At 65.7% G+C, this 57,671-nt stretch carries 46 protein-coding genes, 1 tRNA gene and 3 pseudogenes; 18 read left to right on the top strand and 32 right to left on the bottom strand.

Going from position 1 to position 57,671, the window contains the following annotated elements; translation table 11 throughout:
* Positions 1–14: 14 nt before the first annotated feature.
* The 3 genes from FOY91_RS05580 to rplU all read right to left on the bottom strand — a co-directional run bounded on the left by FOY91_RS05580 (position 15) and on the right by rplU (position 1,417).
* On the bottom strand, positions 15–575 hold the full coding sequence (locus FOY91_RS05580; RefSeq protein ID WP_145148979.1) for a GNAT family N-acetyltransferase: 561 nt from the start codon (positions 573–575) through the stop codon (positions 15–17).
* Between the two features lie 178 nt (positions 576–753).
* Complete coding sequence (gene rpmA / locus FOY91_RS05575) at positions 754–1,053, bottom strand: 50S ribosomal protein L27 (protein WP_145148978.1); 300 nt, start codon at positions 1,051–1,053, stop codon at positions 754–756.
* 13 nt (positions 1,054–1,066) lie between these two features.
* The gene (rplU, locus tag FOY91_RS05570; protein WP_145148976.1) at positions 1,067–1,417 is read right to left on the bottom strand and encodes a 50S ribosomal protein L21; all 351 of its coding nucleotides are present in this window, start codon (positions 1,415–1,417) and stop codon (positions 1,067–1,069) included.
* Between the two features lie 296 nt (positions 1,418–1,713).
* Here rplU and FOY91_RS05565 point away from each other — a divergent pair, with 296 nt between their 5' ends.
* Positions 1,714–4,383 (top strand): TonB-dependent receptor plug domain-containing protein, encoded by a 2,670-nt coding sequence (locus FOY91_RS05565; RefSeq protein ID WP_162527144.1) that lies wholly within the window; start codon positions 1,714–1,716, stop codon positions 4,381–4,383.
* A gap of 269 nt (positions 4,384–4,652) precedes the next feature.
* Here FOY91_RS05565 and hspQ read toward each other — a convergent pair whose 3' ends face one another.
* A complete protein-coding gene (hspQ, locus tag FOY91_RS05560; RefSeq protein ID WP_238995268.1) occupies positions 4,653–5,021 on the bottom strand; it encodes a heat shock protein HspQ in 369 nt (122 codons plus the stop codon).
* 129 nt (positions 5,022–5,150) lie between these two features.
* On the opposite strand from hspQ, the gene FOY91_RS05555 reads away from it, so the two are divergent.
* A tRNA-Ser gene (locus tag FOY91_RS05555) sits at positions 5,151–5,240 on the top strand.
* 202 nt (positions 5,241–5,442) lie between these two features.
* A complete protein-coding gene (locus FOY91_RS05550; protein WP_145148970.1) occupies positions 5,443–5,625 on the top strand; it encodes a hypothetical protein in 183 nt (60 codons plus the stop codon).
* Positions 5,626–5,697: 72 nt separating this feature from the next.
* On the opposite strand, the pseudogene FOY91_RS05545 reads toward FOY91_RS05550, so the two are convergent.
* The 4 genes and pseudogenes from FOY91_RS05545 to FOY91_RS05530 form a co-directional block, all read right to left on the bottom strand.
* Positions 5,698–5,886, bottom strand: a pseudogene (locus FOY91_RS05545) (transposase); the annotation flags it as partial.
* A gap of 104 nt (positions 5,887–5,990) precedes the next feature.
* Positions 5,991–8,354: a S8 family peptidase gene (locus FOY91_RS05540; protein ID WP_145148968.1), complete on the bottom strand. Its 2,364-nt coding sequence runs from the start codon at positions 8,352–8,354 to the stop codon at positions 5,991–5,993.
* A 68-nt stretch (positions 8,355–8,422) separates the two neighbouring features.
* Entirely contained in the window at positions 8,423–9,244 is an 822-nt protein-coding gene (locus tag FOY91_RS05535) for a gasdermin (RefSeq protein WP_145148966.1), read from the bottom strand.
* A 625-nt stretch (positions 9,245–9,869) separates the two neighbouring features.
* Complete coding sequence (locus FOY91_RS05530; protein WP_145148964.1) at positions 9,870–10,229, bottom strand: hypothetical protein; 360 nt, start codon at positions 10,227–10,229, stop codon at positions 9,870–9,872.
* 134 nt (positions 10,230–10,363) lie between these two features.
* On the opposite strand from FOY91_RS05530, the pseudogene FOY91_RS22775 reads away from it, so the two are divergent.
* The 5 genes and pseudogenes from FOY91_RS22775 to FOY91_RS05510 form a co-directional block, all read left to right on the top strand.
* A pseudogene (locus FOY91_RS22775) lies at positions 10,364–10,570 on the top strand (hypothetical protein); the annotation flags it as partial.
* A complete protein-coding gene (locus FOY91_RS05520) occupies positions 10,501–11,016 on the top strand; it encodes an IS1595 family transposase (RefSeq protein WP_420822859.1) in 516 nt (171 codons plus the stop codon). The pseudogene FOY91_RS22775 and the gene FOY91_RS05520, both read left to right, overlap by 70 nt.
* A gap of 157 nt (positions 11,017–11,173) precedes the next feature.
* Positions 11,174–12,634 (top strand): ATP-binding protein, encoded by a 1,461-nt coding sequence (locus FOY91_RS05515; protein ID WP_145148960.1) that lies wholly within the window; start codon positions 11,174–11,176, stop codon positions 12,632–12,634.
* Positions 12,612–12,758 carry a hypothetical protein gene (locus FOY91_RS21565; RefSeq protein WP_162527142.1) on the top strand — a complete coding sequence of 49 codons (147 nt, stop codon included), beginning with the start codon at positions 12,612–12,614 and terminating at the stop codon, positions 12,756–12,758. Before FOY91_RS05515 ends, FOY91_RS21565 begins: the two co-directional genes overlap by 23 nt.
* 419 nt (positions 12,759–13,177) lie before the next feature.
* Positions 13,178–13,933, top strand: coding sequence for a hypothetical protein (locus tag FOY91_RS05510; RefSeq protein WP_145148958.1), 756 nt, complete (start codon positions 13,178–13,180; stop codon positions 13,931–13,933).
* Here FOY91_RS05510 and FOY91_RS22690 read toward each other — a convergent pair.
* Together FOY91_RS22690 and FOY91_RS05500 are read right to left on the bottom strand one after the other, a co-directional pair.
* Positions 13,934–14,053 (bottom strand): annotated as a pseudogene (locus FOY91_RS22690) (IS5/IS1182 family transposase); the annotation flags it as partial. It lies immediately after the preceding gene.
* Between the two features lie 381 nt (positions 14,054–14,434).
* Positions 14,435–14,914 carry a hypothetical protein gene (locus FOY91_RS05500; protein ID WP_145148956.1) on the bottom strand — a complete coding sequence of 160 codons (480 nt, stop codon included), beginning with the start codon at positions 14,912–14,914 and terminating at the stop codon, positions 14,435–14,437.
* Between FOY91_RS05500 and FOY91_RS05495 the strand changes: the two genes are divergently transcribed.
* The 4 genes from FOY91_RS05495 to FOY91_RS05480 all read left to right on the top strand — a co-directional run bounded on the left by FOY91_RS05495 (position 14,907) and on the right by FOY91_RS05480 (position 19,827).
* Positions 14,907–15,266, top strand: a complete 360-nt coding sequence (locus FOY91_RS05495; RefSeq protein WP_203234499.1) for an HGGxSTG domain-containing protein — start codon at positions 14,907–14,909, stop codon at positions 15,264–15,266. The two genes, FOY91_RS05500 and FOY91_RS05495, sit on opposite strands and share 8 nt — an antisense overlap.
* 430 nt (positions 15,267–15,696) lie before the next feature.
* Complete coding sequence (locus tag FOY91_RS05490) at positions 15,697–17,529, top strand: AAA family ATPase (protein ID WP_145148955.1); 1,833 nt, start codon at positions 15,697–15,699, stop codon at positions 17,527–17,529.
* Positions 17,526–18,419, top strand: a complete 894-nt coding sequence (locus tag FOY91_RS05485) for a sensor histidine kinase (RefSeq protein WP_145148953.1) — start codon at positions 17,526–17,528, stop codon at positions 18,417–18,419. Before FOY91_RS05490 ends, FOY91_RS05485 begins: the two co-directional genes overlap by 4 nt.
* On the top strand, positions 18,400–19,827 hold the full coding sequence (locus FOY91_RS05480) for a phosphotransferase (RefSeq protein ID WP_145148950.1): 1,428 nt from the start codon (positions 18,400–18,402) through the stop codon (positions 19,825–19,827). The genes FOY91_RS05485 and FOY91_RS05480 overlap by 20 nt, the downstream gene beginning before the upstream one ends.
* A gap of 486 nt (positions 19,828–20,313) precedes the next feature.
* On the opposite strand, the gene FOY91_RS05475 is transcribed toward FOY91_RS05480, so the two are convergent.
* From FOY91_RS05475 to FOY91_RS05455, 5 genes are all read right to left on the bottom strand, one after another.
* On the bottom strand, positions 20,314–20,880 hold the full coding sequence (locus FOY91_RS05475; protein ID WP_145148948.1) for a recombinase family protein: 567 nt from the start codon (positions 20,878–20,880) through the stop codon (positions 20,314–20,316).
* Between the two features lie 150 nt (positions 20,881–21,030).
* A complete protein-coding gene (locus FOY91_RS05470) occupies positions 21,031–22,443 on the bottom strand; it encodes an AAA family ATPase (protein WP_145148946.1) in 1,413 nt (470 codons plus the stop codon).
* Complete coding sequence (locus FOY91_RS05465) at positions 22,440–23,378, bottom strand: CHC2 zinc finger domain-containing protein (protein WP_145148944.1); 939 nt, start codon at positions 23,376–23,378, stop codon at positions 22,440–22,442. Before FOY91_RS05465 ends, FOY91_RS05470 begins: the two co-directional genes overlap by 4 nt.
* A gap of 210 nt (positions 23,379–23,588) precedes the next feature.
* Positions 23,589–23,771, bottom strand: a complete 183-nt coding sequence (locus tag FOY91_RS05460; RefSeq protein WP_145148942.1) for a helix-turn-helix domain-containing protein — start codon at positions 23,769–23,771, stop codon at positions 23,589–23,591.
* A 140-nt stretch (positions 23,772–23,911) separates the two neighbouring features.
* Positions 23,912–24,571, bottom strand: coding sequence for a hypothetical protein (locus FOY91_RS05455; RefSeq protein WP_145148940.1), 660 nt, complete (start codon positions 24,569–24,571; stop codon positions 23,912–23,914).
* 304 nt (positions 24,572–24,875) lie between these two features.
* Here FOY91_RS05455 and FOY91_RS05450 point away from each other — a divergent pair, with 304 nt between their 5' ends.
* Positions 24,876–25,178 carry a hypothetical protein gene (locus FOY91_RS05450; protein WP_145148939.1) on the top strand — a complete coding sequence of 101 codons (303 nt, stop codon included), beginning with the start codon at positions 24,876–24,878 and terminating at the stop codon, positions 25,176–25,178.
* A gap of 35 nt (positions 25,179–25,213) precedes the next feature.
* On the opposite strand, the gene FOY91_RS05445 is transcribed toward FOY91_RS05450, so the two are convergent.
* The 12 genes from FOY91_RS05445 to FOY91_RS05390 form a co-directional block, all read right to left on the bottom strand.
* Positions 25,214–25,507 (bottom strand): hypothetical protein, encoded by a 294-nt coding sequence (locus tag FOY91_RS05445; protein WP_145148937.1) that lies wholly within the window; start codon positions 25,505–25,507, stop codon positions 25,214–25,216.
* A gap of 245 nt (positions 25,508–25,752) precedes the next feature.
* On the bottom strand, positions 25,753–26,958 hold the full coding sequence (locus FOY91_RS05440; protein ID WP_145148935.1) for a tyrosine-type recombinase/integrase: 1,206 nt from the start codon (positions 26,956–26,958) through the stop codon (positions 25,753–25,755).
* Positions 26,959–27,152: 194 nt separating this feature from the next.
* A complete protein-coding gene (locus FOY91_RS05435) occupies positions 27,153–31,265 on the bottom strand; it encodes a bifunctional nitrate reductase/sulfite reductase flavoprotein subunit alpha (RefSeq protein ID WP_145148933.1) in 4,113 nt (1,370 codons plus the stop codon).
* Positions 31,266–31,565: 300 nt separating this feature from the next.
* The gene (gene paoC / locus FOY91_RS05430) at positions 31,566–33,764 is read right to left on the bottom strand and encodes an aldehyde oxidoreductase molybdenum-binding subunit PaoC (RefSeq protein ID WP_145148931.1); all 2,199 of its coding nucleotides are present in this window, start codon (positions 33,762–33,764) and stop codon (positions 31,566–31,568) included.
* Positions 33,761–34,714, bottom strand: a complete 954-nt coding sequence (locus FOY91_RS05425; protein ID WP_145148929.1) for an FAD binding domain-containing protein — start codon at positions 34,712–34,714, stop codon at positions 33,761–33,763. The genes paoC and FOY91_RS05425 overlap by 4 nt, the downstream gene beginning before the upstream one ends.
* Positions 34,711–35,349, bottom strand: a complete 639-nt coding sequence (gene paoA / locus FOY91_RS05420) for an aldehyde dehydrogenase iron-sulfur subunit PaoA (RefSeq protein ID WP_145148928.1) — start codon at positions 35,347–35,349, stop codon at positions 34,711–34,713. Before paoA ends, FOY91_RS05425 begins: the two co-directional genes overlap by 4 nt.
* A 142-nt stretch (positions 35,350–35,491) precedes the next feature.
* On the bottom strand, positions 35,492–36,268 hold the full coding sequence (locus FOY91_RS05415) for a Crp/Fnr family transcriptional regulator (RefSeq protein WP_238995266.1): 777 nt from the start codon (positions 36,266–36,268) through the stop codon (positions 35,492–35,494).
* Positions 36,269–36,391: 123 nt separating this feature from the next.
* Complete coding sequence (locus FOY91_RS05410) at positions 36,392–38,404, bottom strand: hybrid sensor histidine kinase/response regulator (RefSeq protein ID WP_145148926.1); 2,013 nt, start codon at positions 38,402–38,404, stop codon at positions 36,392–36,394.
* Entirely contained in the window at positions 38,401–39,891 is a 1,491-nt protein-coding gene (locus FOY91_RS05405; protein ID WP_145148924.1) for an ATPase domain-containing protein, read from the bottom strand. Before FOY91_RS05405 ends, FOY91_RS05410 begins: the two co-directional genes overlap by 4 nt.
* Positions 39,892–40,322: 431 nt before the next feature.
* Positions 40,323–43,520 carry a PAS domain S-box protein gene (locus tag FOY91_RS05400; protein WP_145148922.1) on the bottom strand — a complete coding sequence of 1,066 codons (3,198 nt, stop codon included), beginning with the start codon at positions 43,518–43,520 and terminating at the stop codon, positions 40,323–40,325.
* Positions 43,521–43,611: 91 nt separating this feature from the next.
* The gene (locus tag FOY91_RS05395) at positions 43,612–44,502 is read right to left on the bottom strand and encodes a glycoside hydrolase family protein (protein WP_145148920.1); all 891 of its coding nucleotides are present in this window, start codon (positions 44,500–44,502) and stop codon (positions 43,612–43,614) included.
* Positions 44,503–44,505: 3 nt separating this feature from the next.
* Positions 44,506–45,273 (bottom strand): SDR family NAD(P)-dependent oxidoreductase, encoded by a 768-nt coding sequence (locus tag FOY91_RS05390; RefSeq protein WP_145148918.1) that lies wholly within the window; start codon positions 45,271–45,273, stop codon positions 44,506–44,508.
* A gap of 183 nt (positions 45,274–45,456) precedes the next feature.
* On the opposite strand from FOY91_RS05390, the gene FOY91_RS05385 reads away from it, so the two are divergent.
* The 3 genes from FOY91_RS05385 to FOY91_RS05375 all read left to right on the top strand — a co-directional run bounded on the left by FOY91_RS05385 (position 45,457) and on the right by FOY91_RS05375 (position 47,630).
* Complete coding sequence (locus FOY91_RS05385) at positions 45,457–45,966, top strand: ferritin-like domain-containing protein (protein WP_145148916.1); 510 nt, start codon at positions 45,457–45,459, stop codon at positions 45,964–45,966.
* 64 nt (positions 45,967–46,030) lie between these two features.
* Positions 46,031–47,344, top strand: coding sequence for a cation:proton antiporter (locus tag FOY91_RS05380; protein ID WP_238995265.1), 1,314 nt, complete (start codon positions 46,031–46,033; stop codon positions 47,342–47,344).
* 106 nt (positions 47,345–47,450) lie between these two features.
* A complete protein-coding gene (locus FOY91_RS05375) occupies positions 47,451–47,630 on the top strand; it encodes a hypothetical protein (RefSeq protein ID WP_145148912.1) in 180 nt (59 codons plus the stop codon).
* Between the two features lie 31 nt (positions 47,631–47,661).
* On the opposite strand, the gene FOY91_RS05370 is transcribed toward FOY91_RS05375, so the two are convergent.
* Positions 47,662–49,029 (bottom strand): MFS transporter, encoded by a 1,368-nt coding sequence (locus FOY91_RS05370; protein WP_145148910.1) that lies wholly within the window; start codon positions 49,027–49,029, stop codon positions 47,662–47,664.
* A gap of 76 nt (positions 49,030–49,105) precedes the next feature.
* A complete protein-coding gene (locus FOY91_RS05365) occupies positions 49,106–50,002 on the bottom strand; it encodes an alpha/beta hydrolase (protein WP_145148908.1) in 897 nt (298 codons plus the stop codon).
* A 248-nt stretch (positions 50,003–50,250) separates the two neighbouring features.
* Here FOY91_RS05365 and FOY91_RS05360 point away from each other — a divergent pair, with 248 nt between their 5' ends.
* Both FOY91_RS05360 and FOY91_RS05355 read left to right on the top strand, forming a co-directional pair.
* The gene (locus tag FOY91_RS05360; RefSeq protein WP_145148907.1) at positions 50,251–51,075 is read left to right on the top strand and encodes a transglutaminase-like domain-containing protein; all 825 of its coding nucleotides are present in this window, start codon (positions 50,251–50,253) and stop codon (positions 51,073–51,075) included.
* A gap of 337 nt (positions 51,076–51,412) precedes the next feature.
* Entirely contained in the window at positions 51,413–51,925 is a 513-nt protein-coding gene (locus tag FOY91_RS05355) for a DUF1810 domain-containing protein (protein ID WP_145148905.1), read from the top strand.
* Positions 51,926–52,053: 128 nt separating this feature from the next.
* Here FOY91_RS05355 and FOY91_RS05350 read toward each other — a convergent pair whose 3' ends face one another.
* The 3 genes from FOY91_RS05350 to FOY91_RS05340 form a co-directional block, all read right to left on the bottom strand.
* Positions 52,054–52,722 (bottom strand): alpha/beta hydrolase, encoded by a 669-nt coding sequence (locus FOY91_RS05350; RefSeq protein WP_145148903.1) that lies wholly within the window; start codon positions 52,720–52,722, stop codon positions 52,054–52,056.
* Positions 52,723–53,056: 334 nt separating this feature from the next.
* Positions 53,057–54,466, bottom strand: a complete 1,410-nt coding sequence (locus FOY91_RS05345; RefSeq protein WP_145148901.1) for an efflux transporter outer membrane subunit — start codon at positions 54,464–54,466, stop codon at positions 53,057–53,059.
* Positions 54,467–54,471: 5 nt separating this feature from the next.
* Entirely contained in the window at positions 54,472–57,648 is a 3,177-nt protein-coding gene (locus tag FOY91_RS05340; protein WP_145148899.1) for an efflux RND transporter permease subunit, read from the bottom strand.
* Positions 57,649–57,671: the final 23 nt, after the last annotated feature.

Raw genomic sequence — 57,671 nt, 5'->3', positions numbered from 1 at the left:
CCGCCCGCCGCCCTTCAGGCGGCGAGGCGAGGCGCGCGGGCGGTGTCGATCAGAATCGCATCGTCCTCGCGCGCATACCCGGCGCTGGGCACCAGCCCGCCGCGCGCATGGCAGGCGCGCATCGACACCCGGCCGGTGACGGTGAAGCCCAGCTTGCGCAGGACATGGCTGGAAGCAGGGTTGTCCAGGTGGCAGTGGGCGGTCAGCCGCGGCACCCGCAGGCTCTGATGCGCCAGCGCCACCACGGCGCGCCCGGCTTCCGTGGCGAAGCCGAGACCCCAGTAGGGCCGCGCGATCCAGTAGCCGAGTTCCGCCTCGCCCGCCGCCGTGGGGGTCAGCCCGATTCCGCCGACGAGGCGCGGTGATCCCCAGGTGCGGGCGAAGATCAGCAGATCGGGCAGCGGGCCATGCCGCGTGCCGTCGCGCAGGAAGGCCTCGGCATCGCGTACGCCATAGGGCCACGGCGCGCGCGCCAGATTGCGGACGACCGCTTCGTCCCCGATGGCATGGGCCAGCGCGGGCGCATCCTCGATCCAGCCGGGGCGCAGCATCAGCCGCTCGGTACGTGCGAACATCGCATTCATCTCCTTCGTGCCGGGCGCCATGCCTCAATCGGGTTACAGCGGCGCGACAGCCTGCAAGCGGCCATGAGGGAGACAGCAAAAAGGGAGCCGGTGCGACCCGTCTCCCTCACGATCCGCCGTGGCGGATCTTCGGGTCGCCCATCAGGCGACCCGACAATCGGTTCGCCCGTTATTCGGCGGCTTCGAGGGCCGCCCCATTGTCGTTGGCGCCATCGTTGGCCGCATCGACGCGCACATATTTGCGGCCGAGCTTGCCCTGATGGAAGGCCACGCGGCCTTCGACGAGCGCGAACAGCGTGTGATCCTTGCCCATGCCGACATTGCGGCCCGGGTACACGCGGGTGCCGCGCTGGCGGATGATGATGTTGCCGCCGATCACTTCCTGACCGCCGAACTTCTTGACGCCGAGGCGCCGACCGGCCGAATCGCGACCGTTGCGCGAGGAGCCGCCTGCTTTCTTATGTGCCATTGTCCGTTACTCCTCAGGCTTCCGCGGCCACCGGCGCTTCCGCCCGGGCCTTCGTTTCCGCCTTGTGATCGCCGATCGCGGTGATGCGCAGGATGGTGTGCTGCTGGCGATGGCCGTTCTTGCGGCGGTAGTTGTGACGACGACGCTTCTTGAAGACGATGACCTTGTCGGCCTTCGCCTGCGCGATGATCTCGGCCGAGACGGTCAGACCCGCCACGTCCTGCACTTCACCGTTGTTGCCGGCGAACAGCACGTCGCCGAGCGACACGGTCGATCCCGCGTCACCCGCGATCTTCTCGACGACGATCTTGTCTCCGGCGGCAACGCGATACTGCTTGCCGCCCGTGCGCACGATAGCGAACATGGGCCTCATCACTTCCTGAAAGACGATCCGCACGAACCGACCGGACCACGGCGACATGCCACGGCCCGACACTCCGCGCGGGAAGATGGCGCTGTTATGCGAGACGTCTGCCCGAGTCAATCACGCGGCCTCCGATCACCCGATCCGGCGGTGCCAGGTTTATGTCGGATTTGTTGCACGATCGCTACACGGCGCGGGATTGTGTTGTCCGCCAGCAGTTTACGGTGGCGACGACGCCTGCGGCCATGCTCCCTGACGACGGATGGCCCGGGGCAGGGCCGTGCAGGGAGAAAGCAATGACCATCTTGAAGGCGGCGCTGGCCGCGTCGGTGTCGCTCGCCGCATTCGTTTCCGCTACGGCAGCGGCGCAGGAAACCGCGATCGCCCCCGGCGTTGCCGACAGCGAGGGCAGCGATTCGCCGAGCGAGACGATCATCGTCACCGGCACCCGCCGCACCGACCGCACCGTCGCCGACAGCCCGGTGCCGGTCGACGTCATCACCGCCGCCGCCCTGCAGACCAACGGCTATACCGAGACGAACAAGCTGCTGAACACGCTGGTGCCCAGCTTCAACTTCCCCCAGCCCTCGATCACTGACGGTACCGATACGGTGCGCCCGGCCACGCTGCGCGGCCTCAGCCCCGATCAGACGCTGGTCCTCATCAACGGCAAGCGCCGCCACACCACCGCGCTGCTCAACATCAACGGTTCGGTCGGGCGCGGCTCCTCGGCGGTGGACATCAACCTGATCCCGTCGATCGCGCTCGGCCGCGTCGAGGTACTGCGCGACGGCGCGGCCGCGCAATACGGCTCCGATGCGATCGCCGGCGTCATCAACTTCCAGCTGGCCAACAAGCGCGATTTCAGCGGCCGCGCCACCATCACCTACGGCCGCTACGAAAGCCATGTGAACGGCATCGAAGGCTTTACCGGCCTGGCGGTGAACGGCGCGGGCCAGCCGACGCTGGCGCCGGAGGCCACCAGCCTCACCAACGGCGTGTTCAACACCACCACCACCGGCAAGGACCGCCACGTCGACGACGGCCGCACCGTGACGGTGGCCGGCCCCGTGGGCCTGCCGATCGGCGAGGAGGGCTATCTCGACGTCTCGGCCGAATATCAGGATCGCAACCCGACCAACCGCACCGGCTACGATCCGCGGCAGCAGTACGACCGCATCGGCGGCCTCGTCGATTCGCGCGAGTTCACGGTCAACCGCCTCAACCACCTCTATGGCGATGCCGACACCAAGGACATGAAGCTGTTCGTCAACGCGGGCGCCCCGATCACCGACGGGATCGAGCTGTATGCGTTCGGCAGCTACAACTTCCGCGATGGCGCCAGCGCCGCCTTCTTCCGCCGCCCGCTGGCGGCCGACGGGCGCAACATCGCCGCGATCTACCCCGACGGCTTCCTGCCGGTCATCAACACCGCGCTGTACGACATCTCCGGCAACGCCGGCGTGCGGGGCGAAGTGGGCGGCTGGAACTACGACCTGTCCGGCGGGGCGGCGCGCAACCGCATCGACTTCTTCATCTCCGACACGCTGAACCGCTCGTTCGGGCCGACCAGCCCGCAGGCGTTCGACGCGGGCCAGCTGCAATACAGCCAGACGACCGCGAACCTGGACGTGAACCGCGAGATCGCCGTCGGCTTCCTCTCCAAGTTCAGCGTGGCCGGCGGCCTCGAATATCGCCGCGAGACGTTCCAGATCAAGGCGGGCACGCCGGGCAGCTATGCCGGCGGCACCTTCGGCGGCGCTTCGGGCGCGCAGGGGTTTCCCGGCTTCGCCCCGGTGATCGGCGGGCAGCGGGTGGACCAGCTGCGGTCGCGCGACAACGTGTCCGCCTATGTCGAGCTGGACGCCGACGTGAGCGACCGCTTCAACGTGCAACTGGCCGGCCGCTACGAGGACTATTCGGACTTTGGATCGGACTTCAACGGCAAGGCCGCCGCCCGGCTGGAGCTGGTGAAGGGCTTCGCGATCCGCGGGGCCGCCTCCACCGGCTTCCGCGCGCCCTCGCTCCAGCAGCAGTTCTATGCGGCGCAGGCGACCAACAACGTCAACGGCGTGCTGCTGGAGACGGTGACGCTGCCGGTGGACAACCCGATCGCCACCGCGCTGGGTGCGACCGCGCTCGATCCCGAAACCTCGGTCTCCTATTCGGCCGGCTTCGTCTTCGACGCGGTTTCGCGGCTGAACGTGACGGTGGACGTCTATCAGGTATCGATCGACGACCGCATCGTGGTGACCGAGAACCTCACCGCCAACCGCGCGGCGGGCGCCACCGGCGCGGGGGCCGCGATCGCGCGCATCCTCGACGGGGCGGGCTTCAACAACACCAACGCCGCGCGCTTCTTCGTCAACGGCCTCGATACGCGCACGCGCGGCCTGGATGCGGTGGGCACCTACCGGATCGACGTGGCCGAGGGCCGGCTGAACCTGACCGCCGGCTTCAACTACAACAAAACCAAGGTGAAGAAGGTGCTGGCCGCCCCCGGCCCGCTGGCCAACGTGCCCGGCATCATCCTGTTCGGCCGGCAGGAGCGGCTGCGCCTGACCGACGGCCAGCCGCGCACCAAGGTGAACTTCTCGGCCGATTTCGATCGCGACTGGCTGGGCATCACCGCCCGCACCACCCGCTACGGCAAGGTGCTGGCCGCCGGCGGCGAGCTGGGGCCGAGCGGCAGCGGCGTGTTCAACGACCTTGAGCTGAAGGCCAAGTGGGTGACCGACTTCGAGCTGCGCGCCACGCTGAACGAGAAATATGAGCTGGCGATCGGCGCGAACAACGTGTTCGACGTGTACCCCACCAAGGTGCCGACCGGCCTTGCCGGGGTAAGCGCTACGAACGGCGCCAACGTGTATTTCCCGTCGACCAACTATGTCGCGCCGTGGTCCGCCTTCTCGCCGTTCGGCTTCAACGGCCGCTACCTCTACGCCCGCGCCACCGCGCGCTTCTGAGTCGGGGGAGGGGGCGCCCCCTCCCCGCACAGAACGGGCCGCCTCACGATCGTGAGGCGGCCCGTTTCCTGTTTGGCGATAATCCCGACACTGGGCTGCGCTCAGGCGCAGATCACGGGAAAATCGGTTGCCTTTCCCAGCGAACTCGCGGGGCCACGCGGTGGCTGATGCCTGATGTCGCGAAACGGCGGTCGTAGGCTGTCCCGCCTTCGCTCGGCACGAGGACGATCGCAACGCCTGCGGACCGACGCGACCCCGTGCGGCCGACCCTAGTGGCGGTGCTCACGCTTCAGGGCATAACGGCCGTCGTGAAACTCATCGAACAGGCCGGAGATCGCCGGATGCTCGATCGGCTCCTCGCTCTCGTCATGCTCCAGATTCTGCTGGCTCACGTAGGCGACATAGGTGCTGTCCGCATTTTCGGCGAGCAGGTGGTAGAAGGGCTGGTCCCGGCGCGGGCGCACGTCGGCGGGGATCGCGTCGTACCATTCCTCGCTGTTGGCGAAGACCGGATCGACATCGAACACGACGCCGCGAAACTCCAGCAGGCGATGCCGCACGACGTCGCCGATCGAAAACTGCGCGTGGGCGATCGTCGGCGCATCCGAGACGGAGCGCGTACCGTAGGGAAGGGGCATCGCGTGGTTCATCGCCCTTATTTAGTCTCGCCGGCCCGGGAGGCAAGCTCATGCTTGGCAAGCGGTTTCGGTTCGGCTAACAGCGCCGCTCATCGATCGGCCCCGGCTCCCCAGCCGGCCTCGCTTTGCGGAGAGGTGCCAGAGTGGTCGATTGGGACGGTCTCGAAAACCGTTGTGGGTGCAAGCTCACCGTGGGTTCGAATCCCACCCTCTCCGCCAGCGACCTTGTTCAAGTAGCTAATAGATAGCGGAAAATTAAGTTTGTGAAATTTGGGCCCCACTCTCGGCCCCATTTTGGCTATTTGGTTGCTTGGGTGGCCTTCCCTCTGCCAGTCTCCTGTTGGACGGGATATGGCGCGTCGAAATTTCTCGCGGGTTTTGGGGCGAGCTATCTTGCTTTCTTCTCGACACGCTCACAACCGTGAACATCATTACCACGCACGAGATAACGGAGCGGGTGATGTCGAGCCGCCGGATAGACCCGGCCAACGCTAACGCCATCCTGCTGATGAACCGGCGCGTGGGAGGCGCGCTCGCCAAGCTGGAGAGCATGCACGATCATATCCGGTCAGTGAAGGAACGCCCGAACGGGATGAAGCGGTGATTTGTGGAGGCTTGCTGCAGCCAGCCCCTCCATCATCTGGAGGAAGACACCCTTTTCTCCCCATCGCTTTCACCGGTTGTAGAGCGTCTTGTGCGGGCCGTAATCCTTTGGCGCATCACACCAGCGCAGGGCGTTGCGATTGACGAAAACTATGTCGCTCAGCACTCGCCGGTCATCGACGCGCGGCCTGCCATGGTTCTTGGGAAAGTACGGCCGAAGGCGCGCCATCAGCTCGTTGGTCAGCCAGTACAGGTTGCTCATGCCAGTTTACTCACGGAGCCTGAATCAGATCGCGACACTCATATCAACGGGTCCTGACCCTAGGTTCATAACATGCGTATTCCCGGGCTATTTAGGGCTCATTGCTAGCCTACCTGCAGCGCCAGCATCTTGATCAGATTTGGCAGTCCTGCTCCCTGCATGTATTTATCACGGCCGAGATCCATGCAGCCGCCCATCAGGTAGCGCTTCACGCGGTCAGGCTCCCCAATGAATTCACGCCGGGCTGAAAGGAACGCGGCCAGCAGGCCGGACACGTGGGGGGCGGCCATGCTCGTGCCGCTCCGCTCGACATACAGATCGTCAATCGCGGGAGCATCCTCCACGCCGTGTATCCAGTCGTGTCGGGCCGAGAGGACTCGCTCGCCCGGCGCGACCACGTCCGGTTTTGCGCGCCCATCTGCAGTGGGCCCGCGCGATGAGAAGAACGAGATACCATAGGTATACGGATTGGTCTTGTGCACCGATCCGACGGCGATCGCCTCCTCTAGATTCGCGGGATCTCCGATCGACAGGTCGAGGTTCGCCTGCACTAGTCCGCCCTCAGATCGCAGCACCACATAGCCTTCGTTGCCTGCGGCGAGTACAACCAGCACCCCCTGCCGCCACAATCGCTTGATCTCTTGGCACAAAGGTGTGTGGCCGCAATTATAGACGCTCGGGTCGAAGCTCCCGCCGAGGCTGAGGTTGACCCCGTGGATCACTAGCCGGCTGGAATTCTCATTTAGCTGCGCAACCTGGTCCAACGCCTTGATGATCGACGCATCGCTGCCGTTCCCGTCCCTTGCCAGCACCCTGAACCCGTACAGGCGGCAGCGGGGCGCCATTCCGCGAAAGGTCTCAACTCCAGCCTTCGTGCCGGTATTGTGCTCACCGGCAATAATCGCCGCCACATGCGTCCCGTGACCGTTCCCGTCGAAGCGGGCGAACTCCTTTTCACTTGGACGGATGAGGCGAGGAGGACCGACGCTCATGCAATCATATTGCTCGACCACGAGGTTCGTGGCCGAGGCATTGAAGTGCGGGTGACCCGCGGCAATGCCTGTGTCGAGCACGGCCCAGGCAATACCCTGTCCGTTCGCACCGTAGCCGAGATTTGCCGGAGCCGCTTGGATCGTGTTGGTCGACCGGTGAATTAGCGCCCGCTTCTCCGCATTGCGCCACATGGCCTTGATCGACAGCTCTTCGTCCAAGCTGCGCAGGGTCTCCACTTCCTTGCGCGTCAGCCTGGCAGATACGAAGCGGCGCAGGCGATCGAATTGCGCATCCTCCCACTCGCTGCCGCTGTCGACGACCAGCTTGCGGATCTTGTGTTCGACCAGACTCGCTGCCTCGTCCAGCGTCGCGGTCGATGCTGCATCCTCGTTGACCAGCTGGATCAGCACGGGCTGCCGCTCACGCGGAAGCGCGTTCTCCATCGCAGACACCAAGTCCTTGGCGATAACGAACGGCGCGATGGATTGCGCAAACGCCGGCCCGACGACATCCAGTACCGTGTCGCGCACGATCTGCGTCGCTAGATAGCCAGTGGCCGAATGCGGGTGGCGCGGCGAGTCCGTGTTGAGGCCGAATTCCCGCACATTCTTGAGCGACCCCGGGAAATCACCGCGGAGGTCGGAGTCGATCGCGACCGGATCGAGGCAATCGGCTATGTTGACCCATCTGCGGACGCAGGCGGGCTGGACCAAGGGACCCTCATGCCAGCGGCGAAGCTCATCCTGCACCTCCTGCATGCCGAGCGGCGATCCGACCGTGAGCAGCAGCGGAACGTCGTAGCGGGCCGGATCGAGTTCGCGCAGCACGTCGTAGGCTATTATCGAGCCTTGGCTGTGCGCGACCACCACGAAGGGCCCGCCACCACTGTCCAAGCGCGAGCGGAAGGCTTCGCGCATGGCATGGCGGCGCGCGTCGACGTACAGGAAATCGTTGACATCGCGTAGAAATGCTCGGGTCAGCTTGCCCGCCAGGATCCGACGGAGGAAGGCGGGCAACGGAAGCACCTTGGCGCTGACCGGGCCGAACAGGTCCGAGCCGCCCTCACCGAACTCGTCGCCTCCGGCTACGACCCGCTCGGCGATGCGCTGGAGAACGCGCCGGCGTTCGGAATTATTGTCCGCCAGAGCTTCCACTTCGCGCTCAATGGCGAGAGTTTCGGTGCCCGGTTCGGCGGTAGCGAGCGCGATTACGGCGCGGGTGGACACCTCTTGATCGTCCACCCGCACCAAGTCGGGGTCACCGCACGTCTCGTCGAGCGGCACTGGGTAGAAGTCACGGTTGACCCAGTAGCACATCCGGCTTCGATCACCGAGTTCTGCTCCGAACAAGGCCGTATCCCATTGGCACTTCAGGACCGACGAAGGCGGCTTGTTAGCGATGCCGTGCACATAGATGATTGTCCGAGGACTCACAGGTCTGGCGGCATCGCTCGCAGCAGGCTCCTGGTTGGGCATGGCGATGCTTTCTCCCCCCGGTTCAGTTCGCACGGGTCGGCTCGGGCGCCGACGTGTCGCTTAGGCCTTCACTGGGACTCCTCGACCGCACGCTCCGGCTCCCAGCCAAGGACGGCGGGCGCAAGCTCCGCCTCGAACTCCTCTTCGGTGGCCGCCCCCCTGCTATCCTGGGATAGGATCTGGACCCCGCCGACCTTGGTGGCCTTGAGGGTGAGCCGGGCCTGACTCGAGCTGCCGGTCTTCTGCAGCTGGAAGAGCTTGGCCGCGAACGGAACGCCCGTGGTCCCCTCGAACGTCACGGTAGAGTCGTCAGCACCGCCCGCCTTGACTGTGAGACTACCGCCCACCGCGCCTGAAATCACGGGCACGTCCACTTTCGCGTTCGTATCGCGTTCCGAATGGCCAGTGACCGTGATCTTCCTGGCCCTGAGCACTGAAGTGATCAAATAAAGGTGATCGTCCAGCCAGCTGCGCAGCAGCCCCGGCTGGGGCACCGCCACTCCGTTCAGGTGCTGCTCCAAAGCCACCGCGTTCAGGGTCTCGCTGGAAATGCCGTCGTACGAGAAGGTGAGCTTGCGCGCGGCCTTGAAGCCGGCCTCCAGTCCCAACGTGCCCCCGCCGAGCGCAGCGATCAGCCCGGCTAGGATCTTGATGCCCGCGCCGACATCCACGCTGCGCGTGCGCTCCCCGGCGATCGCCGGGAGGTTGACGTTCTGTTCGGGCTGCGGGAGCTTGACGGCGATCCCCGGCGCAAGTTGCTCGAACGCATTCTCGTGCCCCCTTGCGCCGTCCCGCTCGAAGATGAGGGTCAGCAGCCTAAACTCGGGGCTAGGAAGCCCGATGCCGGTGTAACCTTTCGCCGCCAGATGCGTCGTCCATTGATCGGCCACGATTTTCTCCTGCAGGTGTGCGGACGCGATGCAATCAGTTTGCGGTCCGGACTCCTCACACAATCGCACGGCACCCGCTAAGACGGGATTTCGGCATAGCTCTTGAGGGTCGGAGGCAATCTTACGCCAACTAACGCCAAGCATGCGAGACGGGTCTCGCTGCATGAAGGCGCATCAGGAAGATTACACGCTTTACCTTTGCCGTAAAGCACAAGAATCGAGGAGGTACGACGGTGCCACGAGAGGATCCAGAATGGCCGTGCTCATTCAAGCAGGCCTCATCTGCGTTCGTCGTCAAGAGGCTGAACAAAGAGCGTGGCTCCAGTCGGTTCACCATCCGAGTTGGCATGACCGAGCGGTCTCCATCATCCGCCCCAGAACAGGGGAAACGGCCTCCCCCTTAACATTCAGCACGCGCATCGCAGTGCTTGGAACTCGTCGTGAGACTGTACTTAGCAAGCATCTGTCCTTGAATAGCGGCCAAGTGGCTTCTCGGCCTTCGCACAGCCGGCTTATGCGGAAGCCGCATGTCATGGCTGCAACTCCGAAGAGCGGGGGCGCGTGACTTCGTTCCTATCCAACATCGCCCGCGGCTTTGCGGGTAGCTAAGCTATCACGCCACGCGTTAGGCTGCCTTGTTTGCGATCCGAGTGGTGATCAGAGCGCCGATGCTTGAGACGGCGAAGATGACTAGAACACGACCGATGCAGGCGTAGCGAGCCACGTCCTTTGCGGCAGCTGCATCCCTTAGCTGGTTGAGAGCGAGGCTCTCCAATTCAAAGCAACCGACCACCGCCGCGGCATATATTACGGCCAAGGCGAACGTCACGCCGACTACGAAGTGGCTTCCTCTAACCACGGAGGCCATGAGTCTGTCATTTCGAAAAAGGGCCGTGACGAAGAAAAGTGATTGAGCGACGTGAAACGCTAAGACGCCGTTCGCCAGATCGAAGAGTTTGCCTGAGAGATCCTCATAATAAGCCACCGGCATTCTCCCTTTGTCGGGGAACACCGGCTCGGCACCCCGATCTGGCCTGCAGGAAAGGGCCGCCGCAACGTCGGCTCCCCTTGGACGTAGACGATTCTCCTCTTAGGGTACAGCGGGCTCTGTCAAACCAAATGCACCGGCTGTTCTCGGGAGGTGAGCGAGGCAAAGTAGGGCGTGCTCCGGGCCCGCAAGCCAGTCCGTTCCGCTATTTCAACCCGTTACCAGAGATGATCCGGCTGGTGGTGCTGAGGTAAGGCCGCTTTCCAATGTGGCTTCGCAACGTGGAGGGCCTGCTGTTCGAGCGCGGGATCGACATCTGCCACGAGACGGCTCGGATGACTTCAGCCACCGGCGTGCCCGTCTCCGCCTGCTTCAGAAGCGCTCGTTTGTCGTCAACGCCGTGAATGCCGCCACGATCATGCCGATCGTCAAGGCGAACATCGCCAAGGAAGCGATGGTCATGACCGATGATAGCGGCGTCTACCTCAAGGCCGGCGACAATTTTCATGCCCATGGCGTCGTGAACCACAGCGCCGAAGAGTACGTTGCCGGCATCGCTCACACGAACACGATCGAGGGCAGTTTCTCGATCTTCAAGCGTGGCATGAAGGGCGTCTACCAGCATTGCGGCGAGCAGCACCTTCACCGCTATCTGGCGGACTTCGATTTCCGCTACACGCATCGCGAGCGCACCGGCTTCAACGATGCGGCGCGGGCCGATCAGGCGATCAGGGGCATCGTCGGCAAGCGCCTGACCTACCGCAGACCTGACATCGACGGTTAAGGTTGGCCGCGTGCTTCGCGGGACGCGAAATCGGTCACGCTGGCGAACGAAGCCGAAACACGGCTAGAGGCGCATCTTAAGTGCGCACGATTTTCCCTTGTTTATCAACGGTTTGGTCGAGTTTGACGGTTAAGCATCCGCAAGGTACCTTATTTGCATGCTTCAAATTTCTCGCGATGACATTGATGCTCGGTTAGCGTTGGATAATCCGTGGTGGGACTCCGACGATCCCAGCTCGTTACCAACGGCAAATCTCCCAGAGCGCGTCTACCTGGCGCCATTCTGTAAACTGGCTCTGAACTTCAGGGTCAAGCGCGCTGCAATCTTGATGGGACCGCGTCGAGTTGGCAAGACGGTTATGATACGACAATTGGCAGCGAAGGCGTTGGAGCAGGGGATGCCCGGCTCTAACATTTTGTATGCCAGTATCGATACACCGCTGTACTCTAACCAACCTTTGTCGTTCTTCGTCGACGCGGTCTTACCCGCTTCGCGGGGAGAGCAATGCCTTATAATGTTCGATGAGATACAATACCTTCGCGACTGGCAGGTTCACTTAAAGGATCTTGTAGACACCTATCCGAACGTCCGGTTCGTTGCCTCGGGCTCGGCCGCCGCAGCTTTAAAGCTTCGCAGCCAAGAGTCTGGCGCTGGCCGTTTCTCGGACTTCGTTTTGCCCCCACTCACGTTCAGCGAATATGTAGATTTCTCTGGCAACAAAGACCTCGTGCAACAGGGTGAGCACAGAGGATGGTATCACTGTCAAAATATACAATTATTGAACAAGTTGTTTATCGATTACCTGAATTATGGGGGTTACCCGGAGGCAGTATTTAACGAAGAAGTGCGCAGAAATCCTGACCGCTTTATACGAAGCGACATCGTCGAGAAGGTGCTTCTTAACGACTTGCCGAGTTTGTACGGAATAAATAACATTCAAGAGTTGAAAAAGTTGTTTATGTTCCTTGCATATAATGCGGGACATGAGGCTAGTTATGAGGGAATTTCCCAAGAGTCAGGTATATCAAAAAATATCGTACGAACTTACATCGAGTATCTAGAAAGCGCGTTCCTCATAATAAAGCTTCCCACTGTGAACGAGTCGTGCCGATCAATGCAACGAGAGAGGAACTTCAAGGTTTATCTCAGCAACCCTTCGATGCGCGCCGCCCTTTTTACGGTAGCGAAGGAAACGGACCACTCCCTGATCGGGCACTTGGCAGAGTCCGCCGTATTTAGTCAGTGGCAGCATTCTTTGTCTTTCTCCAACTTGCGGTATGCGAGATGGCGCGGCGGTGAAGTAGACGTTGTCTCCATAAGCGAAGCCGAACAGAAGGCGCAATGGGCTGGAGAGATAAAGTGGTCAGATCGGATCGCAGCAAAGCCAGAGGTCGAGCTGAAACATCTTAGAGTATTGCTGTCAAAACAGCCGAAGACAAGGGCTGTGTTTTTCACGACTAAGACCGTGTCCTTGGACGATGTTTACATAGAGGGCAGGAAGATACTAATCCTACCTACCTCTCTCTACTGCTATACCGTTGGAAAGAACGCGGCTCAGAGCGCTAAGAAATTTGCACACCTTGGAGTTGACGATCATGATGAAGACTCCGACGACTAGTTCGAACCAACTCGACAAATTCAAAGAAGCCGCTCGCGCTCTAGAGTGCGACGACGACGAGGCGCGCTTTGACGAGCGGGTGAAGAAGCTGGTGAAGTATAAGCCGGTGGAGAAGCCGGAGTGAGCGCGTGGCTTGCTGCGGCCACTGCGCTTGCTTTCAATCTGGCATGCTCGTCGCCAAACGAACATCCAAATAAGTCTGTGCTGCGCATAAACTTGCAGAACAAGAGATGGTGCAGGGATGAATGTCGAGAAACGACTCCGATTTACTCAGTAAACAACCGCGAGATCGTTCTCGACTGGGAAAAAGACGAGAAGTCTCTTTATTGGGCAAAAATTAATCGAGAAAGCGGACTGTATCGGGTATATTTCAAGAGCGTCGGAGACCCGATAATAGTTCAAGTTCAATGTGCGAAAATGCCTTTCACTGGGTTTCCGCATCCGAAGTTTTAGGCGGGTTTGTCAAATACGCAATCGCTAAAAACAGGGGGGGCGTCAAGACACTATGCTAAGGGGCCGTAATAAGCGATTAAGGAGTCCAGAATGGTTGATCCGCATTGCATCGTAGTGGCGCAGTCGTTGGTGAAATCTGTTCCGACCGCGCTGTTATGTTACCTCAAGTCCAGCAAAGACGCCGGCTGGTTCAGCCCGGCGGCGTTGCCGGCGCTTATCGCGTTTGCAGGCGGTCTGATCGGCCTGCTCTGGAATGGATGGCTGCAACGACGGGTCGACCAAAAGAAGCGTGATCAGACCGAACAAACAGCACGCGCCATCGCCTACGCCGAACTTTGGCGGATTTGGCGCGAAACAAACTATGCAGTCGAGTTCGTGAAAAACGACTCCGCCTTTCAAGGAGGAATGATCTGGATTCCTGTCTTCCGATCGATCTTCCCGAACAAGGACAATTTGGCCCGCATCGAACCACTGACGGCAAAGGAAGTCGGCTCCATCACGTCGGCCTTTTATGTTTATCAGGAAGCGATGGTTTTCCTCAAAGCGGCAGCTTACGCTGTTTTGCCGCTAGTCGAGCAGCACGGCTCGGGCGTGCTGAAGAGGCGGGCACCGTTCTTTTCGCTCGATGAAGATGCGATCGAGTATGTGTACAAGATCGACGGTCAGTCCGAGGTCGGTCGGCGAGAAGAGGTCCTGAAGTGGCTTCGCATCATCGCGGGCCAGGTCGGAAAGGCGCTCAAGGAGATCGAACGCTCCGTTGAAATGCGGTTTCCGCGGTCAGATTTGGCCGTTGAGGTAAGAAGGAAGAACAGCACTACGGTTCTAGGCGTCGTGGACAAAGAGTAGTCACAGGAGTGCTGAGGCAAGGCTGACGAAGCCGAGATAAGACTCTTTGGTTTTGTCATATCGCGTGGCGACGCGGCGCCAGTTCTTGAGCTTGCTGAACAGGCGCTCGACAAGATTGCGGCAAGGATCACTGACAAATTGACGGATGCTTCGGAGAGATTCCAATTCGGCCCCTGCGATCTTGCAGCGGACAGGGTGAACGAACGGCAGGTTTCGGGAGAAACAGCCGTTCAGTACCGAACTAGCGAACGACTTGAGGTGGTCGGTTCCGGTCATTCAGAGTGTGAATGGTTGTCAAAGTCTCGACCTTGGAAGCGTATGCGAGTATAAGAGCAGTGCGTTGGGGAGAGCGCGATGACAGGAGCATCCACGATGCCGCTACGCTCTTCTTGCCTTGCCGCTAGTTCGCCCCCGGACGACGATATCGTTAGCAAACCCGAGATGCCTCCCGCTCTCCGAACTGGTGTCGAGCCGGCACGCCGCCGCCTTGCCCGTCGGCCATCAAGCCCTGGCATTGCCGTGGAGCATGTGGACGGCGGGTTCCAGCTTGCGGCCCCGCACCGTGATCCGGATGGATGGTGGGTGCAGATCTGCGACACCTTCGGAACTCGGTCCAGCAGCGTCGCCAATACGTTTCTCGATCAGCTTCTGGCTCTCTGCGGACAGCGTTGGCGCGAGGAGCAAGGTGCGATGGTGCCGAACGAGGGCGAGCTCAACGCTGCCCTCGCAATCGTCAACAGCGTCCGTCCTAAGAACGAGATTGAGGCCGCGCTCGCGGCGCAGATGGTCGCGGTACATCTCATGACGATGAAACTGGCTTCCCGTGCAATGGCGACTGCCGTGCCCGACCCTCAGTCCGTTGCCCTCGCTGGCAAGCTCGCGCGCACGTTCGTAATGCAGACCGACGCCCTGTCGAAGCTTAAAGGCAAGTCCCGCACCCAGAGGATCACCGTCAAGCAGGAGCGCCACCACCATGCTCATCAGCACATTCATGTCGGGGGAGGGGGAGACGATTTTCCTGGCCAACCCGACGGACCTACCCCTTCCCAGAGTGCCCGGTGCACCCCATCCGCTGACCGACTTCCGGCTTTTCCACATGCGGGCGGCACCCCGATGTCTCGCGAAGACCCGGAGAGGAACGGAGTGCCAGTCGCCCGCGATCAAGGGCAGGAAACGTTGCCGCGTCCACGGGGGCGCCCGAGGAAGCGGCGCGCCAAAGGGTGAGCGAAACGGCGCATATCGTACGGGCGAATGGACGGGCGAGGCGGTCGAGTTGCGGCACTCGGTTGGCGTGCTGATTAAGGCGGTGCGCGCCGTGCTCGACGACATCTAAAGCGCGCATACCGGCTGTAGACGTCTAATGCGGCCTAGTGCCTAGCGCGCGCCCCTTGAGCGATCGCGCTTGTCGCCGCTGAGAAACTGAGGTCTCGGATCGGTCCGAACGCTGGGAAAGCTCAAGCTTGGTCCATGATGATACTGGAACGGCAGGGATTGCGGACTTACCCGCCGTTCTCAACGCCTGCAGTGGACGACCGCTTCCAGCAGGAGCGGACCTTCAGGCGTTCGCCAGCGCCCTAGCTCCGAACGAGCGAGCCTGGCCGACTGCGGCCTGGCAGGTATCGGGCACTGATCGCGCCTAGCTGCCAATCGGTTACATGTGGCCGCGTCCGGATTGAAGCGATGGATCGGTGGTTGCAGATTCTACCCCCGAAGGGCACGGATGTAGCCGCTAAGCGCGACGAGGGGGCCGAGGGTATTATACGGTGACGATCAGACACATCCATGTCGAAGGCGGATTCCTAACCGGCCTGGATCTCCGGTTGAAACCGGGCCTCAACGTGCTGATTGGTGCGCGTGGAACCGGCAAGACATCTGTCATTGAGCTGATCCGCTATGTGTTCGGCACGCGTAGTCAAACAGCTGAGGATGCGGAGCAGTCGCTCAAGCATGCCCGGGCGACACTGGCGGACGGCGAGATCGTGCTGACGGCTTCGGATATCTTGGACGAGGTTACCCTCTCTCGCACGGCAACCGAGGACGGACCCCGCAGCGACGGATTTCTCACCGAGGAACCCCCGATCATCTTCTCCCAGAAGGAGATCGAGAATGTTGCGCTTAGTGAGCAAGGGCGGCTGAACCTGATCGATGCCTTCCTTTCCGACCGGAGCGAGACGCGCAGACACGAGACCGACATCAAGGATCGCATCCGCGCGCTCGATCGCCTTCTGAAACCACTCCGCACCGAAGTCACCCGGCTTGAAGACGAGTTGGCGCAGCGAGCGATGCTGACCGAGAAGGTGGCAAACCTCGAACGGCAACAGGCGGCGTTCCGGACACAGAACGAGATCGATCTCGCCAAGCAGGAGCGTGTTGCGTTACTGTCACGCGCTTTAAATACACTGGCAGAGCGCGACGCCGCGCGCGGCCAGCTCATGGAAATTATCGGGACGTGGGCCGCCCTGCTGACGGACCTCCCCGATCGCTACCTCCCCGATGCCCCGGAAGGTGATGCCGAGCTGGCCGCCCTCGGCGCACGCTTCCAGCAGGCGACCGAACAGGCGGGCGACGCGCTTCAGCGGATGGAGGTCATCCGCGACGATCTAGACGTCCAGCGGCAGACGCTGAGGCAGCAACGCGTCAAGATCGAGGGTAGTTTTCGCGAAGCTCGTAAGGCGATCGAGGATGCGATCGCGGGCGCCGGCGTCATCGAGAAGAGCCTTCATGAGGCCCGACGTGATCTCGCCAGACTCGACATACTATCGCGCACCAGCGCGGATCGCGCCAGTCGCCTCGTAACCCTTCTGACCGAACGCGACGCCTTGCTGGACGATCTGGAGAAGTTGCGCGGCCTACGCTTCAGAAGCCGCGCCGATGTTGCCAACAGGCTTAACCTCGCGCTTCAGCCCAAGATCAAAGTCTCGATCACGAGATCGGCTAGATACGCCGCCTATACCCGCGCGCTTATCGAAAACCTGCGCGGCTCGGGGCTGAAATACAATGATGTTGCGATCACGCTCGCCCAGACGGTTAGCCCACGCGAGCTAGTCCGCTATGTCGAAAATGGTGATTTCGAGAGCTTGGCCAGAGCGAGCGGGCTCCCGCGCGACCGTGCGGTGCGCGTGATCAATGCGCTGTCCGACGCCGGCACCGCCGACGTCCTTGTCGTCACGATCGAAGACGCGGTGCGCCTCCGATTGCTCGACGGGACTGAATACAAGGACATCTCGGACCTGTCCGCCGGACAGCGATGCACCGTGATCCTTCCGATCATCTTCCAGCACTCTGATAGAATCCTGATCATCGACCAGCCCGAGGATCATATCGACAACGCCTTTATCGTCGAGACGCTGATTCAGTCGCTGAGAAAAAGGGCAGACGATACCCAGATTATCTTGGCGACCCACAACGCTAATATTCCGGTTCTCGGGAATGCCGACTGGGTAGTCCAGCTGGTGTCCGACGGCCGCCACGGTTCGGTCGCTATCGCGGAGCCGCTGGAGGGTCTGGGCGCCGTCGGAGCCATAACGAGCATAATGGAAGGCGGACTGCGAGCCTTTCGCGATCGAGCTAGCTTTTACGACGATCACGCCCTGTGACACGCAAGGAGGCGCTCGAGCGAATCTACGCGCCCGACACGGAGATTCGCTTAGAGGCGGCGCGCTTTTTCTCGACCGAAGCGCTCACCGAGGATGCGGCGATGCTACGCCAGCTAGAAAAAGCGGAAACCGTTCCGTGGATCCAGCGTGCACTCAGGATCGGCTGCGATCGGCTGGCGGCGCCAGACCAGCCGATGGGGGAGAAGCCTGCGAGCGAAGACGCGTCAGAAACCGAGGCCAGCATCTACAGTAAAGTGGTGCGTGACGTCAGCAGCCGCATCCTCCACGAGATCGCCCCGCTGATCGGTGGCCTGATGGCGTCCGCGCCTGCCGAGGTCGGCAATTATGACGCCTCGCAGACGAAACGCCTGATCACGCAGCTTTCCCTGCGCTCAGAGGCGCTGCGAAACATGCGCACCGCTACCGCCACACCGAAGTTCGACGAGATCGACTTGGCGAGCCTAGTCGCTGAGCTGGTCGCAGCACAGCCCGATATCGGCGGGACCGAGATCATTATCACCGGACCGGAGCAATTTCTGGTGAGTGCGGACGAGGCGCAGCTCGAAATGGCGCTCTCGAACGGGCTGCGAAACGCCCTGGAAGCGGTCGCGGCGCAGGTCGGTCAGAGGGCGCAAGTCGTGATCTCCTGGGGCTACACCGCTCATGAGAACTGGCTGTTCGTGAAGGACAATGGTCCCGGCCTGACACACCCGCCGGCTGAGCTCCTCCAGGACGGCATCTCGAGCAAAGTCGGACATTCGGGATATGGGTTGTCGCTTGCGCGCGAAGCCATGGTCTCGATGCAGGGCGAACTGCTGCTTCGCCCGGACGAGGATGGCACACATTTCGAGCTGAGATGGTACCGGAAAAATGAAAATCCTATTTGTTGAGGACCATGAACTCTTCGCGGAGTCGGTCAGCCAGCGGCTGCGGTCTCTGCCACATGTTGCCGCCGTTCTGCATGCCAGGGCGAGGGATGAGGCGATCGCGCTATTGCGGGCGAATTTCGTCGACTTGCTGATCCTTGACTTGTCTATCTTGGAAAAGGAAGGTGAGATTATACCAGACACATGCTTCGGGCGTGACGTCTTTGCCTTCGCACAATCGAACGCCCCGGGCCTCCCTACCTATCTCCTCACCACCTCGGAGCCGGATGATGCGCTGATGGGGCTGATGCGCGAGGGAGACCGTTACGACATTTGGGGTGAGCAGCGCGATGTCGCGGCGGTCGGCTACTACCAAAAGGAGCGCTCGATCGATCAGCTCATTGCGGACGTCCAGCGCATCGCCGCCACCGTCGCCGCGCTCGACGCCATCACCGTCGATACGCGCGGGCGCAGCCTCGGGCTGAACGAGGGATACCTGCGGGCGATCAAAGTTTTTACCCGGCAACGCGGCGGCGATGTAATCGAACTCAAACCGCTCGATGGAGGCAAGTCGCGCGCGAGCGTCATGCACGGCTTGGTGAAAAACAGTAACGATCATGTCATCGCCTCGACGGTAATCAAGATCGGGGCGCGGCCCGCGATCGAACAGGAAACCAATGCGTTCGATCGTCACGTAGTGAATCTGCCGAACGGGTCCTTCACACCCAAATTGAGCACCGTGCTGAAGGGTACGTGCGGGTCCGGCGCGGTCGTATACAGCCTCGCCGAGACTTTCACCCAAGATATGTTTCGGATGTTGATGAGAGACCCGGGCCTTGCGCAAGGCGCGGTCAGTGACGTGGCTGGCGCTATGCGGCGATGGAGTGATGCGGGACGGATCAGCGAAACCCCGATCGCGGTCCTACGCGCCAGGCTGCTCTGGGACGAGGACTTCCACCGCGCCATGCAGAAATACGGCCTCAACCTCAGCGACGTGGAGGCACTCCCCGTTCGTCATCGAGCCGGCTGCATTCATGCCGATCTGCACGGCGGCAATATCCTCATTGAGGAGAGCGGGCGCCCGATAATCATCGATTTCGGCGAAGTGGGCGAAGGCGCCTCGGCGCTAGATCCGATCAGCCTCGATCTGTCGATCTATTTTCATCCTGACGCGGTGCGCGACGGCCTAAGGGCCAAAGCCGACCACGCACTAGAGAGCTGGACCGACCCCGACGTCTATCTCGCTTGCCACCCCTTCCCAGGCTATGCCAAAGCCTGCCGCGACTGGGCCTATGACGTCGCCGGAGGCGATCGCGCCGTCCTGGCCTGCGCCTATGCTTATCTCGTGCGACAGCTCAAATTCAACGCGGTGGACCACACGAGTACCGTCACCTTGATCCACGACATCGCACAGCGCCTTCGGGGCCTGTGACGCCGGAGCCCGGCCGTTCGCGACCACTTTCCCAACCCAAATGGCATTAATTGTGCGTGCTGACGCCCCCGGCAGCTATCCGGAAAACAGAATTGACTGCGGTAGACACCGAGCCGTCCGGCTCCCTCGCCGAAGGCAAGGAGCCGGAGGTAGTCAGATTTCAGTGCCTTCTGCCAGCGTCAGGACGTCCTCAACGTCCAGCTTCCGGGATCGGCAGCCGGGCCTGAACGGCGCGGTTTGGCGCACAGCCGTCCGTCGGCTCGACGGACGGCGGATTTCGGCACGAGCGGCCGTTCACGCGCTCGCCGCGGAACGGCTTGGAACTGGTCGTTTACCGACGCAGCAACTGATGCAGCTCGAAAGGACGAAAGGTGGTGGATACCGATGAACGTTAAACGCGATGCCACTCGAGCTATGCAGATAGCGGCGACCCGAGAACCAGCAGCATCGCCTTCAGAATGGGAGCCGAGCATCACCTCTCGAGCCTCAGGCATCGACTGCGGCGGACTTGTCTGCCACCAGCACGCGATAGACGCTAGCACGCCCGATCCGAAGCTGTTTGGCGATCTCGCCGGCGCCGACGCCATCTGCTTTCAGCTTGCGAATCGCATCCGCATCGATGGTCGCGGGCCGGCCATTGTAGCGTCCCTCCGCCTTCGCCTTCTCGATCCCGTCCCGCTGACGCTCGCGACGGATGTCGTTCTCGAACTCAGCGACGGAGCCTAGAATGCCTAGCAACAGCTTGCCGGTGCTAGTCGAGGTGTCGACGCCCCCTTGCTGAAGGCAGCGGAATTCCACGCCCTCGGCGATCATGCGCTCAACCAAGCGATGCAGATCCCCCAGCGAGCGCGCTAAGCGATCGAGCCGCGTGACGATGAACGTATCGCCCGTACGCATCTGATCGAGCGCTCGGGATAGCTCCGGTCGATCAGCGGCGCTGCGACCGCTTCGCTTCTCGCTGTAAATCTTCTCACAGCCAGCTGAGCGAAGGGCTTCGAGCTGCAGGTTGAGCGACTGGCCGGCCGAACTGACGCGGGCGTATCCGATTAGCATGGCGGGGCGATCCTGTCTCATATGGTCTAGACCTTTCCCTTTTGCCGTCTCGATTGTGGCAAGTCAACCTTTTGAGACACGCGTCGCCGTGGGTGCGAGACATCCCGCTTGGGTATACATTATGGGCCGACGCGCCTTTCAGCCGAGCGCTCAGACCGCCTTCCGCAACCCGCCTACCGGCGGATGGTCGAAACCTTCGAAACCGCCGTCATTCGGGTCGTCGATACCACCGGGTTGCGACACCTGATCGCTACTGCCTGCAGCGGCTGCTACACCACCACCCCTTACGGGGGGTGGGTGTAGCGTAGCACTCGGTTGCTCCACTGCTATATCGCGCGATGCTACACCCTTGACAGGTGTAGCAGATGCGTCATTAGCCCATCGATCGACGGCAAGAAATTTCTTCCATTGACGGTTCTTGTCTAACCTTTCTTCCAGTTTGAACATGCCATTCGCCTGCCACTCTTTGAGCATGGCCATGATGCGCGCCTTATCTGGCTTGATGGCAACGTCGAGTCCGAACACCTCGGCGACGGCGAGGCCGGCCCAGTCTACCGCAGTGTGATGAGCCTTGTATGACCCCTCGGCGACCTTCCTCTGCACGCGGATCAAATGGTCGACGGACACGTCTTCAAATGGATCAGGCACTATCCACGGTTCCGCGACACCAATATTGTCGCCAAGGGTATGTCCGCCGTTGCAGAGATTAACCGATGCCAGTCGATACCAATCCGCCACCTCGGCCGGTGCCCGGTTGTGTTTGTCATCCTGCACATTGAAATAGCGGCGGCGCTCGGCTCCATCGATCCCGAGCTTCTGGGCTTCATCCAGAGTCATGCGATTGAGTACGAGTGCCGATCGGCAAGCATTTACGAGTGCCACTGCGCCACGGGCGGACAGAGCCGTGACCTCCGCGGCTCCGGCTTTGCTGGTATGATGGACTAGTACGATAGCGCAATTCGCTGCCTTCGCAACTCGACCCCACGCCTTCGCGATCTTGTCGATCTTGCTATTATCGTTCTCCTCGATCTCGTGGCTCGATACGAATGGATCAATAATGAGCACGTCGATCTCGCGCCGAATTAACTCAGCCGTGATTGCAGCGAACACCGGCGCTTTGATTTCGAACCCACTCTCGCCTATTATGGCCGTGCATAGTCCGGTTCCCTCCATCGCGCTGTCGACGAACAAGTTTTCGCCGATGTCGCTAGCACACAGTCCGAAATGCTTCGCGGCAGCTTGAATCGATCGCGCCAACTCGTCGAGGTCATCCTCTAAATTCCAGATCCAGACGCGCTTGCGATCTCCCCATGTTGTCTTCCCCAGCAGATCACGCGCAGTCACAAGCGCAAGCGCGGTCGCGGACAGGTAGGTGGACTTCCCGATGCCTCCGGGAGCGACCACTGCGGTGACGGTACCGCGCAGAAGCCATCGCCCATACACCCAAGGGCGAAGCGGAATGTCAGCCGGATCTCGCCAGTCGTACGGAGTAGCGGCAATGGTCAGCGGCGCAATCGTTGCGTCAGCCTTCGCTGTGCGCTCAAGGAGGCTACTCGTCCTCATACCTGAGCTCCCAGCAACTCCCCGTTGAAGTCCTTGAAGCCCTCGGCAGGAAAGATTGTTGCGGCGGCGACGCCTTGGGCCTTGAACGCGAGCTCGGCCCTCTCCGCAGCGGCGCGGCCCGCGTTGTCGCTATCAGCACCTATCACGACACCTGACAGGTGGTGAGGTAACCGCATGGCAGGAAGCATTCCTGAACCCGCAGCGATCCAAGCCGGCCGGCCAAGCTGCTGCATGAGCGTCAGGCCGTCTTCGAGGCCCTCAACGATGAACAAGCCATGAGTTGCGGGGGCGAGGCGGATGGCGCCGCCGCGCACCCTCCCTAGGCTGAGCTTAACCCTGCCGCCGGGAAGGTTGGCCTTGTGACCCGCCTCGGTGAGGAAAGTGCGCTGGATACCGCAGGGCTGATCGTCAGGCCCAGTGACGAGCGCGACTAGCGCGGGCATGATTGGACGCCGGCCGAGCGGGATGCGCGCGAACCGGATGCTGGCCGGAATCGGCAGGATAAGTCTGCGTGAGCGCAGATAGGCCTCAGCGGGCGTGCCTTCGGGTGGCAATGACGCGGCCCAGATGTCCAGCGCCTCGGCCGAACGATCGGCGTTTTGCTCGGGCTTGATGTTATCGTTACGGACCGTTCCGCTGGCGGGAAGCGCCTGGCTTGCAATCAACTCGATCGCGTCGATCAGTGACACACCGTAAAAGCGGCGAACCCAATCGATCGCGTCGCCTTCGGCACCGCAACCGAAGCACATGAACCGCCGATCATTCGCGTAGATTGTGAAACTAGGTGTGCGATCGGCGTGGAAGGGGCAGCACGCACTCCATTCGCGGCTCGCCTTCTTAAGCTTCAATGATCTGCTGATGATCGACGACAGGGATGCCTCATCGCGGACTCGCTTGCAGGCCTCGCGAATGACGTCAAGATGAGGGCCGCTCATTCGAATGTCCGCTTCGCCGGCGGCAAAACCAACCCGGATGTACTTGTGCCGACACGATACACGCCCGGATGCTGAATGCGATCGCGCCGAAGTTCCCTTGTTTGGAGGGGTTTTGCACGAAGTTCGACCCGAACGTCGTTCGACACTGCGACCGTTGCGATCGGGAGGACGGACGCCTCGCACACTGAAAACTTCTCATTGAGGGGCATTTCATGCCTCCAAGAGTTTCAGGAGCGACGCTGCCGGTATCACCGTACGTTTGCCGATCTTGCGGGTTTCGATGCGGCCTTCAGCGATCAGCAGGTAGATTGTTGAGCGCCCAATGCTGATCGCGGCGGCAGCTTCGGGTATGCTGTACGCCAGCTTCGGGAGATCGGACTTAGTGACGCCCATCTTGAGTGGTCCCACAAGGCCCGAGCGGGATTGCTGCGGACATTGCCGGACGAGACATCGGGCAGAGTGGATAAAACCAGAAGATGAGTTAACGTGATCGGCTTACCGCATGTCGAAATGCTCCGCCATTTCGACACTAATTACCCCCGATCCGAGCTACCCGCAAAACCGCCGAGCAGCCCCCCCCTCGACCGTTCACGAAGCTCGAAAGGACTCTTAGGCATCGTTCCTGTCGCACGCCCAATTATCTCTCGCATTGACATAGACTCCGGCGGCTCTCCAAAGATTACAATGTATTCGCCGAGCTGGCGGCAAGCGGCATCGTGTCTGTCCACCCACATTTCATTGTCATCAATCTCTATGAGTGCTAGCAGAGTTTTGATATAAATCGCGGAGCTACACTCGTACCAACCTGTGAAGATTGCTAATATATGCGTATAAATCGCCCGCTTCTTGGCCAACTTATTCATCAAACGTCGCTGGGTAGAAACGGAGCTGTGTCCGGGATGTGCGGCCGCAAAGGCCTGCGAAATCGAGTAGTTAGACCGCTCCGTGAACGGATCACCCCCCTCCAGCAGTCTGCGAGCATCCGCCTCTAACACGTCGATGAGTCCAGGCCAATCACTCGTAGCTTTCCGGCCCGGCCTCTGCTTGCTCAGCCGCTTGACGGCCGCCTTCACCGCGTCGGCGCCGTGACGTGCAACGACGCGACGAACATCGTCGTCAACTGTTGCCCCCGGCCTAGGTTTCGGGGATGCTGCAGCAGCGCTTGCGACGCGCGTAGGCGGATCTGCTTCCATTTTCGCCTCCCAAGCGGTTCCCATGATAATCGGGGAAGCACGTGGGAAGCGCGCTTGTCGGCTGGCCGGCCTATCCCCGGCGCCTGCATATAAGGATCAAGGCAGTGGCGAAAGGCGACACACGCGAGTCGCCGGAACGACCCGAAACAGCGGCACGCTTTCCGGATTCACCCTTGAGGGACGTCGGAATCTAGGTTCGAGTTCGGTCCGACCGGAGCTGCACTTCACGATCGAATACGCGGCTCATTCCGCTTTGCGAGCTAAGGTAAGTGGCGCTAGCGTCTCCATCAATCTAGGGGGCGGCATGCAGATTTCCGACTATCTCGACCACGTCCGGCGCACGTATGCCAGTGGGCAAGCGACCGAGCATAGCTACCGCCCCGCGCTTCAAGCGCTGTTTGAGGGGCTCGACCCGGCGCTGCGCATTGTCAACGAGCCTAAAAAGTCCGAGGCGGGAATGCCCGACTTCCTATTCGAGCGGGACGGCGTGCCGATCGGCTGGGCCGAGGCTAAGGACATCGACAAGGATGTCATCAAGCTGAAGGGCTACTCGGTCGAGCAGCGCCAGCGCTACGTCAAAGCCCTCGCGGTCGCGCTGCGCCAGTAGCCACTCGCCGAAGGTTTCGCCGTTGTCGTTCTGCATCATCGTCGTGGCTCCTGGGTGTAGATCGGCGTCAGCAGCAGTCGCGGCGCCGGCAGGGGTTGAGGCCGCAGCACCACCGGGACCGCGACCGTCCGCACCTCCCGCGAGCCACAGCGGCAGCGGAATGGCTCGGGCGTGAGAGGGATCGTCGTCGGCCACCGCTTGGCGGTGAAATGCTTCAGCACATCGGCCGGATCGAACACCGCCAGCCGGTCACACCGCGCACAGCGGACGCCCACGTCCAGCTCGAAGCGGGCGTAATCGACGAGGTGGCGAGGCAGACGCGTTCCCATACCCGCTTGAGAACATAACGGGAACGACGAGGCAAGTGATTCGGGTGCGGTGAGGCAGGCGATGTAAGGAGGGCGCATGCTGCGCGAGCCTCATCGAGCAGCTCAGCCGTTCTGGTATTCGTCTGACAGGTGACCGCCGCTTGGAATTGAGGACGCTCTGCCTAGTTGGCGCATCCGTCGCGACGCGTTGAACGCCGCACCGCCAACTCACGAAGATTGGTAGGTTTTGTTTGGCTAGGAGCCGCCTAGGCTGCCGCTAAGCGAACCACGTTGCCAGCATCCTCGCCGCAGTAGCCCGCCCAAGCATCCATGAGGCCGCGTCGCTTGTTGAATAGGTCGCCACGCCGATAAGCGGCTTCCGCCTTGTTCCCGATCGTATGGGCCAGTGCCATTTCGCAGACCTCATGCGGGAAGCCGGTCGTCTCGCTCGCCCAATCGCGGAAGGCGGAGCGGAAGCCGTGCGCCGTCACGGCCGAGCCCATACGGCGCAACAGCATCGCCATTGCCATACTGGACAGTGGCTTGCCCTTGGGTCCGGCGAACACAGGATCGCCCGGCTTCGCCGTCTCGGCATCGCGCGCTCCGCTCAAGCCCTCCAGAAGCTCCCCAGCGCGCCCAGAGAGGGGCACCCGATGTTCGCGCCCCGCCTTCATCCGGGCGGCAGGAACGGTCCACACAGCCCCTTCAAGATCGATTTCGGCCCACGTCGCACCAAGCACCTCACCCGACCGCGCGGCAGTGAGGATTACGAACTCCAACGCCCGCGCTGCCATCGCCTCACGCTCCCGCAGATCGGCCATGAAGGTGGGCACGTCCGCATAGGGTAAAGCGGTATGGTGGCCGCGCGATAGCCGCTGCCGCTTGGGCAAGAGCTGATCGAGGTGGCCGCGCCACCGTGCGGGGTTCTCACCGGTCCGCAGCCCCTTGGCCTTGGCAGCGTCCAGCACATTCTCAAGCCGACCGCGCAGACGCTCGGCCGTCTCAGGCGTCCGCTGCCAGAGCGGTTGCAGCACCTCCAGAATGTCGCGGATGCCGATCGTTTCCACCATGCGCGGGCGGATCGGTGCGGCATACTTCGTCAGGGTCATCGTCCACTGCGCTGCATGCTTGGCATTCCGCCATGACGGCCGCATGGCCTCCAGATAGGCGTCGGCAACCTCGCCGAACGTTTGCCGCTCCTGTTTCTCTCGTGCCGCGCGGGGGTCACCCCCGCTTGCATGGATAGCCCGAAGCGTGGTGGCTTCCTTACGCGCATTTGCCAGCGTCAGGTCGCGTCCGCCACCTAAGCCTAGTTCAGTCCGCTTACCGTCCCGAGTGTACATGAACACCCAGCGCCGCCGGCCGGTAGGATCGATCGAGAGATAAAGCCCGCCGCCGTCCGAATGGCGCCCGGCCGTCTTGATCGTTGCCGCCGTGCGGGGGTCCAGCTTGTTGAGGGTGCGCGTTGCCATGTCCGGTCCTACTCTGGCCCCACTGCCGGTCCTACTTTCTATGCCGGATTTAGGCGAACGTCCAGAGCCACAGGTGGACGCTCAGAGTGCTAAAGCCCAGCTTATCTGCAGCTCTTTGCGCCAAGGGCGAACATCGCTGGACGGAGGCAAACAGTCAGTTTGGCGGACACCCTCTCCGCCACATCTCCCGCCCCTCAGTACACATCCCGCACGTAGCGGCGTTCCTGGGCCATCTGGGCGACGTAATCGGTGGCGGCGTCGTTGGTCATGCCGCCGTGGCGGGTGACGATTGCCTTCAGGGCGGCGTCGACGTCCTTGGCCATCCGGCTCGCATCGCCGCACACGTAGAAGTGTGCGCCCTCGTCCAGCCAGCGCCACAGGTCGGCGCCCTGTTCGGTCATGCGGTGCTGGACATAGACCTTTTCCGCCTGATCGCGGGAAAAGGCGAGGCTGAGGCGGTCGAGGTGCCCGTCGCCGCGCCAGGCCTCGAGCTCGTCGCGATAGTAGAAGTCGGTCGCGGCATGCTGCTCGCCGAAGAACAGCCAGTTGGCGCCGGTCGCGCCGGTCGCCCGCCGCTCGTGCAGGAAACCCCGGAACGGCGCGATGCCGGTGCCCGGCCCGACCATGATGATCGGCTTCGTCAGCTCCGCCGGCGGGTGGAAACTGGCCGAGGGCTGGAGGAACAGGCCGACCGGCGCCTCGCCCGCATGATCCGCCAGAAACGCCGAGCAGACGCCTTTGCGCCGCTGGCCGAGGCAATCGTAGCGCACGGTGGAGACGGTGAGCTGCACCTCGCCCGCCTGCGCCATGGGGCTTGAGGCGATCGAGTAGAAACGCGGCTGCAACGGCCGCAGCACCACCATCAGGTCGTCCACGTCCAGCGTGCCGCCATATTCGCGCAGCACGTCGGCGATCTGGCGGCCATAGGTCCACCGCTCGAATTCGGGCTTGCGCGCCGGATCGAGCAGCGGGGCGAAGCCCGCGTCCGGCCGCTTTTCCGCCAGCAGCTCAAGGAAATTGCGGGTGAGGCGGGCGATATCCCGGTGGCGGGTCAGCACCTCGGCCAGCGGCAGCGTGCCCGCCTCCTTCAGCGTCACGGGGGCGTCGGCGGGCAGGGCGAGCAGGCCGAGAATCTCGTCCACCAGCAGGGGGCAGTTGACCGGCCAGACGCCGAGCGAATCGCCGGCGGCATAATCGAACCCGGTGTCGGCGATCGCGAAGCCGAACTGGCGCACTTCCTTGGCCGCGCCGTCCCCGCTCAGCAGCCGGTTGCGGACCAGCGGCGCGCGCAGCGGCGCCTTGCGCGAATAGGTCGGGGCGGCCGGCGCGATATCCCCGGGCGCGGCGATCGCCGGCATGGCAGCGGGCAAGATGGCGGGCGCGGCGGGCACGCTGGCGGCGAGTTCCGCCACGATTCCGTCGAGCCAGGCCGATCCCGGCTCCTCGTAATCCGGCTCGCAATCGACGCGGGGCAGGGCGCGGGTCGCGCCCAGCGCCTCCAGCTGCGCATCCAGCTTGCGGCCAAAGCCGCAGAACTGGTCGTAGTTCGAGTCGCCCAGCGCCAGCACGGCATAGCGGCCCCCGTCGAGACTGGGGGCGGCATCGGCGTTCAGCGCGCTCCAGAAACCGCCGCCGTTGTCGGGCGCGTCGCCGTCGCCGAAGGTGCTGGCGATCAGCAGCGTGAGGCTGGCCGCCTTGAGGTCGGCGGGTCGCGCCTCGTCCATCGCCAGCAGCCGCACCCGGCGGTCATCGCTGGCGAGGCGGGTGCGGCAGGTCTGGGCGAACGTCTCGGCGTTGCCGGTCTGCGAGGCCCACAGGATCAGCACCTCGTCCGCTCCGTCCGGGGCCGCATCGGCAGGCAGGGCGGCCGGATCGGGTACCGGCACGGCGGCCCGCGCAAACAGGCCGGCGAGCAGGCCGTTGACGTAGTGCCGCCGCTGCGGGTCGAACGGGGCGGCCTCGGGCAACACCGGCACCCCCGGCCGCGCCTCGGCCGATCGCAGCGCGGTGGTGAAGCCGGCGAGATAGGCCTGCTCGTGCGCCGCCAGATCGGGCGCGGCGTTCTCGCGCAGGCCCATCACCCGCGCGAACACCTCCACCGCTGTGTGATGCGACGGCGCGGTCGCCTCGGCCGGGGCCTCTGCCTCCACCGGGCCGGAGACGCGCGAGAGCGCGACGGCGCTGAACTTGAATGCCGGTTGCAGCGAGATCGGGTCGACCGCGTCGCTCGTCACCGCGTTGATCGCCAGATCCTCGCCGAACACGTCGTTCCAGTGGAAGGGCGCGAAGCAGCCGCCCGGCCGCACCCGATCAGTAACGACCGCCGGCAGCACCGCGCGCCCGCGTCGCGAGCGTACCTCCACCCGGTCGCGCTCGGCGATGCCCAGCGCGGCGGCATCCTCGGGGTGAAGCTCCACGAAGGGGCCGGGGTTCAGCCTGTTGAGGGTGGCGACCTTCCCCGTCTTGGTCAGCGTATGCCACTGATGCTGGAGCCGGCCGGTGTTGAGTACCAGCGGATAGTCGTCGTCGGGCATCTCGGCCGCCGCCATGTGCGGGCGCGGCAGGAAGCAGGCGCGACCGTTCTCGGTGGGGAAGGCGAGGCGCGGGCGGGTGCCGTCCGCGTCGGTGCGCAGCGTCTGGCTGATGCCGTCGTTCAGGTAGCGCACCGGATTGCGATCCGCCGCCGCATCGGGCGGGCAGGGCCATTGCAGCGGCCCCTCGCGCAGGCGGGCATAATCGGCGCCGCGAATGTCGTACCCGGTGCGTGGATTGTGGAAGGCGCGGATCTCGTCGAACACCTGCGCCGCCGAGGCGTAGGTGAAGGCGTGGGCATAGCCCATCTCGCACGCCACCGCCGCGATGATCGCCCAGTCGGCCATCGCTTCGCCCGGCGGCGGCACCGCCTGCTCCATCAGCGTCAGGTTGCGTTCGGAGTTTATCATCACTCCCTCGGCCTCCGCCCACAGCGCGCCGGGCAGGATCACGTCGGCATAGCGGTTCGTCTCGGTATCGACATAGGCGTCCTGCGTGATGACCAGTTCGGCCGCCTCCAGCCCGGCGATCACCGTCTTGCGGTTGGCGACGCTGGCGACCGGATTGGTGCAGATGATCCAGCACGCCTTGACGCGGCCCGCCGCCATGTCCTCGAACAGCGCCACGGTGCCGCCGCCCGCCTCGGCGCGCAGCGTACCGGCGGGAACGCCCCACAGATTTTCGACGAACGTGCGGTCCGCCGCGCTGCCGGTGGCGCGCTGGCCCGGCAGGCCGGGGCCGATGTAGCCCATCTCGCGCCCGCCCATCGCATTGGGCTGGCCGGTGAGCGAGAAGGGGCCGCTGCCCGGCCGGCAGATCGCGCCCGTCGCCAGATGCAGGTTGCAGATCGTGTTGGTGTTCCAGGTGCCGTGGGTGCTCTGGTTCAGCCCCATCGTCCAGCAGGTCATCCATTCGGGCGCCTCGCCGATCCAGCCGGCCGCCCGCCGCAGGTCCGCCTCGGGCACGCCGGTGATCTCGGCCACCCGCGCCGGCGGATAGTCGGCGAGGAAGGCAGGTATCGCCTCCCACCCCTCGGTATGCGCGGCGATGAAGGCGTCGTCGGTACGCCCGGCCGCCACCAGCAGGTGGAGCAGCCCGTTCATCAGCGCCAGATCCGTGCCCGGCTTCACCTGCAGGAAAAGATCGGCCTTGTCGGCGGTGAGCGTGCGGCGCGGATCGACGACGATCAGCTTCGCCCCCGCCTTCACCCGGTCCATCATCCGCAGGTACAGGATCGGGTGGCAATCGGCCATGTTCGCGCCGATCACGAAGAACAGGTCGGCCTTCTCGAAATCCTGATACGATCCCGGAGGGCCGTCCGCGCCCAGCGACAGCTTGTAGCCGCTGGCGGCACTCGCCATGCACAGGCGCGAGTTGCTCTCGATATTGTTGGTGCCGATGAAGCCCTTGCACAGCTTGTTGGCGAGATACTGCGCCTCCAGCGACATCTGGCCCGAGACGTAGAGCGACACCGCGTCCGGCCCGTCGCGGTCAATGATCGTGCGCAGGCCGGCGGCGGTGCGGCGGATCGCCTCGTCCATCGCGATCGGCCCCTGATCGCGGCTGCCGTCGATCCGGGCATAGGCACGGTCGGCGCGCCCCTCGGCGGCGACCGGCTGGCCGCAGGTGGTGCCCTTGGTGCAGAGCCGGCCAAAGTTGGTCGGGTGGCTTTTGTCGCCGGAAACCTTGACGATCCGGTCGTCCACCACATCCAGCAGGATGCCGCAGCCGACGCCGCAATAGGGACACGCGCTCTTGACGGTCGTCTTCGTCATGGCTCTTCCAACGCGAAAAAGCCGCCACCGACCGCCCTCGGGAAGAGGGGGGTCGATGGCGGCTTTGCCAGTGGTTTATGCCCTTGCGGGCACCCGGTGCGCCCGCCCGTCCTTGGGCGGATGCACCGTGTTCACCGCTATATTGTGCGATGCACCGTGATTCCGCAAGTGCTGCGTTGGATGTGGCTGGTTCGCCGGATCAGGCGATTGCGTCGCCGGGTCGGATGACGTTGTTCCGCGCCGGAAGGATGACCCCGCCCCATGACGCGACCTGGCACGTCACGGGGCGGGGTCGTCAGGTCACGCCACCTGCGGCAGCCGGTCGATCATCTTGTCCAGCGTGATCGGATAATCGCGCACGCGCACGCCGCAAGCGTTGTAGATGGCGTTCGCGATCGCGGCACCGACGCCGCAGATGCCAAGCTCGCCCACGCCCTTGGCCTTCATGGGCGAGGATTGCGGGTCCACCTCGTCGAGGAACACCACCTCCTGATGCGGAATGTCGGCGTGGACCGGCACCTCGTAACCCGCGAGGTCGTGGTTGACGAAGAAGCCGAAGCGCTTGTCCACCGCAAGCTCCTCCATCAGCGCGGCGCCCGCACCCATCGTCATCGCGCCGATCACCTGGCTGCGCGCGGACTTGGGGTTGAGGATGCGGCCGGCCGCGCACACCGCCAGCATTCGGCGGATACGCACCTCGCCGGTATAGGAATCGACCGCCGCCTCGACGAAGTGGCCGCCGAAGGTCGACTGCTGCATCTTCTTGTCGAGGTCGCCATATTCGATCAGGTCCTCGGCGACGAGTTCCCCGTCGCGTGCGGCATCGGTCAGCTTCGCACTACGGCCGCCGGCCTTTACGCGGCTGTCCTCGAACACGGCGTCGGTCGCGAGGCCCAGCTTGGCCGTCACTGCCTCGCGCAGCTTGGCGCAGGCGGCATACACGCCGGACGTGGAGTTGTTGGCGCCCCATTGCCCACCCGATCCGGCCGAGGCGGGGAAGTCGGAGTCGCCGAGTTTCACCACCACCTTGTCCAGCGGCACGCCCATCATCTCGGCGGCGGTCTGCGCGATGATGGTGTAGGTGCCGGTGCCGATGTCGGTCATGTCCGTCTCGACCGTGACCACGCCCTTGTCGTTCAGCCGCACCCGCGCGGCCGACTTCATCAGCATGTTGTTGCGGAAGGCCGAGGCGACGCCCATCCCGACGAGCCAGCGCCCGTCGCGTACCGTGCCGGGCTTGGCCGCCCGCTTGTCCCAGCCGAACTTGGCCGCGCCATCCTGAAGGCATTTCACCAACTGGCGCTGCGAGAACGGCCGCTCGGGCTTCTCGGGGTCGACCTGCGTGTCGTTGAGGACGCGAAAGGAGACCGGGTCCATGCCCAGCTTTTCCGCCATCTCGTCCATCGCGATCTCCAGCGCCATCAGGCCGGGCGCCTCGCCGGGCGCTCGCATGGCGTTGCCCTCCGGCAGATCGAGCAGCGCCAGGCGGGTGCGCGTCATCCGGTTGGCGCCGGCGTACAGCAGTCGCGTCTGCTGCACCGCCATTTCGGGCGACCCGTCGGCCAGATTGCCCGACCAGCTTTCATGCCCGATCGCGGTGATCGTGCCGTCCCGGCGTGCGCCGATGCGGATGCGCTGGATGGTCGCGGGGCGATGGGTGGTATTGTTGGCGATCATCGGCCGCGCCAGCGCCACCTTCACCGGGCGTCCCGCCTTGCGTGCCGCCAGCGCCGCCATCACCGCGTCGGCACGGAGGAACAGCTTCCCGCCGAAGCCACCGCCGATATAGGGCGAATCCACGCGCACGTTGGCCGCCGGGATACCCATCGTCTTCGCCAGATCGCGCTTGCTCCACGCGATCATCTGGTGCGAGGTCCACAGCGTCAGCTTGTCGCCCTGCCACGATGCGATCGAGGCGTGCGGCTCCATCATCGCGTGGCTCTGGTCCGGCGTGGTATAGGTCGCGTCGATCGACACGGGCGCCGCAGCGAACGCCCCGGCAAAGTCCGCGACGGCGCTGTCCGGATGTTCGGACTTGTCCGGCGTGGCCGCACCGCTCTTGGCGCCGGCCAGATCATAGGCCCCCTTGGCGCGCGCGTATTCGACGCGCACCAGCGCGCCGGCGGCCCGTGCCTGCTCGAACGTCTCGGCGACCACGATGGCGACCGCCTGATGGTAATGCTGCACATCCGGCCCGGCGAGGAGCTTTGCGGTATTGGTCTGCGCCTTGCCCAGCGGGCCGGCATCGGCCGCCGTCACGATGGCGATCACGCCGGGCGCTGCCTGCGCTTCGGCCAGGTCGATCCGCTCGATCCGGCCCTTGGCGATGGCCGCGCCGACGATGTGCCCATAGGCCTGGTTGGCCACGACATCGTGCCGTTCGTAGGCGTAGGGCGCGGTGCCGGTGGTCTTGTACTTGCCATCGATCCGGTCGGTCGGCTTGCCGACGACGCGGAGCCGGTCGATCGGGTTGGTGGTCGCGGGGGTATCGAACTTCATGCCGCCTTGGCCTCCGCCAGTGCCGCCGCGAGCGTGCGCTCGACCAGCGGAATCTTGAATGCATTGTCCTGCGTGGGTTTCGCGCCGGCCAGCAGTCGCGCGGCTACCGCCTTGGCGCCGCGCGGCATGTCGGCCTCCGCCGCCTCCACCCGCCACGGCTTGTGCGCGATGCCGCCCACCGCCACGCGGCCGCTGCCGTCCCGCTGGATCACCGCCGCCACGGAAACGAGGGCGAACGCATAGGACGCGCGATCACGCACCTTGAGGTACATCTGCGTACCGCCGATCGGCTTGGGCAGCGTCACCGCCGTGATGACCTCGCCGGGAACCAGCGTCGTCTCGATATGCGGCGTAGAGCCGGGCAGGCGATGGAAGTCGGCGATCGGGATCGCGCGCTTGGCGCCACCGGGGGACACCGTCTCCACGGTCGCATCGAGCACGCGCATCGCCACTGCCATGTCGCCGGGATAGGTCGCGATGCACGCGTCGCTGGTGCCTATCACCGCCAGTTGCCGGCTGTAGCCGCCAATCGCGCCGCAGCCCGATCCGGGCTTGCGCTTGTTGCATGGCTGGTTGGTGTCGTAGAAATACGGGCAGCGCGTGCGCTGGAGCAGATTGCCCGCCGTCGTCGCCTTGTTGCGCAACTGGCCGGACGCCCCTGCCACGATCGCGCGGCTCACCACGCCGTAATCACGCCGCACCCGCGCATCGGAGGCCAGAGCGGTGTTGGTGACATGCGCGCCGATGCGAAGGCCGCCCTCGGGCGTGTCCTCGATCCGGTCCAGCTTCAGGTGGCCCACGTCGATCAGGTGCGGGGGCGTCTCGATCTGCAGTTTCATCAGGTCGAGCAGGTTGGTGCCGCCGCCGATGAAACGGGCGCCGGGCGTGCGTGCGGCCGATGCCGCGGCGTCCGCCGGGGTGGCGGCGCGCTCGTAGGTGAAGGGCTTCATGCGTTCACTCCCGCCACGTCGGCCATGGCCTCGACGATGTTCGAATAGGCACCGCACCGGCAGATGTTGCCGCTCATCCGCTCGCGCATCTCGGCGGTCGTCAACTGAGGTCTGTCGGTCAGGCTGGCGCTCACATGGCTGGGGATCCCCGCCTTGATCTCGCCGAGCACCGCCACGGCCGAGCAGATCTGGCCCGGCGTGCAATAGCCGCACTGGTAGCCGTCGTGCTTCACGAACGCGGCCTGCATCGGATGAAGCTTGTCCGGCGTGCCCAGCCCCTCGATCGTGGTGATCTCGTCACCATCGTGCATTACCGCCAGCGTCAGGCAGGCGTTGATCCGCGTCCCGTCCACCAGCACCGTGCAGGCGCCGCACTGGCCGTGGTCGCAGCCCTTCTTGGTGCCGGTAAGCTTCAGATTCTCCCGCAGCGCATCGAGCAGCGTGGTGCGCGTATCCACCGACAGGCGATGCGACGTGCCGTTCACCTTCAGCGAGACATCGGCCAGCGGCGCGGCGGGGGCGGGCCGTGCAGCCTGCGCCTGTACCGCCGGGGCCGCGGTGGTGGCGGCCACCGTCGCGGCGCCGCCTGCCAGTACCCCGCGCCGCGAAATCTCGAAATCCACGCTTTTGCTCATGCCGCTTCCATTCCCCGTGAACCCGAACCCGTACCGACGATACGCACAGGTGCGTCGCAGGGCGATAGACCGGATAAATCTTTCATGGAGGGCAGAACGCACCACGGCCTATCGCAGTTTCACCACCGCCGAATGGGTCGGGTCAGGCGCCCCGTTCGTCGCCTGGCCGGTCTTCCGGATCAGTCGTGATCTGGTCGAGGTGGAGGTACAGCGAGCTGAAGCCGGCAATGGCGCGAATGCCCTCGATATCGTGGAAATGAAGGTGGCGCTTGTCGCGGGTGATGAGGTTCTCCGCCTTCAACGCCTTGATCGTGCGGTTGACGTGGACGGCGGTCAGGCCGACGGCATCGCCGATCTGTTCCTGCGTCATCGGCAGCTCATATCCGCTGTCGCTCGCCATCCCCGCCGCCGTCATCCGCGCGGCAAATTCGCAGAGCAGGTGCGCGATGCGCCCGCGCGCATCGCGCTGGCCCACGTTGAGCAGCCACTCGCGGGAGATGGAGGAATCAACCAGCGCGTCGATCCACATCGCGGTGGCCACGCGGGGGTTGCGCAGCACCAGCCGACGCAGCGCCGGCCGCCCGATCTCCGCGGCCTCCATCAGGGTCAGCGCCTGCACATTGTGGTCGGCATAGTTCAGGTAGAGGTGCTGCAGATCCAGCAGGTCGCCCGGCAGGTGCATCGACACGATCTGTCGCGCGCCCACATTTGTCAGCTTCTGGCGGATGGCGAAGCCGGAAATGATGAACGCGCAATGGCGCTGCAACAGCTCGCCCTCGCGGATGATGTAGGTATTGGGCTGATAGGTGCGCTGCATTACCGGCAGCGCCAGAACCGCCTCCCGGTCGTTCGGGCTGAGCGAGCAGCGGCTTTCCATCTTTCGGACGAATCTTTCGAGTATCAGGCTGGTATGGGTCACAGCATCCTCCCACAGGGCGGGAGCACGTGCATCTCTCAGTCGCCGACTGGCCTCTTAAACGATTGGCGATGGCCTCACATTAACATACGCTTTCCGCGCCGGTCACAACAAATGTCACGATCGCTAAAGCTGGGCGAGGCTGGTCGCCAGATCGTCATGCTTGAACGGCTTGGTCAAGAGCGGCAGGTCGTCCGAAATTCCCCGCGTTTCGGCATAGCCGGAGATCACCAGCACCCGCATTCGCGGCATCCTCGCCCGCACGCGATGCGCCAGCTCGGTGCCCGACAGGCCGGGCATCATGTGGTCGGTCACCATCAGATCGAGATCCGGGTTGGCCTCGACGATCGCCAGGGCATCCTCTGCGGAACTGGCCTCGACCACGTCGTAGCCCAGCTCGCCCAGCATGTCGGCGGTGCTGGCGCGGACGAGATCCTCATCGTCCACCACCAGCACCTTGCCGCGATGGCGGTGCGTCGGCGCATCCTCGGCGGAGGCGGCAATGGCGAGGTCGCCCGCCTGCCCGCGCGGCAGCCACAGATGGATCGCGGTGCCCTCGCCCGGCGTGCTGTCGATCGAGAGCGCGCCGCCCAGCTGTGCCGCGACGCCGTGGACCATCGACAGGCCGAGGCCCGTGCCGCGCCCCACGCCCTTGGTGGTGAAGAACGGTTCGATCGCGCGCGCCAGCGTCTCCGCATCCATGCCGGTGCCGGTATCGGTGACGCTGAGGCGGACATATTCGCCCGCCGCCATCCCGGCCGGATTGCCATCGCCCGTCGTATCGGCAGCGACGCCGATGGTCAGGGTGCCGCCCTCGGGCATGGCGTCGCGCGCGTTCACCGCCAGGTTCAGCAGCGCCATCTCGATCTGGTTGGCATCCGCCTGGGCCGGCGGCACCGCCGGGTCGATCGCCAGATGCAGCCGCACGCGCGGGCCGCAGGTGCTGGCGATCAGGTCCGCCATGTCGCGCACCAGCCCGCCCATGTCCACCGCCGTCGCCTGCAGCGGCTGCCGCCGCGCGAAGGCGAGCAGCCGCTGCACCAGCGTCTTGGCGCGATCGGCGGATTGCACCGCGCCCTCGATCAGCTTGCGCTCGCGCTCGCTGCCCACGCCGCGCCGGTGGAGCAGGTCGAGGCTGCCGACGATCGGGGTGAGCAGGTTGTTGAAATCATGCGCGACGCCGCCGGTGAGCTGGCCCATCGATTCCAGCTTCTGCGACTGGCGCAGCGCCTCCTGCGCCATTTCCAGCTCGCGCGTGCGCGCCTCCACGCGCTCCTCCAGCGTCTCGTTCAGGCCGCGCAGCCGCTCCTCGCTCTGGCGCAGCTTTTCCTCCACGCGTCGCCGGTCGGAGATGTCGTTGAACAGCACCGCCACCTGCCGTTCCGCCGGATCGCCGACGCGGAAGGCATAGACATCGTACCAGATGTCTCCCAGCGCCTCGGCATGGTCCTCGAACCGGATCTGCTCGCCGGTCGTCGCGACGCGGCCGTAGATGTCGAACCAGTGCTGCTCGTGACCGGGCACGATCGTGCGCATCGTCCGGCCGATGGCGTTTTCCAGCCCCGTCTGCCGGACGAATGCCGGATTGGCCTCGACGAAGCGATAGTCGACCGGCCGGCCCGCGTCGTCGAACATCATTTCGATGATGCAGAAGCCGACATCGATCGATTCGAACAACGTGCGATACTTCTCGGCGCCGCGATGCAGCTCCTCCAGCCGCGAGCGCGCCTCATATTGCCGGCGCCGGCCGCGCAGCGCGGACTGGGCGAGGCTGATGAGCGTCGTGGGATGAAACGGGCGTTCGAGGAAGGTGACGTTGCCCAGCGCATCGAGGAAGCGGCGGGCGGCCGGGTTGCGCTCCAGCCCGCCGCCGCGCTGGGTGAGCAGGATGAACGGGAAGTCAGACCATTCGGGCTGATCGCGCAGCCAGCCGGCCAGCGGGTTGAGGTCGGCGGTGCCCAGCCCCTCCTCGGTAAGTACGGCGAAACCCGCGCCGCGCTCCAGCCCCTCGATCAGCGCCGGCAACGACACGCAAACCTCGGCCAGCAGCCCCGCCTCCGTGAGGATCGACGCGGCGATCGCCGCATCCCGCCCGCGCGGCGCCAGGACGAGCGCGCGCTCCGAAAGATGCGGGATCACTTCGGCACGTCGGCAAGCAGTTGCGGCGCCCCGGCGGTGAAATCGGGCACGCCGCGCAGCACGCCCTGAAAGCCCACGAGCGGCTCGCCGAGGCGGATGCCGTCGCTACCGATGCGAAATTCGCGGATCGTATCCTCATGCGCCCCGGCCCGCCGCTTGATGACCGAGATCGCCCGGCGCACGCGCCCCGCCGCCTCGAAATAGCGCAGCAGCACCACCGTGTCGGCCAGATAGGTCACGTCCACCGGCGTCTTCATGTCGCCGACCAGCCCGTGCTGCGCCACGGTGACGAAGGTGGTGGCGCCCTGACGGTTCAGATACTGCAACAGTTCGTGCATGTGCAGGATCAGCGCGTTCTCCTCCGGCATCGCCGCCTGGTAGCCGTTGAGGCTGTCGATGATGATGGTCCGCGCCGCATGCTGTTCCACGCAGTTGCGCACCCGCTCCGAAAACTCACCCGGAGACATCTCGGCCGCGTCCACCTGCTCCACGAACAGGCGCTTTTCCTTCACCAGCCCTGCCATGTCGATGCCGAGCGCGAGGGCGCGGCTGAACAGCATGCTGATCTCCTCGTCGAAGATGAACAGTGCCGCCGTCTCGCCGCGCGCCATCGCCGCCTTCACGAAGGTGAGGACCAGCAGCGACTTGCCGGTGCCCGCCGGCCCCAGCACCAGCACGCTGGACCCGCGATCCACGCCGCCGCCCAGCAGCGAATCGAGTTCGGGCACGGTGCTGGACAGCATGGTGCGGCTGTATCCGGTGCGGTGCTCAGACGAGACGAGACGCGGGAACACCCGCACGCCGCCGGGGGCGATCACGAAATCATGATAGCCGCCCCGGAAACGCCGGCCGCGATACTTGATAACCCGGCAGCGCCGCCGCTCCGGCCCGTAGTTCGGTGCCAGTTCCTCCAGCATGATTACGCCGTGCGCCACGCTGTGCACGGTCTTGTCGGCCGCTTCGGCGGTCAGGTCGTCCAGCATCAGTACGGTGGCGTTCTGGGTGGAGAAGAAATGTTTGAGCGCGAGGATCTGCCGCCGGTAGCGCAGCGAGCTTTGCGCCAGCAGGCGGATCTCGGAGAGGCTGTCCAGCACGATCCGGTCCGGCTTCACCCGCTCGAACGCCTCGAAGATGCGCCGCGTCGTCTCGCCCAGTTCGAGGTCGGAGGAGTAGAGCAGGCTCTGCTGCTGGTCCGCGTCGAGCAGGCTTTCGGGCGGCACCAGTTCGAACAGGTCGATCCCCGACAGGTCCCAGCCGTGCGAGGCGGCGCTGTCGCGCAACTCGTCTTCGGTTTCGGACAGGGTGACGTAGAGGCATCGCTCGCCCCGTGCGACGCCTTCCATCAGGAATTGCGAGGCGATCGTCGTCTTGCCGGTCCCGGGGCTGCCCTCCAGCAGGAAGACCCGGCCACGGGTCAACCCGCCGGCCAGGATGTTGTCGAGGCCTTCGACGCCGGTAAGTGCAAGTTCAGTGGCTGGCGCGGTCACGCAACATCCTGTTTCGATCGGTTTTCCTGTCCGCCGTATCACATGGCGACAGCCACGCGAACAAGCGGCGAGCGCGATGGTTGCCGGGGGAGCGCGATCGACGCGTGGGGAAAGGAATATTCGACTTTGGTCGAACGGGTGCCAATTGCATTAAGAGCAATATGACGAATCAGCGACTTGTCCTATACTGAAACAAGCAGAACAGCCGGCGATCGGGAGAGGGATAGTGGAGATATCGGGCACGGCCCCGCTTTACGCAGAGGTATGCGTCGCACCGAACCCCCGGGGGCTTCTGCTCGCCATCTATATTTCGACGGCACTGTGGGCAGGCCTCGGTCTGGTGATCCGGGCGATCGGCTAGTCGTGCACCTGCTTCGCCGGGTTGCACGGGCACCCGCGCGACCCGGCGAAGCAGGCGATGACGCCCGGCCCTATTCCAGCATCTCGCGGATGCGGGCGGACAGCGCATCGATCGCGAACGGCTTGGTAATCATCTCCATCCCCTCGTCGAGGAAGCCGCCGCGTACCGCCGCTTTTTCGGCATAGCCCGTCACGAACAGCACCGGCAGGTCCGGCCGCCGCTGGCGCGCGATTTCCGCCACCTGCCGCCCGTTCATGCCCGGCAGGCCGACATCGGTGATGAGCAGGTCCAGCCGCGGCATCGTGTCGATCAGCGGCAGCGCCGATGGCCCGTCCGCCGCCTGTTCCACCGCGTAGCCGAGCGACTGGAGCACGTCGATCACGAGCATCCGCACCGCCGGATCGTCTTCCACCACCAGCACGCATTCGCCCGCCTCGGCGCGGCGCAGCGGGGCGGGGCCGTCCTGCGCGATCGCAGCGGCCACCTCGGCGCGCGGCAGGTACAGCTTCACCGTCGTGCCCCGGCCCACCTCGGAATAGATCCGCGCATGGCCGCCGGACTGGCGCGCGAACCCGTAGATCATCGACAGGCCGAGGCCGGTGCCCTGGCCGATCGGCTTGGTGGTGAAGAACGGATCGAACGCCTTGGCGATCACGTCCGGCGCCATGCCGGTGCCGGTGTCCGACACCGAGATCACCACATAGTCGCCCGCGGCGATCTCGTCGGCCAGCAGGGCGACGTAATGCTCGTCCAGCACGGCGTTGTCCGTCTCGATCGTCAGCCGGCCGCCATCGGGCATGGCATCGCGCGCGTTGATCGCCAGGTTCAGCAGCGCGCTCTCCAGCTGGTTGGCATCGGTCCGCGCGGGCCATGCCGCCGTGGTCAGCCGTACCTCCAGCCCCACGCTTTCGCCCAGCGTGCGGCGCAGCAGATCCTCCATCCCCGCGACGAGGCTGTTGACGTCGATCGACTGCACATCGAGCGACTGCCGCCGCGAGAAGGCGAGCAACCGGTCGGTCAGCCCGGCGGCGCGTTGCGCCGAGGTGGTCGCCGCATCCATGTAGCGATCGATGCGATCCTGCCGACCGCCGGCGATGTCGCGCTTCAGCAGATCGAGCGAGCCGATGATGCCGGTGAGCATGTTGTTGAAGTCATGCGCGATGCCGCCGGTCAACTGGCCCACCGCCTCCATCTTCTGCGCCTGCCGCAGCCGGTCCTCGATCGCGCGCTGCTCGGTCAGGTCGCGGCCGACGATGTAGAAGCGGTCGCCCTCCGGCACCGCATCCCACATCAGCGTGCGGTAGCTGCCGTCGGCCGACTGCACGTGATCGACGAACATCTTCACCGTCTCGCCGCGCGCGAGCTGCGCCACCACGCCGGCGGTCGCGGCATGATCGTCGGGATGCACCAGCACGATGAACGGCCGTGCGAGCAGTTCGGCTTCGGTCCAGCCGAGCAGCCGCTGCCACGCCGGATTGACCTCCTTCAGATAGCCGTCCAGCCCGGCGGTCGCCATCAGGTCGCTGGTGGTTTCCCACAGCCGGTCGCGCTCCCCGGTGCGGACCTTCACCTCCTCGGCCAGCCCGATCGCGCGCGATTCAAGCTGGCGCAGCAGCGCGCGCACCTCGGTCTGGTCCAGCATCGCGCCGATCATGCGGGTCGCGCGGCCATGCTCGTCGCGGATCACGAAGCCGCGATCCTGGATGTCGGCATAGCTGCCGTCCGCCTTGAGGAAGCGGTAGTGGTCGGTCCAGTCGCTCGCGGTGCCGTCGATCACGGCGTGGATGCCGTGGCCCACCCGTTCGCGGTCGTCGGGATGGATATGGCCGATCCACCACGCGCCGTCCGGGCCGACGTCTGCCGGGGCATGGCCGTAGGCGTCGGTCAGCGCCTCGTTCCAGATCACCATGTCGGACACGAGATCCCAGTCCCAGATGGCGTCGTTGGTGGCGCGCGAGGCCAGCCGCAGCCGTTCCTCGGTCTGCGCCAGCCGCCTCAGCGTGCGGCGGCTGGCGGTCACGTCCTGCACGGTGCCGATCAGGCGGGTCGGGGTATCGCCCTCGAAGAAGGCCAGGCCGTGCGCGGCGACGTGCCGCTCGATCCCGTCCTCGATCCCGATCGTGCGATACTCCTCATCGAAGGCGCGGGTGCCGGTCGGGTCCAGCGCGGCGGCCACGGCGGCGGCGGCGCTATCCCGGTCGTCCGGGTGCAGCCCGGCGAGGAACGAGGCCTCGTAGGAGACAGGCGCGCCGGGCGGCAGGCCGAACAGTTCGCGGCAGCGATCGTCCCACACCAGCGATCCGGTGCCGGGGCGGAAATCGAACCGGCCCAGCCGCGCCGCGCGGGAGGCCAGCTCCAGCTCCTCGCGGCTCATGGCAAGCGCGACGCGGTTCTCATGCTCGGCGGTGACGTCGCGAAGGCTCTTCACGAAGCCACGATGATCGGCGCCGATCAGCGGCGTGACGGCGCCGTTTGCGTAGAAGCGGGTGCCGTCCTTGCGCAGGTGCCAGCGCTCGTCGGTGGCGCGGCCCTGTTCGCGGGCGATCCGCATCTCCCGCGCCGGGCGATCGATCGCGCGGTCCTCCGGCGTGAAGATGGTCGCCAGCGGCGCGCCGATCATTTCGGTTTCGGTCCAGCCGAAGATGGTCTCGGCGCCCTTGCTCCACGCCATCACGTCGCCCTTCGGGTCGATCGCGATGATCGCGCTGTCGACGGCGCTGTCGATCACGTGGCGGTAATGGCTTTCGGTTTCCTGCCCGGCCAGCACCGCCTCGGCCTCGCCGATCGCGGCCATGCGCGTCTCGATCAGCGCCGTCACCTGCCGGCCGACCAGCGCCAGCCCCGTGCGCTGCCGCTCGCTCAACCCTTCCGGGCGGGCGACCGTGTCGATCGCGCACAGGCTGCCGAGCGCGATGCCGTCCCGCGTGACGAGCGGCGCACCCGCATAGAAGCGCAGATGCGGCGCATCGCGCACCAGCGACATCGCCGCCGTGCGCGGATCGGCGGAGAGATCGGGGATGACGAACAGCCCCTCGCTCTCGATCGCCAGCGAACAGACCGAGGTGTCCCGCGCCGTCTCGCGCACGTCCACGCCGCAGGCCGCCTTGAACCACTGGCGATCCGCATCCACCAGCGACACCAGCGCGATCGGCACGTCGCACAGCAGCTGCACCAGCGCGACGGCATCGTCGAACGGTGGTTCGGGCGCGGTATCGAGGATGCGGTGGCGAAGCAGCCCGGCGAGTCGATCGGATTCGTTGATGGTCATTGGCACCGAACAGTGAGGGTCCGCGCATCGTTACAGGCAAGTCACCGATTGCGCCAGAACGGGCGACCTCCTGCACTGCAATAGCAAGGCCTCAGCCGTAGTAGCGGATCAGCGCGCGGCGCAGGATGCGGTCCTCCAGCGAGTAATACAGCGCGATCCGGTCTCCCTCGATCGTGCATGATCCGGCGAAGGCGATGTCGGTGGCGGCCCGGTCGACCGGCGGCGGCGGCACCAGCATCGGCTCGATCCCCCGGCCCGTCACGCGGGTGAAGCCGGGGTCGAAGCTGATCCAGCCGATCCGCCAGCGCGCATCATGGGTGGCGCCGTTGTAGAACATCACCGGATCGCGCCCTTCGACCTGCACGATCGGGCCGGTCGAGAGGTGCCAGTTGTCCCAGCTGTTCTCGCGGATGCCGAAGGGATCGGGCAGCACCGTCCAGGGGCCTTCCGGGGCGGGGCCGCCGGCCATGCCGATGCGCGAGGCATTGTCGGCGGCATATTCGTAGAACAGGCGCCAGTCACCCGCGCCGGTCTGCGCGAGCGTCGCCTCCTTGATGTTGCCCTCGCCCGGCGGCGCCTTCAGCATCAGCGCCCGCTTCTCCAGCGAGGCGAGGTCCGGCCCGGCGGCCAGGATCAGCGAGCCTTGCGCGCGCGCCGCATCGACGCCGGTGTAATAGACCAGATAGCCGTCGCCGGTCCGCAGCACGGTCGGGTCCTCGCAGCCGCCGGCATCGTCGCCGAAGCGGCCGGGGGTGATGGCGAGGTGATCGTCCAGCGTGAAGCCGAGGCCGTCGTCGCTCGTACCGCAGACGATCAGCCCGGTCGGGTCGTGCGGGCCGAGCGGATCGGGCACGCCGCGCACCAGCATCCGGTACGCATCACCTTCCTTCCAGACAAACGGGCTCATCATGTCCATGCCGTCCAGCATCGAGCCTTCGTCGACGGTCACGTCGTCGAGCCGTTCAACCACATAGGCCGGCATCGGTCAGGCCCCCTGCGCGACGGTGAGCGACAGCGCGCCGTCGATGGTGACGGTGGTGCCGCTGATATAGTCGGCGGCGGGCGACAGCAGGAAGGTCACCAGCGCCGCCACCTCGTCCGGCCGGCCGGCGCGGCCCCACGGGATCGCCTTCTCCTTGGCGGCGCGCTCCGCCGGGTCGTCGAGCGCGGACTGGTTCATCGGCGTCAGGATCATGCCCGGCGCCACGCCGTTCACCGCGATGCCCTGCGGCGCCAGTTCCAGCGCCAGCGTGGCGGTGAGCTGCGAGAGGCCGCCCTTGGCCGAATCATAATCCACCCCGCCGGCGCGCGGCGCCTTCTCGTGGATCGAGGAGATGTTGACGATGCGCCCGCCGCCGCCCGCCTTGGCCAGCGCCTGCACGAACCGGCGGCAGGTGAGGAACGGGCCGTACAGATCGGAGCGCACCACCCGGTCGAACTGCGCCAGCGCCATGTCGGCGATCCGTACGCCGCTCATGTTCAGGCCGGCGGAGTTGACGAGCAGCCGGGCCGGGCCGAACGCCCGTTCCGCCGTGTCGAACAGCCGGGCAACCGCCGCCTCGTCGCCCACGTCGGTCTGCACGGCGACGGCGCGGCTTTCGTCGCCGATCGTGCGGCACACGGCCTGCGCTGCGGCGGCATCGGCGAAATAGGTGATGACGACACGCGCGCCGGCGGCCCCCAGCGCGACGGCACATGCGGCCCCGATGCCGGATTCCCCGCCCGTCACGATCGCCACCCTGTCCTCGAACATTGTTGTCTCCCTCTTCGCCACGCCAAGCGAACGACGCGGCTTCCGGTTGCGTTGCGCCCCGTGTCTGTCCGATTTGTCATGAACCGGCGGGGCGCGGCGGCGGATGGAACATCGCAACCGCCTGTTCGCTCGACGTAAAGTGTCGGCCCGATCACGGTTCCGGTGCAGGCGGGAGCGTCCGAGATGTCCACCCCTGAAGACCTCAAGGAAATCTACATCGACGAGTTGAAGGATCTCTGGTCCGCCAACGACCAGATGAAGCGCCTGCTCAAGAAGATCGCCGGCAAGGCCAGCGACGATCAACTCAAGGAAATGCTGACGAAGTCGCAGGACGGGATCGGCAAGCACACCGATATCCTGAAGGAGCTGATCGCCGGACAGGACGAGAAGGTTTCCAAGGATCATTGCAAGGGCATGGAAGGTCTCGTCACCGAGGCGACCAAGCATGTGCTGGAGGAAGGGCCGGACAAGGGGCCGCTGCTCGATGCGATCATCATCGCGCAATATCAGCGGATGACGCACTACGGCATCGCCGGCTTCGGCACCGCCGCCGCCTACGCCAAGGCGCTGGGCCTGAAGGACGACAACAAGAAGCTGCGCGAGGCGACCAAGGAGATCTACGGCGGCGACGAGTATATGACCAAGCTCGCCGAGACTGCCGTGGTTCTGCACGCCGAAGCCGACGCCGGCTGAACGAACGCCCGCCGGCTGCGGCCGGCGGGCGTTTTCCCGAACATTCGGAAGGATGCGCGACCGGATGTTCGAGGTATCGTCCTATCCCCTTGTCCTGGCGGTGCTGGGCTGCGGGCTGATCGTGGCCTATTGGCTGCCGCGTTTCGTTTCCGGGCGGGAGCCGGCGGCCTCCACGCTGCTGATCGCCGCCGGTGCCGTCGCCAGGAGCCTGTTGCCGGGTCTGGGCGAGGCGATCGACCCCACGGTCCACGCACCCTGGTGGGAGCATGTCAGCGAGTTCGCGCTCATCATTGGGCTGTTCGGCACCGGGCTGCGGATCGACCGGCTGACCACGCTGGACAGCTGGACCCCCACCATCCGGCTGCTCGCGCTGGGCATGCCGCTGTGCATCGCGATCGTGGCGGTGCTGGGCAGCAGCCTGGCGGGCATGACCTTCGTCGGCGCGCTGCTGCTGGGCGCGGTGCTCGCGCCAACCGATCCGGTGCTGGCCGGCGCCGTGCAGGTCGGCCCGCCGCTGGAGGGCGGCGAGCATCCGGTGCGCTACACCCTCACCACCGAGGCGGGGCTGAACGATGGCCTTGCCTTCCCGTTCGTCCATCTGGCGCTGATGATCGGCGCGGCGGGCGTGGTGTCGGGCGATCTGGTGCTGCACTGGTTCGCGCTCGACGTGGTCTATCGCATCGCCGTCGGTGCGCTGGGCGGCATCGCGATCGGCTGGCTGCTCGGCCGCATCCTGTTCGGCTATCCGCGCGGCAATCCGCTGGCGGGCACTAATTCGGGCGTGGTCGCCATCGCCGGCACGCTGGTGTGCTACGGCGTCACCGAATTGCTCGAAGGCTATGGCTTCATCGCCGTGTTCGTGGCGGGCATGACGCTGCGCCGGTCCGAGGCGCGGCACGAGTTTCACCGCACGCTGCACGATTTCACCGAGACGATCGAACATGCGCTGACGGCGGCGCTGCTGATCGCGCTGGGGCTGGTGATCCCCCGGCTGCTGCCCGCGCTCACAGCGGCGCATGTGGTGATCGGCGTGGCGCTGGTCTTCGTGATCCGCCCGCTGGTCGGCTGGCTGGTGCTGTCGCGCACCGCGCTGACGGGGCGGGGGCGGGCGCTGGCGGCGTTCTACGGCGTGCGCGGGATCGGCTCGATCTACTACATCGCCTATGCCGGCGGGCACGTGAAGCTGGTCAACGAGGCCGGGCTGTGGACGGCGGTGGCCTTTGCCATCGTACTGTCCACCATCGTCCACGGGTTGACCGCCGGCATCGCGATCGAGCGCGTGACCGGCGAGAAGCTGGGCACCGGCATCGGCCCCGCGCGCGACGAGGACGGCCCTGGCCCGGCCCCGCGCGAACCGGGGCAGGAGGGGCCGGCATAGTCGCACGATTGCCACAAGGGCTGCCTCATCGCTGAACGCAGCCGAAACAAGTGGCACGCTTCCGCCCCCGGCTCGTTGGGCAGGTCTGTATTATCGGGAGCGACGGATGCAACGCGAGGAGAGGATCGTCGCAGTCGGCCTGCTTACATCGGCCGATCTGAAATTGCTGGGAAGCGGATTCACCCGCGCCTATCCAGTGGACCAGACACCATGTTTCGGCGATCTGCTGCGCGCGATCGACGAGGCGGACCGGGAGTTCGCACGGGGGCACCGGTCCGGCGAGTAAGGACGAAAAGTCTCCCTCGGGCCGTAACCCCCTACAGTCTTTCCGCCACCTCCGCCGGCACCCGCCCCACAGGCGCGACGTGGGCAAGGCTGCACAGCCCGGCGAGCAACGCCAGCCCAGCGCCGATCAACGGCGGCAGCGGCCCTGAACCGAGCCCGTGGGACAGCAGCGCCGCCACCAGCGTGGCGCCCATCGTCTGTGCGATCAGCCGGTTGGTCGCCACCATGCCGCCGGCCGAGGCGGCACGCTCGATCGGTGCGGCGCCGATCACCAGCCGGGCATTGGGCGACAGGAACAGGCCGTAGCCCATGCCGCACAGCACCATCCGCCACGCGATGTCGAAGAAGTCCGGGTGGGCGGGCAGAAAGGCGATCAGCACCAGTGCCGTGGTGGCGATGGCCATGCCGATCGCCCCCATCGCCCGGGGGGGATAGCGATCCGAGAGCGCGCCCGCGATCGGGGCCACCACCATCATCGTCAGTGGCCACGGCGCCAGCACCGCCCCCACCGCCCCCGGTGAAAAGCCGTATTGCTGCTGCAGGCGGAACGGCAGCGACAGCATCAGCAGCATCGAGCCGAGCGAGGCGGCGAAAGACCCCGCCAGCGACAGCGCCAGCGCCGGCTGGGCGAGCAGATCGACCGGGATGATCGGGCGCGGCTCGCCAAGCTCGCGTCGCACGAACACCACGCCGATCGCCAGCCCGGCCACCACGATCGCGGCCGAGACGACCGGCGAATCGCCATGCACGGCGGTTTCCAGTCCGGCGATGGTGAGGCCGAGGGTGGCGGCGCACAGCACCGCGCCCAGCACGTCGAACGGGTCGCTGCGCGGGCTGGCCGCCGGCAGGTTGCGGCCGAACAGCAGGGACAGCGCCGCGAACGGCACCGCCGAGGCGAACACCCACGGCCACGGCGCCAGCCCCAGCACCACCCCGCCGATGGTGGGCGCCAGCGCGCTGGCGGAGGTGACGACCAGCGTGTTGAGGCTGAGACCGCGCCCGAGCTGGGATTGCGGGTAGATCTGCCGCACCAGCCCCGGCGACACGCTGAGCGCCGCCGCCGCCCCCAGCGCCTGCGCCGCGCGCACCACCAGCAGGAACGGGAGGCTCTTGGCGAAGAAGCACAGCACCGTGGCGACCGTGAACAGCGCCAGCCCGCCCTGGTACAGCCGGCGCAGGCCGAAGCGTTCGCCGAGATTCGAGAAGGGCAGCAGCGTCATCACCAGCACCAGCTGATAGACGGTGACGACCAGCAGCACCGACGAGGCCGGCACCGCCAGCGCCCGCGCGATCGACGGCAGCGCGACCGTGGCGATCGAACTGTCCATCGTCACCAGCGCATTGCCGGCCGAAACGGCGAGGATCGCAAGGTAGCGGCGGGGGAGGGGCAGGCCTGTCATCCCGCCCGTCAGACACCGTGAGCCGGCGGATCGCAAGCCGATCCTGACGTTTGCCGCGCGGATCGCGCGCGCCGCCTTACAACAGGGCGAGATGCGCCCTGAAGAAGGCGATGCTCTCCCCCAGCACCGGCGCGCGCCGGCGGAACGGCTTGGCGATCGCCATCACGAGGTCGTTATGGCGCCGCCCCGGATACTGCCGCAGCACGGTGGTGGTGCTGCCCGCCGCCCGCTGATGCGCGGCGAGCGACAGGGCGTTTTCCGGGTGCACCTCGATATCGGCAGTGCCCGTCGCCAGCCACAGCGGCGGCGCGTCGCGGCGGGCGAAGGTGATCGGCTGCGTCTGGCGCGGATCGGGCGCCCGGCCCATCGCCACCTGCGCGCGCGGGGAGGTGAAGGGGTGGAAATCATAGGGGCCGGCCAGCCCCGCCGCCGCGCGCACCACCCCGGGATCGACCCCGGCGGCGGCCAGATAGCGCCGGTCCAGCGCCAGCATCACCGCGATGTAGGCGCCCGCCGAATGACCGGCCAGCACGATGCGCGCCGGGTCGCCATCGAAACGGGCGATGGTGTCGTGCGTCCAGCGCACCGCCGCCGCGCCATCCTCCACGAAGGCGGGGAAGTGGACGCCGGGCACCTTGCGATAATCGGGCAGCACCACCACGAAGCCGCGCGCCGCATAGGCGCGGGCGACGAAGGCATAGTCGCGCCGCCGCCCCGACGCCCACGCGCCGCCGTAATAGAAGATCAGTACCGGCTTCGGCGCGCCGCCGGTGCCGGCCGCCCACACGTCCAGCGCGATGCCGTCGGCGAAGGGCACGGCGGTGGCGACGCGGCGGACGCCGCCATCGCCCGGTACCAGATCGTTGAGCGCATTCAGCGCCAGCGGCGGCGACCGGCGGTACAGCCCACCCAGGAGCGCCGCCGCCCCGATCGGAAGCGCCGCCAGCCCGAGCGTGATCGTCCTGCCCTTCATCCGGATGCCTCCGCCGTCGATGCGCCCGCATGGCCCGGCGGCGCGGTACGGGCAAGCCGGCAGGATAAGCGCCGGAACGGCGGTATTGGCCGGCGACCGCCATCGCCAAGATGGCCACGATCCTGTAGGGGGATGAGGCCGGCGATGCCCGAGGGGCGGTCGCGGCTGCCCGTCATGCCCGCCGCGACGATAACGGCAACGGCCGCGCGCCGATTGCCATGCTTCCACCGCATCGAGGAGATCAGCCGTTGTTGATCCGGGCCGGCTACGACATCAGTTTCGAAACGACGCAACCCGTGCCGATGCTGGCGAACCTCAGCATCCACTCCTCGCGCAACAAGGACCTGCGCACGGCGCAGCGGATCATGTCGGTGCCGGATGTGCCGCTGTATGATTATGTCGATTCGTTCGGCAACGTGTGCACCCGGCTGACGATCCCGGCGGGCGGCATCACCATCTCCACCGGCTTCGTGATCGAGGATCCGTTCGAGCCGGACGCGGTGGTGCCGGATGCGCAGCAGGTGCCGATCGAGAAGCTGCCCGACGACGTGCTGATGTATCTGCTCGGCAGCCGTTATTGCGAGACGGACCGGCTGTCGGACGTCGCCTGGTCGCTGTTCGGCGGCACCACGCCGGGGTGGGGCCGGGTGCAGGCGATCGTCAGCTACGTGCACGAGCGGATTGGCTTCAACTACGCCACCGCGCGCCCGACGCGGACCGCGTGGGACGCGCACGAGGAACGCGCCGGCGTGTGCCGCGATTATGCGCATCTGGCCGTCACGCTGTGTCGCTGCATGAACATCCCGGCGCGCTACTGCACCGGCTACATGGGCGATATGGATCTGCCGGCCGTCGTCGGCGACATGGAATTCTCGGCATGGTTCGAGGCGTATCTGGACGGGCGCTGGTACACTTTCGACGCGCGCCACAACTATCCCCGGCGCGGGCGCATCCTGATGGCGCGCGGGCGTGACGCCACCGACGTGGCGCTCACCAACACGTTCGGCCCGGCGTGGCTCGCCCGCTTCCAGGTCTATACCGACGAGGACCGGCTCGGCCAGATCACCGCCTGACCCGGCGGTTCGGCATGAGCGGGCGGGCTGCGGCCCGACCCGCTTGTGCCGATACCGTTTCCGCCCGCACGGAGGACATTGATCCATCGCCGGCGGATGTTTCCGGCCGACCGATATCCGCCCGGCGTAGCGGATCGCATCTCTCCGGGGCGCGCGGTCAGGGTATGCCGGCATCGATCCGTCGCGGCTGTCGGCCGGGTTTCGGCTTTGCCCGGCGGCTGCCGGCTCGCACGCCCGTCCCCGCTGGCATCCATCGCGCCCGGATTGACATGTTCCCGCCTTGTTCTAGAGATGTCGGCTTCGATGCCGATATCTGTTCGGGACGTGCGTCGGCGCCATGCGCCGGCCGATTGGGGTGGAGTGGCGGGTGACGGGCGAGGCGGCGCGGGGCGAGGAGGTGCAGGGCGACGGGACCAGCGGCGTCGCCGATCGTCACGATCTCGATCGTTTCGTCACTGCGCAGGCGGGCAGCTACGCGACCGCGCTGAACGAGATCCGCCGGGGCGCCAAGCGCAGCCACTGGATGTGGTACGTCTTTCCGCAGATCGCCGGCCTCGGCCACAGCGCGATGGCGCAACTCTATGCGATCGCGTCGCTCGACGAGGCATGCGCCTACCTCGACCATCCGGTGCTCGGCGCGCGTTACCGCGAATGCGTGGCGGCGTTGCAGGATCTCGACTGTGCCGACCCGGTGATCGTGTTCGGCGAGATCGATGCGGCAAAGCTGCGCTCCTCGCTTACCCTGTTCCACGCCGCACGCGGCGAGCGATTGTTCGAGGCTGCGCTGCAACGCTGGTTCGGCGGCATGGCGGATACGGCCACGCTCGCCCGGATCGGCCACGCCGGCTGACGCATCGCCGGCCTCCGCGGTGGAGGATGGCGAGGCGGCGAGGCGCCGGTGGGACCCAACTCCCCCTTCCGGCCGCAACCGCCCGTTCCTGACGTCCGCCTGCGGATGCACCCCGACGATGCAAGATATCAGGCGACGGGCGGAGCCAGCACCCGGGCAAGGAACCGTTCGCCCGCGCGCAGGCCGTCCATGTCGACGCTATGCTCCAGCCCCCGGCTCAGATGATCGGAGACGGCGAAGCCCGACCGATGCATTTCGCGCTTCGCCTCGTGGAAGCCGGCAACGGGCACGACCGGATCGGCATCGCCGTGGATCAGCAGAACCGGCGGCTTGCTGCGCACACCGCCCGCGAACCCGGCCGGATCGGCAAGCATCCCCGAATAGCCGACGATCCCCGCCAGCGCCCTTTGACGGCGCGGGCCGACGTGCAGCGCCATCATCGTACCCTGGCTGAACCCGACCAGCGCGAGGCGGTCGTCCGTCAGGCCATGATCCGCAAGCAGGGCATCGAGGTAGGCGTCCAGCACCGGGGCGGCGCGCGCGGCGCCGGCGGCCAGCGCCGCGCGATCGAACGAGGCGAGCCCCCACCACTGGAAGCCGCCGGGCATCCCCGGCACCCGTTCCGGTGCGTTCGGAGCGACGAACAGGGTGTCCTTCAGCGCGCCGCGCCAGTGCGGCGCCAGCCCGATCAGGTCCGCCCCATTCGATCCGTAGCCGTGCAGCAGCACGACGATCTGTTTTGGCGTGCCGCCGGAGGCGGGGGCGAGGCGGGGGCCGTCGAGAAGGGGTGCGCTCATCGATACTCGCTGGAAGAAAAGGTCAGGCCGGATATAGCATCGCTTCCCCGCTTTATAACCCGGCGGGCGCATGTCGCACGCGACGGTCTGTCGCCATGGACGACCGGGAAGGGAGCCATGGCCGGACAGGCGAACCTCCCGCCAGGCGTCATTGTGTCGCGTAATGGGCCGCCGGCAACATCGGCGTGGATCGAGGCGGCATGCCAGAAGGTGCGATGTCGATATCGGCAACGGGCAGGCGCGGATATCCGGGCGACGTCGAGACGAGGTGGTCTCTCGATCGCGCCCGGGGTATGGATTGGCCTTGCCCGTTCGCGGGATGGCCGCATCGCGATCAGCTGCCGCCCGCCGTCTGCCAGCCGCCGCCGAGCGCGCGGAACAGATCGACCTGCGCGGCGGCGATGCGCGCGTCGGCCGTCGCCAGATCCGCATCGGCATCGGCGAAGGTGCGTTCGGCATCCAGCACCGTCAGGAAATCGATCTGCCCCTCGCGCTGGCGGGCGCGGGTGATGCGCGCGGTGACGGCGGCATTGTCCCGCGCGGATTGAAGCTGCGTGCGGCGGTCGATCTCGCGCGCGTAGTTCGACAGCGCGGTCTCGGTTTCCTCCAGCGCGGTCAGGATGCTGCCGTCGAAGTCGGCGAGCGCGCCGCGCGTATCCGCTTCCGCCCCGGCGATGCGCGCGCGCGCGGCGGACTGGTTCAGCGTCCAGTTGAGCAGCGGCCCGAGCAGCCAGCGGAACGGCCCGCCGGTGAAGATGTCGCCCGCGTCGATCGCGGTGGAGCCGATCGAGCCGCCGAGGCTGATCTGCGGATAGAGCTGGGACGTCGCCACGCCGATCCGCGCGGTGGTGGCGGCGAGGCGCCGCTCGGCCGCGCGCACGTCGGGCCGGCGCGTCAGCAGCGCGGCGCCGTCGCCGATCGGGATCGGCTGGTCCAGCCGGGGCGTGGTGGTGCGCGCACCCGCGGCGGCGGGCAGATCGCGCGGGGTGCGGCCGGTAAGCGTGGCGAGGCGGAACAGCGCCGCCTGCCGTTCCGCGGCGATGGCCGGCACCAGCGCGGCGCGCTGATCGCGCAATGCGGCGATGCGTGACGAATCAAGTTTGGTCGCGCGTCCGGCCTCCACGCGCTTCACCGTCAGGTCGGTCGATCGCGCCAGCAACGCCACGATCCGCTGGGCGACCGCCAGTCGCTCGGCGGCCGAGGCGGCATCGACATAGGCGCGCGTGGTGGCCGCCACGATGGAGACGCGGACGGCGTCGGCATCGGCGCGTGCCGCGCCAACGTCGCCGCGCGCCGCCTCCACGTTGCGGCGGACGCGGCCGGCGAGATCGACCTCGTAGCTGACGTTCAGGCCCACGTCGTAGGTCGCCCGTTCTCGATCGAAACCGGGCAGCGACTGGAGCTGCGAGGCGCGGCCATATTGCGCGCTGCCGCCCAGCCCCACTTGCGGCTCCCGATCGGTCTTCGCGCCGCGCAGCGCGGCCTGCGCCGCCTCCAGCCGGGCGACGGCCACGCGCACGTCGGTATTGGCGGCCAGGGCATCGGCGACGAGGCCGTCCAGCACCGGATCGCGATACATCCGCCACCACTCGATCGACGTGGCGGTCGCGGTGGTGGCCGGGTTGGCGGTGATGAAATCGGCCGTCGCCGGCGGCGGCGCTGTCGGGGCGACATAATCCGGTCCGGCGGCGCAGGCCGAGAGCGCGAGGGCGGAAAGGCTGGCGAGGAGGGCGTTTCGCATCATCGTTCCTATTCGGCCGGCTGGAGCGCGGGCGCGGGCGCGGCCGGGCGGCGACGCTCGAACCGTTGCGCCAGCGCGCGGGCGACCACGTAGAAGGTGGGGGTGAACAGCAGGCCGAAGCCGGTCACGCCGATCATCCCGAAGAACACCGCCGTGCCCAGCGCCTGCCGCAGCTCGGCACCCGCGCCGGTGGCGATCACCAGCGGCACCGCGCCGAGGATGAAGGCGAAGCTCGTCATCAGGATCGGCCGCAGCCGGTCCTTCGCGGCGCGCACCGCCGCCTCCACCGGCGAAAGGCCGTCGCGTTCCTCCGCCTGCTTGGCGAACTCCACCACCAGGATGGCGTTCTTGGCGGCCAGCGCGATCAGCACCACGAGGCCGATCTGGGTGAGGACGTTGTTGTCCATTCCCCGCAGGTTCACCCCCGCCATGGCGGCGAGCAGGCACATCGGCACGATCAGGATGATCGCCAGCGGCAGCGTGAGGCTTTCATATTGTGCGGCGAGCACGAGGAAGACGAACAGCACCGCCATGCCGAACACGACCGCCGCCGTGCTGCCGGCCGCCTTCTGCTGGAACGCCATCGTCGTCCATTCGTGGGTGTAGCCGGCGGGCAGGTCGGCATCCGCCAGCTTCTCCATCGCCACCAGCGACTGGCCCGAGGAGAAGCCGGGTGCGGTATCCCCCTGCACCTCCACCGCCGGGAACAGGTTGTAGCGCGTCACGCGATACGGCCCGGTCTTGTCGGTGAAGGTGGAGACGGTGCCCAGCGGTACCATCGCGCCGGAATTGGAACGGGTCTTGAGGTTGGCGATATCGGCGGTGGTGTTGCGGAACGGCGCGTCGGCCTGTGCCGTCACGCGGTAGGTGCGGCCGAGCAGGTTGAAATCGTTGACGAAGGCCGAGCCGAGATAGACCTGCAACGCCTCGAACACGCGCTCCGGCGGCACGCCGAGCAGATTGGCCTTGGCGCGATCGACATCGGCGAACACGCGCGGCGTGGCCGTCTCGAAGAAGGTGAAGACCTGCGCCAGCCCCTTCGTGCCGTTCGCCTTGCCGATCAGCCCGCCTGCTGCCTTCTCCATCTCGCGGTAGCCGTGGTTGCCCTCGTCCTTCACCATCATGCTGTAGCCGCCGGCCGAGCCGAGCCCCTGGATCAGCGGCGGTGGCAGGACGAACAGGCGCGCCTCGTCGATGTCGGCGGTGGCCTTGCGCGCGGCATCCATGATGCCGGCATAGGTGACGCCCAGCTCGGCCCGCTCCTCGAAGCTCTTCAGCGGGATGTAGGCGGCGGCCGAGTTGGGCGCGAGCGTCTGCGACGGGCCGTCGAACCCGGCGAGCATCACCGCGCCCTTCACCCCGGCCAGCGGCAGGATGCGCTGCACCACCTTCCGCATCACCGCATCGGTGCGCGCCAGCGAGGCGCCGGGCGGCAACTGGATGGCGGTGAGGAAATAGCCCTGATCCTGCGCCGGCACGAAGCCGGTGGGGGTGGCGGCGAACACGATGCCGGTCACGGCGATCAGCGCGGCATAAGCGGTCATCATGCGCTTCGGCATCGCCACCAGCCGCAGCGTCAGGCGGGCATAGCCGTCGCTCAGGTGCTCGAACCCGCGGTTGAAGCGATCACCGGCACCCCGCACGAAGCGGGTCAGGCGGTTGCCGTCGCCGGCAGGGGCGGTCGGGCGCAGCAGCAGCACCGCCAGCGCCGGCGACAGGGTGAGCGACAGCAGCAGCGAGATGATCGTCGCGGTGGAGATGGTGACGGCGAACTGGCGGTAGAACGCGCCGGAAAGCCCGCCGAGGAACAATGTGGGGATGAACACCGCGCACAACACCAGCACGATCGCCACCAGCGCGCCCGACACCTCGTCCATCGAGGTGCGCGCCGCCTCCAGCGGGGTCTGGCCATGTTCCAGGTTGCGCTCGACGTTTTCCACCACGACGATCGCGTCGTCCACCACGATGCCGATCGCCAGCACCAGCCCGAACAGCGACAGGTTGTTGAGCGAATAGCCCGCCGCCGCCAGCACCGCGAAGGTGCCGATCAGCGAGACGGGAATGGCCACGATCGGGATGATCGCCGCGCGCCATTTCTGGAGGAACCCCAGGATCACCAGCACCACGAGGATCATCGCCTCGAACAGGGTGTGCTTCACCGCCTCGATCGACTGCGCGATGAACTCGGTGGGATTGTAGATGACGCGATATTCGAGGCCCTTGGGGAACCGCTTCGACATCGTCTCCATCTCGGCCGAAACGGCGTGGGCGGCGGCCAGCGCGTTGGAGCCGGGGCGCTGGAACACGGCGGCGACCACGGTGTCGTCACCGCTCAGATAGGTGTTGGCGCCGTAATCCTGCGCGCCAAGCTCCACCCGCGCCACATCGGACACGCGGACCTGCCGGCCGGCGGCATCGGTGCGGATCACCACGTCGGCGAACTGCCTCGGATCGGTCAGCCGCCCCTGCGTCTCCACGTTGAGCTGGAAGGCGGCGCCTGCCCCGTACGGCGGCTGGCCCAGCGTGCCGGCGGCGACCTGCACGTTCTGCGCGCGCAAGGCCGCCACGATCTCGCCCGCCGTCAGGTCGAGTGCGGCGGCGCGGCCGGGATCGATCCACACGCGCATCGAATAGTCGCGCGCGCCGAACAGCCGCACGTCGCCCACGCCCTCGATACGGGCCAGCCGGTCGCGCACCTGGGTGAGCGCGTAGTTGGAGATGTAGCCGCGATCGAGCGAGTGATCGGGCGAGATGAGGTTCACCACCATCAGGAAGTCGGGCGAGGTCTTGCGCGTCACGACGCCCAGCCGCTGCACCTCCTCCGGCAGACGCGGCGTGGCGACGGCGACGCGGTTCTGCACCAGCACCTGCGCGGCATCCAGATCGGTGCCGATGCGGAAGGTGACGGTGATCGTCACGTTGCCGTCGCCGGTCGACTGCGACGACTGGTAGAGCATGTTGTCGACGCCGTTGATCTCCTGCTCGATCGGCGCGGCGACGGTTTCGGCCACCGTCTCGGCCGAGGCGCCGGGGTAGGCGGCGCTCACGGTGACGGTGGGCGGCACGATATCGGGATATTGCGATACCGGCAGCGCCAGATAGGCGATCGCGCCGACGATGGTGATCATCACCGCGATGACGGCGGCGAAGATCGGCCGGGTGATGAAGAAGCGCGAGAAGCGCATGATGGTCGTCCTCGGACAGGAGG

Origin of the sequence: Alterirhizorhabdus solaris (assembly GCF_007785815.1) — a bacterium.
GTDB lineage: Bacteria > Pseudomonadota > Alphaproteobacteria > Sphingomonadales > Sphingomonadaceae > Alterirhizorhabdus > Alterirhizorhabdus solaris.
The sequence above is the reverse complement of the archived record's forward strand: the minus strand, read 5'-3'. Positions and strand labels throughout refer to the sequence as shown.

Coding starts and splice junctions, on each gene's coding strand:
- FOY91_RS05580 (WP_145148979.1), bottom strand. CDS start 575: ATGTTCGCACGTACCGAGCGGCTGATGCTGCGCCCCGGCTGGATCGAG.
- rpmA (WP_145148978.1), bottom strand. CDS start 1,053: ATGGCACATAAGAAAGCAGGCGGCTCCTCGCGCAACGGTCGCGATTCG.
- rplU (WP_145148976.1), bottom strand. CDS start 1,417: ATGTTCGCTATCGTGCGCACGGGCGGCAAGCAGTATCGCGTTGCCGCC.
- FOY91_RS05565 (WP_162527144.1), top strand. CDS start 1,714: ATGACCATCTTGAAGGCGGCGCTGGCCGCGTCGGTGTCGCTCGCCGCA.
- hspQ (WP_238995268.1), bottom strand. CDS start 5,021: ATGCCCCTTCCCTACGGTACGCGCTCCGTCTCGGATGCGCCGACGATC.
- FOY91_RS05540 (WP_145148968.1), bottom strand. CDS start 8,354: ATGCCCAACCAGGAGCCTGCTGCGAGCGATGCCGCCAGACCTGTGAGT.
- FOY91_RS05515 (WP_145148960.1), top strand. CDS start 11,174: ATGCTTCAAATTTCTCGCGATGACATTGATGCTCGGTTAGCGTTGGAT.
- FOY91_RS21565 (WP_162527142.1), top strand. CDS start 12,612: ATGATGAAGACTCCGACGACTAGTTCGAACCAACTCGACAAATTCAAA.
- FOY91_RS05510 (WP_145148958.1), top strand. CDS start 13,178: ATGGTTGATCCGCATTGCATCGTAGTGGCGCAGTCGTTGGTGAAATCT.
- FOY91_RS05495 (WP_203234499.1), top strand. CDS start 14,907: ATGCTCATCAGCACATTCATGTCGGGGGAGGGGGAGACGATTTTCCTG.
- FOY91_RS05500 (WP_145148956.1), bottom strand. CDS start 14,914: ATGAGCATGGTGGTGGCGCTCCTGCTTGACGGTGATCCTCTGGGTGCG.
- FOY91_RS05480 (WP_145148950.1), top strand. CDS start 18,400: ATGAAAATCCTATTTGTTGAGGACCATGAACTCTTCGCGGAGTCGGTC.
- FOY91_RS05475 (WP_145148948.1), bottom strand. CDS start 20,880: ATGCTAATCGGATACGCCCGCGTCAGTTCGGCCGGCCAGTCGCTCAAC.
- FOY91_RS05470 (WP_145148946.1), bottom strand. CDS start 22,443: ATGAGGACGAGTAGCCTCCTTGAGCGCACAGCGAAGGCTGACGCAACG.
- FOY91_RS05465 (WP_145148944.1), bottom strand. CDS start 23,378: ATGAGCGGCCCTCATCTTGACGTCATTCGCGAGGCCTGCAAGCGAGTC.
- FOY91_RS05460 (WP_145148942.1), bottom strand. CDS start 23,771: ATGGGCGTCACTAAGTCCGATCTCCCGAAGCTGGCGTACAGCATACCC.
- FOY91_RS05455 (WP_145148940.1), bottom strand. CDS start 24,571: ATGGAAGCAGATCCGCCTACGCGCGTCGCAAGCGCTGCTGCAGCATCC.
- FOY91_RS05450 (WP_145148939.1), top strand. CDS start 24,876: ATGCAGATTTCCGACTATCTCGACCACGTCCGGCGCACGTATGCCAGT.
- FOY91_RS05445 (WP_145148937.1), bottom strand. CDS start 25,507: ATGGGAACGCGTCTGCCTCGCCACCTCGTCGATTACGCCCGCTTCGAG.
- FOY91_RS05440 (WP_145148935.1), bottom strand. CDS start 26,958: ATGGCAACGCGCACCCTCAACAAGCTGGACCCCCGCACGGCGGCAACG.
- FOY91_RS05435 (WP_145148933.1), bottom strand. CDS start 31,265: ATGACGAAGACGACCGTCAAGAGCGCGTGTCCCTATTGCGGCGTCGGC.
- paoC (WP_145148931.1), bottom strand. CDS start 33,764: ATGAAGTTCGATACCCCCGCGACCACCAACCCGATCGACCGGCTCCGC.
- FOY91_RS05425 (WP_145148929.1), bottom strand. CDS start 34,714: ATGAAGCCCTTCACCTACGAGCGCGCCGCCACCCCGGCGGACGCCGCG.
- paoA (WP_145148928.1), bottom strand. CDS start 35,349: ATGAGCAAAAGCGTGGATTTCGAGATTTCGCGGCGCGGGGTACTGGCA.
- FOY91_RS05400 (WP_145148922.1), bottom strand. CDS start 43,520: ATGACCATCAACGAATCCGATCGACTCGCCGGGCTGCTTCGCCACCGC.
- FOY91_RS05395 (WP_145148920.1), bottom strand. CDS start 44,502: ATGCCGGCCTATGTGGTTGAACGGCTCGACGACGTGACCGTCGACGAA.
- FOY91_RS05390 (WP_145148918.1), bottom strand. CDS start 45,273: ATGTTCGAGGACAGGGTGGCGATCGTGACGGGCGGGGAATCCGGCATC.
- FOY91_RS05385 (WP_145148916.1), top strand. CDS start 45,457: ATGTCCACCCCTGAAGACCTCAAGGAAATCTACATCGACGAGTTGAAG.
- FOY91_RS05380 (WP_238995265.1), top strand. CDS start 46,031: ATGTTCGAGGTATCGTCCTATCCCCTTGTCCTGGCGGTGCTGGGCTGC.
- FOY91_RS05375 (WP_145148912.1), top strand. CDS start 47,451: ATGCAACGCGAGGAGAGGATCGTCGCAGTCGGCCTGCTTACATCGGCC.
- FOY91_RS05370 (WP_145148910.1), bottom strand. CDS start 49,029: ATGACAGGCCTGCCCCTCCCCCGCCGCTACCTTGCGATCCTCGCCGTT.
- FOY91_RS05365 (WP_145148908.1), bottom strand. CDS start 50,002: ATGAAGGGCAGGACGATCACGCTCGGGCTGGCGGCGCTTCCGATCGGG.
- FOY91_RS05355 (WP_145148905.1), top strand. CDS start 51,413: ATGCGCCGGCCGATTGGGGTGGAGTGGCGGGTGACGGGCGAGGCGGCG.
- FOY91_RS05350 (WP_145148903.1), bottom strand. CDS start 52,722: ATGAGCGCACCCCTTCTCGACGGCCCCCGCCTCGCCCCCGCCTCCGGC.
- FOY91_RS05345 (WP_145148901.1), bottom strand. CDS start 54,466: ATGATGCGAAACGCCCTCCTCGCCAGCCTTTCCGCCCTCGCGCTCTCG.
- FOY91_RS05340 (WP_145148899.1), bottom strand. CDS start 57,648: ATGCGCTTCTCGCGCTTCTTCATCACCCGGCCGATCTTCGCCGCCGTC.